Raw genomic sequence first — 56,308 nt, 5'->3', positions numbered from 1 at the left:
GAAGCCGGTGGCGATGAAATAAAAAAAGCCTACCGCAAGGAGGCGTTGGCCAATCATCCCGATAGAAATCCGGGAGATGGGGAGGCGGAACAACGCTTTAAGGATGCTGCCGAAGCATTCGAAATCCTGGGGGACGAGCAAAAGCGGGCGCGGTACGATCGCTACGGTCATGCCGGCGTGCAAGGCTTAGGAGGCGGCGCTGGCTTCACCGACATCAATGACATCTTCGATTCCTTCGGCGATATGCTGGGAGGGATTTTCGGCGGGGCACGAACCGGCCAACCCGGAGCCGGACGACGTCCCGCGCGGGGACGCAGCCTGAGAACGGGCATTACTGTCACGTTGCTCGAAGCGGCACGTGGCTGCACCCGAGAATTGGATGTTCGCCGCCACGAAAACTGTGACACGTGCGGCGGCTCCGGCGCCAAAGCCGGTTCTATTGCCCAGCCATGCGACTATTGTGATGGTCGCGGGCAGGTCGTGCAGTCGCAGGGCTTTTTCCGCATTCAAACGACTTGTCCCGCCTGCAGCGGCGATGGTGTCGTTGTGCGGGACAAATGTGAAAATTGTGGCGGATCCGGACGCGAATCCAAAACGGCGCAACTGGAGGTCAAGGTTCCTCCGGGAGTCGATAACGATATGCAGCTTTGCCTACGGGGCGAAGGTGAGCCGGGAGCGCTTGGAGGTCCGCGAGGCGATTTGTATGTGGACATTCACGTGAAGGAACATTCGTTGTTCCAACGCGACGGCAACACGCTGACTTGCCTGGTCCCGATAACCTATACACAAGCGGCGCTAGGCGCAGAAATCGAAGTCCCCATTCTGACCGGCCGGCACGACCTCAAGGTCCCAGCCGGCACGCAAACAGGTACCGAATTTCGATTGCGGGGTCTAGGAATGCCCGACCCGCATGGACGAGGAACGGGAGACATGTTGGTCGAAGTCCAAGTGGACGTTCCCAAAAAACTAACGGAGCGACAAGAAGAGTTGCTCCGCGAGCTGGCGGAATTGGAAGAGGCCCACGTCAGCCCACATCGCAAGTCATTTTTCGAGACGCTGAAGGACTACTTCACGGGCGAAGACGAAGAAACTTAGAATTGATCGACCCGTTGATCGGCGGTCCTCTCCCTGGTTGATGATCGGTAAGGAATAAATCTCGTGGCAGACGAAACACCCAACGAAAATCCCGATAATGCAGCGGCCGAGGCTGCGGCATCTGACGATCAAGAACTAACGCTCGAAGAGCAGTTGGCCGCAGCGATCGCCGAACGGGACACAAATCTGGACCGCTGGCATCGGGCGGAAGCGGAATGCGAAAACGTGCGCAAGCGGATGCGTCGCGAATTGGAAGAGGCCCGCAAATTCGAATCGCTCGGACTGTCGCGCGACATTTTGCCTGCACTCGATAATCTGCGGCGGGCAATTGACGCGGCTGGACAAACGCACAATCTGGATCAACTGATCGAAGGCGTCGAATTGGTGGCGCGGCAATTCCAAGATGCCTTGAACAAACATCAAGTCATCGCGATCGATGCTGTCAACAAGCCGTTCAATTCCGAGCAGCACGAAGCCATGCAACAAATCCCTTCTGCTGATCACCCCCCGATGACGGTCATTCAGGAGCTTGAGCAAGGCTACACGCTGCACGACCGCTTGGTGCGTCCCAGCAAGGTGATTGTCTCCAAAGCTGTGGAATAACGAATGTTTCCATGCGGAGGATGTCGGTTGCTCCTGCCGCTATTATTTTTCAAGCAGTCCGGGACTGGTTTGCTCCGACCGCTGGCCATTTTCCTCGCCAAGAGGTTTTACGTCTCGACAAAGGAACTGCGATGCCGACGTACGACTACGTTTGTAAAAGCTGCGACCATCAGTGGGAAGTGTTCCATTCGATGAAGCAAAAACCGATCCGCAAATGCCCCGAGTGCGGCAAATTAAAAGCGGAGCGGATGATCGGTTCGGGCGGCGGAATCATTTTCCGTGGCTCGGGCTTCTACGAAACGGACTACCGCAGCGATTCGTACAAGAAAGCTGCCAGTGCGGATAAGACCGCGTCGCAGAAAAAAACTGAATCGAAGTCAAGCACATCCGACACAAAGGCCAGTTCTTCGGATTCGTCTGGAAGCAGCAAGTCGAGCGATTAAAGTCGGCACGAGTCGTAACGGGTGTTGTCCCCGGCAATCGCTCGTCACTCCCCCCCGTTTTGAAAACGCGCTTGACGCCGCACGATCGTTGCGGCGACAATTTTGGCGGGGAAGTCGTCTTGCCAGTATCCGCCGTTTTTGAATCCGGGAAATTCGTGCGATGATTCAACTCATGACTTGTCCGATCTGCAATAAAGCTGTCTCTGCCGTCGAAGCAGCTGAGTCCAAGACACTGCCGTTTTGCAGTCGGCGTTGCCAACAGATCGATTTTTTCCGTTGGACGGAGGGCCGGTATTCCATTGAAGAATCATTGGATGATCGGCCAGACATTGTCGAGAAACTCGCCGAAGAGTTTGACGAATTCGATGAGGCGGACGGTTAACTTGCTATGGCCAAATGCGATCAAGGGTACTTGTGCGAAGTCTGCGGCCAAGCCGTTCCCGGCATCACGGACAGCGATCTGTATCTGCGTTACGTGATTGGCCGGGTTGAAATCGCAGCGCTGCATCGCGAACCCGAACGTCATCTCCACTGCAATCCCGTGCTATCGCAGTTCATTGTCGACGACAAGTTCCCGCCGGTTTCGGTTGAGGGCGATTTCAGCAAACAATACATGGATGACGAAGCCCGCCGCCGCGAAGAGGAGTTGGTCACGCGCGGCTGGCAACGCTTGAAGGAAGTGGGCCGCTTGGGACTCAGCGTGCCGGAATATCCACTCCCGGGTCTCTAAGTCACGTAGCATGACGCGGCGACTTTTGAGATCTCGCAGCAACTGAATATTTCATTCGGCATAGATGCTGGAAACGGGCAATGTGAAACCGGGGAGCACGTCGCCGCCATCAAGACTTTCCTCGATGCCGACAATTTGTTCCTGATCGACCGCTGTGTAAACGCGGACCTGTTTCCGCAAATGGTCGACATACCACACGAGACCGACTCCGACCTCAAAATAATCGCGAAGTTTCTCCTGCATCTCCTCGGCCGTATTCCCTTTACTGATGACTTCGATCGCCAAATCAGGAACCAAAGTCGCCACAAGCGTGCGGGGGACTTTGCCGTCGGGAAGTTTATGCCGAGCAATGAAGGAGACATCGGGAATCCGGACTAAACCAGGCGCGAGCCGTAATATACCGTCCGCCCCCAATAAAATTCCGAGATTATTTTGTCGAATGAAATCGCCTAGGAACTGGCCAAGCAACATCGCAATATACGACTCATAGGTTCCCATAGTTTTCTCCAACAAGACGCCGTCGACCAATTCATACAGACGATTTTCGCGGTCATGGATGTCGACCACGTCCTCCTCGGTAGCTGGGTCGGAGTCGTGTGGGAGCCGGATTCGAGATAGCGGGATTGCGCCGTAGCGTGCCGCTAAGTCAACCGCGGTCCAGTCGGCGGCAATGGAGTCGACTGCGTGAGACATGGGGGCTTGTTCCCAAAAAAACAGCATTTCCTTGGTTTCTTCACCAATTATCCGCTGCGATCGGCTCCGGAACAAGTCCAAATGGGGACCACACCTATACACAATGAGGGAACCCATACAGCCATTTCTGTGTCTTTTCGGACGGAGTATTGTGCCTGCGCGGCGGCTGGACAGGCGCTAAGCCGCGTTGACAGAAAGTCGGAGTTTCTCGATACTCACTAATGAAGCAATCGAGGTCAATTTGCTAGGCCAGAAAGTGCTGATCGATGCACGCGTGGAAGGTCTCTGCGCAGGCTGATCTCAAAACGAACGTTTTAAGACAAGCGGAACTCGGGTGGAAACAGCGGTGAATGTAGCGACAACAGCAGAAATACCGGACTTAAAATCGTACACGCGCGAAGTCGCTGAACGTGCGCAACAAGCTGCGCGGGGTTTAGCGCTGGCGAGCGGGGGTCAAAAGGATAATTGGCTGCGCCGGTCAGCGGAGCTGATTCGTTCGCGCGGCGACGAGATTTTGGCCGCCAACGAACAGGACATTGCCCAGGCACCGGATTATGGACTGAATGCCGCGGCCGTTGACCGATTGCGACTCACGCCCGATCGATTAGAAGGAATTGCGACAGCACTTGAGGAAGTCGTTGCGTTGTCCAATCCGGTGGGGGAGGTCATCGACAGCAACATCCGCCCCAACGGGTTGGAGGTTCTCAAAGTCCGCGTTCCACTGGGAGTGGTCTTTTTCATCTATGAATCGCGGCCCAATGTCACAGTCGATGCAGCCGCGCTGTGCGTTAAAAGCGGCAATGCGGTGATTCTACGGGGAGGCAAAGAGGCCTTTCACAGCAACCAAGCTTTTTATGCAATTCTGCAAGAAGCGCTCGGCGATGTGGGATTGCCTGAGCAGGCTGTCCAACTCGTGGAAACGACCGACCGAGAAGCGGTGGGGCATTTTCTGCGGCAGAGCGACAAGATCTCCGTGACGATTCCACGTGGCGGCAAAGCACTGATCGAACGCGTCGCCGCCGAAGCGACAATGCCGGTCATTAAACACTACGATGGAAATTGCCACGTCTATGTGGACAGGGCAGCGGATTTGGATACAGCACTGCGTATCGTGATCAACAGCAAATGCCATCGCCCTGGCGTATGCAATGCGGCCGAAAGCCTGCTCGTACATCGCGATGTGGCGGAGACATTTCTGCCGCAAATGGCGGCAAAGTTCGCCGAGCAGAGCGTCGAAATGCGGTGTTGCGAACGTTCGTTACCGCTCATGCCGGGTGCGGTCCCGGCGACACGCGAAGATTTCGCCGATGAGTTTTTAGACCTGATTATTTCCATCAAGGTGGTCGATGACTTGCAGGCAGCCATCGATCATATCGAAGAGTTCAGTTCGCGGCATACCGAAGCGATCGTCACCAACGACTTGGCGGCGTCGCGACGTTTTTGCGCGGCGGTTGATTCGGCCGCGGTGATTGTGAATGCCAGCACGCGATTCAACGATGGTGGTCAATTCGGTTTGGGAGCCGAGATTGGCATCAGCACCGATAAATTTCATGCCCGCGGGCCGTGCGGCTTGCGGGAATTGACCAGTTATAAATACCTCGTGCAAGGCGCGGGGCAGATTCGAGAGTAAGGTACCCCTCGAATCGGTAGACGGCAATGGGTGGAGGCCAAGGATGGCAGACGTACTCAGCCAATCAGAAGTGGAATCGCTGTTATCGGCGCTGGATCCGGGTGTGCAGGTCCGTCAAAAGCGCGCGGATGATCCGAATTCCCAAGTCAGCATTTATGACTTCAAGCGTCCCGAACGCGTCAGCAAAGAGCAGATGCGGGGCTTTCAAGCGCTACACGAAGGTTTTGGTCGGGAATTCGGTGCTGCGCTGAGCGGGATGCTACGGACAATTGTGGAAGTCAAGCTGATCAGCGTCGACCAATTGACCTACAGCGAATTCGTTTACAGCTTAGAGAACCCGTCCTGCTTCAATTTGCTGACGGCCGAACCATTGGAAGGGCATATCATTCTTGATCTGAACCCGTCCATTGTGTTTCCGATCATTGATCGACTTTTGGGGGGCGGACGGGATTCGACACAAAAATTGCCGGGACGGCCGCTGACAGAAATCGAAGTACGACTTGCCAGCCGCATCACCAACTTGGCCATCGAAGCATTAAAAAACGCCTGGGCACGGATTTGCCAATTGGATCCGAAAATCAGCCAGGTGGAGAGCAATCCACAACTAGTGCAGATCGTGCCGCCCAACGAGGTCATCGTGTTGATCAGCTTCGAAATCACGATGGGTGAAATGCGGGGCATTATGAATTTGTGCATCCCGTTTAATACCATCGAACCGTTGGCCGGCAAATTTTCGTCCAATGCCTGGTCCACCTACACGCAAAAACAGGCCGATGCGCGGCAGTCGATGAACCTCGAATCGGGGGTCAACCACGCAAAAGTCAACCTGGTGGTTCGATTGGCAGAGACGCACTTAACCAACAGTGACCTACTGAATATGGCTGTCGGGGACGTTATTCCCACCGGCACCGAAAAATCGGAACCTTTGCAGGTCGACATCGAGGGCGTACCGAAGTTTTACGCGCAACCCGGCTCCTACAAAGGGTATACCGCCGTACAGATTGGGGAAGCGATCCGTGCGCCGGAGGATATCGTCGAGGAGAAACTGAAGAGTGTCGCAGCGACAAAACCACCGCAGGCACAAGCAGCGACATGAGTTTTAGCCACTGGCAGGGCTCAGGAGAGTCGTCCTACAGCGACATTTTTCTCCGGCAAGGCTCAAGATGTCGTGGGCAAGTCCTTGACGGAGTGAGGTTTAGGGGTCAAAATATCCTCAGAGTTGTACAATCGTTCTTGCTTGTCAGGTTGTTAAGAACGGTGCGGGTTTGGCGAATAGATCGTTAGAGACCGCATACGGGGTTGTGGCACCTGACAATTCAAGGAGTGTCGTAGACGCACATCCGGGCGTAGCGGCACGATAAAAGTTCAGACGTATTTTTTACCATGAGTTGCCTAGTTCAAACTGAAAAGGACACAAACTATCGACACAAGTCATCGACTCAACGATCAAATCCGCATTACACCAGTGCGGGTTGTGAGTCATACGGGGGAAATGCTAGGAATTATCCCCACAGCCGACGCACAGCAAGTTGCGTATGACGAAGGCCTGGACCTTGTAGAGGTTGCTCCGAACGAACGCCCTCCCGTTTGCCGCATCATGGACTACGGGAAGTTTAAGTACGAACAGAAAAAACGGCTGGCCAAAAACTCCAAGCAGCATCACGTTCAACTGAAGGAAATTCGGGTCCGCCCCAAAACGGGCGACCACGACATCGACTTCAAGGTCAAACGTGCACGCACGTTTTTGCAAGGACGCGACAAGGTCAAGGTGAACATCATTTTTCGCGGTCGCGAATTGGCGCACAAGGACCGAGGCATGGAGATCCTCAATGGCATTATCGAAAACTTGGACGATATTGCGAAGGTTGAGAAATTCCCCAGCATGGAAGGCCGGAACCAGATGAGCGCAATCTTGGCTCCGCGGGCGTCCTAACCCCCGGCGGAGACAAGCAATCGTTTCAAAACCGTCAGACGCGTCCCGCTGACACCGAACAGCAGGTAACCGGGACAAGCGCGACTGGGTTTTGAAACGGGTTCTAGTGCTCTGACAAACTCAAGATTTGGGGTGCCACTGGCTCCGCCAGTGCTTTGCAAGTACTTTCGAGATTTCGTTTTGCACTGGCAAAGCCAGTGGCACCCTAGCCAAGAATTCAACCGAGCCAAAACACTAGGTTTTTTGGCGACTCAGCAGTGAAATCCGGCGGTGGATCAGGCATTTGTGCCGATCAAGGGGATGACTGTGGGGTGATTTTCGGGGTCCAGCTAGAGATTCCTCGAGCGGCAAACGTTTTTTTTGCACGCGCAGGCTGGCTTTCCGAAACGGAAGTCCGCTATAATCCGCGACTTCTGAAGATATTCAAACCAATTTTTCATAGACTCTGGCGGCGGGATCATGCCCAAGCAGAAGACACATAAGGGAATTAAGAAGCGGTTCAAAGTGACCGCTACAGGGAAAGCCAAGCATCGCAAGGCTTTTCGTGGACATATCTTAGGGAAAAAGACCTCCAAGCGCAAAAGCGATTTGCGTCAGGATGGTGTGCTCGTCGGCGCAGAGGCGAAGCTGATTCAAGCCGCATTGCGGCCTAGCAGCTAACGACGCGCGTTTTTTCAGAATTGCCGTATTGGATTGTGGGCGGGCCACCTTGGTGGACAAGGCGCCAAGGCTCGCTCAGCCTTTTCAGCACAATACTGCTGGGCAATTCATGCTGGCTAATACAGATGATCTACGAGCCGGGACGCACTCCCGGTAATCCGCTCAAGTCACATTGCGGCACAATTTAGACAACAGGTAGTTTAGAGTCATGAGAGTTCGCAAAGGCGCCGCTCGTCGGCGTGCCAAAAAACGGTTATTCAAAGAGGCCCGCGGTAATTTCGGGGGCCGTAAAAACCTGACCCGTACGGTCAAGGAAACCCTCGTCCGCTCACGGGCATTTGCGTATCGCGATCGCCGCGTGCGGAAACGTGATATGCGCAGACTGTGGATCACGCGGATCACCGCTGCCTGCCGCAGTCGGGGCATGAGCTATTCCCGGTTTATCAATGGCTTGCTCAAAGCCGAGATTGCCCTGAACCGCAAATCGCTCAGCGAGTTGGCCATCCACCAGCCGCAGATTTTCGACGAACTGGTCGAACTGGCACAGGCGCAAGTCGCTGCTGCCGCTTAAACCGGCTGCCAGCTACTTGCTGGTCTCAATGCTTATTTGCCGAACACGCAATTCCTCGGTCCCCGCCGCCTGCAAAGACGCGCGGGGATCGATTTATTTCGGTACCATGATATCTCCCTCCGATTTCCGTAATCCTTCATCAAAACGGCCAAACCTCTGATGGAATCCGTCAAGCAGAAATTCGACGAGTACGCTCAGGAGGCAAAAGCTGCCATTGAAGCAGCTACTTCTTCCGAGGAGTTGGAAAAAATCAGGGTCGAGTTTCTCGGTGCTAAAAAAGGCCGGCTGCGCGATCTGCAATCGCTGTTAGGCCAAGCCACGCCTGAAGAACGCCCAGCCCTGGGCAAGCGATTCAACGAAGTCAAAACAGAAGTCACCGCCTGTTACGATCAGCGAAAACAACAGCTCTCGGCCCCCAAAACGACCGCCGCGGGACTCGACATCACCTTGCCCGGTGCGGTGCCACGATTGGGAAATAGGCATCCGCTGACGCAGACGATCGATGAATTCAAAGAGATCATGGGGCGGATGGGATTCACCGTCGCTTCCGGTCCCGAGATCGAAGATGAACACCACAACTTCGAAGCACTCAACATCCCCGACGACCATCCGGCTCGCGACCCGCTGGAGAATTTCTATCTAGCGACGGCAGAGACCGCGGCCGGCGGGCCGTTGTTATTGCGCAGTCAAACGTCGACCGTGCAAATTCGGGTGATGGAACAGACCGAGCCGCCGATTCGTATCATTTCGTTGGGCCGCGTCTACCGCCCCGACACGATGGACCGCACGCACTCCTGCATGTTCCATCAAATGGAAGGTTTGATGATCGGCGAATCGGTGACGATGGCCGAACTGAAAACCGTGTTGCGATTGTTCGCGCAAACTTACTTGGGGCATGACGTGCATGTCCGCTTTCGGCCCTCGTTCTTTCCCTTCACCGAACCCTCGGTGGAAGTCGACATGAGCTGGGGCGATGATTGGTTGGAGATTGGCGGCGCGGGCATGGTCGATCCGAATGTCCTACGTTCGGTCGGTTACGACCCTGAGAAATACTCCGGCTTTGCATTCGGCATGGGCGTGGAGCGGTTCTGCATGCGACGGCACAACATCCCCGACATCCGCGAATTCTACACCAACGACGTACAGTTCTTGCAGCAGTTTTAACGGGCTGTGATTTCAAACGATGTAGGGTGCGTCGCGACGCACCTTTCTATGTAGTACGAGAAATGAGCCGCTCCCAAAAAACTCACGCAAAAACGCAGAGCCACAAAGAAGAATTAATAAAGTAGGGCAGGCTCTCGCCTGCCGCGCACGATAACGGCAGGCGGGAGCCTGCCCTACGGAAACTTGGTGAGCGGGTTAATCGATAAGTCGGTTCAAAGGAGATACCAACGATGAGTGTACCAACAATTGCTCCCGGCACGACAAAAGTAGGCTGGATCGGCACCGGTGTGATGGGCCAAAGTATGGTCGGGCACCTGATCGACGCCGGCTTCGAAGCCACAGTTTATACCCGCACGAAAAGCAAAGCTGACGCGCTGATTGCCAAAGGGGCTGTCTGGGCCGATTCGCCAAAATCTGTTGCCGAAGCCTCGGACGTGATTTTCACGATTGTTGGTTTTCCCAGCGACGTGCGGGAAGTCATGTTGGGCGAAGACGGCGCACTGGCCGGCTCGAAGGCGGGCAACGTGCTGGTCGACATGACCACCAGCGAACCGTCGCTAGCGATTGAAATCGCCGAAGCCGCCCAGGCGAAAGGCGTGCACAGCGTGGATGCTCCCGTTTCGGGTGGCGACGTGGGTGCGAAAGAGGCGCGGTTGTCGATCATGATCGGCGGCGACAAAGAGGTCGTCGAGGCGCTCAATCCCTGTTGGGAAGTGATGGGCAAAACGATCGTGCATCAAGGCCCCGCTGGCGCTGGACAGCATACAAAGATGGTCAATCAAACGTTGATCGCCAGCGGCATGATCGGCGTCTGCGAAGCCTTGCTATATGGCCACAAAGCGGGCTTGGATTTGCCAACGGTTCTGCAATCGGTGGCAACGGGAGCAGCGGGAAGTTGGTCGCTCTCGAATCTCGGCCCACGCATCATGGACAACAACTTCGACCCCGGTTTCTTCGTCGAGCACTTCATCAAAGACATGGGCATCGCCCTAGCCGAAGCCAAACGCATGGGGCTATGCCTACCCGGCTTAGCACTGGCGCACCAGCTGTATCTCTCGGTCCAAGCCACCGGCCATGGCCGCGACGGCACGCATGCGTTGCAGTTGGCGCTGGCCGAGATGTCGGGGGTGGATTGGCGCAAGCGGTAGGTGGCTAGAACTTCACAAAATCACGGGGAGATACGCTATGCGTTGGCGACAACACAACCTCATTGCCGTTGGTTTGCTATTGCCCTGTTTGTTGGTTGTCGATTGGCAACCTGCCTGCGAAGCGAAGGAACCTGATTCGTTCCAAACTGTCGAACGACGTTTCCAATTGAAACTTGAAGAGCTGCACCGCGCGCATGGCTTTCCTGGAGCGACAGCTGCATTTGTGATGCCGGATGGTCGAGTTGGCACGGCTGCAGTTGGTTTGGCCGATGTTGAGCACAAGATTCCCATGACGACCGAGACCCGCATGCTGGCAGGCAGTATCGGTAAGACGTTTGTGGCGGCTGTGGCGCTGCAACTTGCCTCGGAAGGCAAACTGAATCTCGACGACAAGATTTCCACCTGGTTGGGCGAGGAAAAGTGGTTTGCGAAGTTGCCCAACGGGTCCGACATTACTTTGCGGCATTTGCTGACGCATAGTAGTGGTCTGACGGATCACGTTGATAGTGTGGAGTATGCCAACGCGATCGTCCAAGAAGCCATAGTGTCGGGTGACCCTGATTTCGTGTTCGGTCCCGAGCGACTTGTGAGTTTCGCTCTCAATAAAGAGCCGTTATTTGCTGCCGGAGAAGGGTATAGTTACACCGATACCGGTTACATCCTGGTTGGTCTGATTATTGAAAAAGTCAGCGGCCGGTCGTATTACGAAGAGGTGGGGGAGCGGTTTTTAAAACCGTTGAAGCTCACGCTCACGAGTCCATCGAATACACGGAAGTTGCCCGGACTGGCCCCCGGCTATTTGGCCAAGGACAATCCGTTGGGATTGCCGCCCAAAAACGCGGAGGCAGGCACGATGCATTTCCATCCTGGCAATGAATGGACGGGAGGCGGGTTGTGTTCCAACCCACGCGACCTCGCGCGCTGGGCCATGTCGCTGTATGGTGGGAAACAGTTTGAGCCACGCTGGCAAAAGGAATTGCTCGGATCGAAGGTACCGATCGGAAAATCGAACAAGGGATTCTACGGTCTGGGCGTTTTCATCACTGAGTCTGAATTGGGAACCGTGTACGGACATACCGGCTGGTTCCCGGGTTGGGTCTCGAGCATGGCATATTTTTCAAAACCGGACATTGCGGTAGCGGTACAGGTAAATCGCGATTTCCAAGCCAGTCCGGACGCCTATGCATCTGAACTAGTCAAGGTGGTCTTAGAAAGCCCACGGTAGGGGTGAGTAACTACAAGAGCCTTTTACTTGTCGATTCAGGCCACCGGCCGCGACAGCACACATGCGTTGCAATTGGCGCTGGCGGAGATGTCGGGGGTGGATTGGCGGAAACGGTAATCATACGGTCAAGGCTCTAATCCGATGCAACCGATGCCTCAATGGTGGATTATCGACAAACTTGACGTTCGAGACGTTGAGTTAGATTTCACTTCATCAAGCGGGGGTCGGCCTAGCACCCGCGCGGTCTTTGCCGGGGACACCTGTCTGGTTAACGCACTGGACTATGTACAGTTCAATGCTGATCCGACGCAGGTGATTGTCTGTGCGGAATGTGGGAACACGGGATGTTCGGCAGGCGGGTGGATTTGCATGCGACGGTTCGGCGACTTCGTTGCGTTCATCCCCGCTTTTGGCGAAAGGTTCGACGCGTGGAACGAAGCGTTGAGAGGCTTCGAGGAACCCGAGGAGTATTCGCCACCACCGTATGTCGTGACGTGCGGGATTCCAATGATCCCTTGTTGTGTCTACACGGAATGCAATACAGCAACGTCGGCTCTCCCTGGCTTGGAGGCTGTAAAGCTGATCACTGCAGGCGAAGCCGTTTGGCTAACCCAGTGGTTGGCTCCCTTGCATGTTCTCGGGAAAAATCCACAGCGGCCACGCCTGCTGCATGAGGCGATTCTAGCGGTAAACGATGGCGATCTCATCGAAGAAATCGAATGCCTGAGGGGATTTTTGGACGACAATTTTAACTCGTCCGCGGCACTTGCGCCGGTCGCTACTTACGAGAACTCAGCAATCGAATTCTACCTCGAAGGTCCCGGAACTCCAGCTTGGCGGCCACTCTCCCACATTGGAGATCGATTGGCTTTTCATTTCGAACCCAACACGACCTTGGACTTTTGGGTCGAAGATACGTAAAGCTTACGTCAAGTGCGGGGCCTGAAGACCCGCGCACAACGTTGCGGTGGATTGGCGGAAACGGTAAGGTCCGGTGGGCTGTGCGAACCACTTTTGTGATTTTCCGCAGCATTTATTTCGTTTTTTGCCTGCCTAGCAGGAGTCACATAATGTGACAGGCAATAAAAAGCGGAGGTACCCCCAAGTGGTTTCCGAGCGCGACGGAGATGCAACCACGACACGCTGTTATCGGATTGACCGGCAACATCTATGGTTCGGCATTTGCCAAACCATTTATTGCGGCGCCATAGCGCTCGTCTGTTATTACGTGGCTTTTGTGGGGACTATAATCCCCGATTCTAATGCTGGTGGTCTCCGCTTATTTTCAGCTATTTTTTGGAGCTGTAGTATTGCGATCGGTCTGTTTCAGGTTCTCTCGTATATCCGCGATCGCCTGATTCTTTCTCCGGATAGCATCGCGAAACGAGCTTGGACTGGAAAGACATCGTCGATTCAAAACGTTGATGTTTTGAGACTGATTTGGAACGAAAGCGGTAAAAGAAGGATTCGGCTCCAAACGGCTACGGCAACGCTCACGATCAATTTCTACGAATACCCGATTCGGGATGGTAAAGAAATCATCGCCCACGTCCGCCGCCAGTTTCCTGCGGAGATCCAACAAGGGTGGGACATATTTTGCCGTAGTGAACCGCAGCGTAACCGCTCGCCGCAATATCTCATTCGCATCACGACTGCCGCAGCTGCGCTGTTGTTTTTTGCCACCGCGATTCTGTCCAGCTTGTACGCATTCGGTCAGCAAACAGTCTTCTCGCTATTGGTAGGCTTCCTCTGTGGGACGGTAGGCCAATTGTTGTTGATGCGAGTTTTTCCTGTGATCGATGGCTCGAAATCCATAATGAAGTCTCAGGGCGATGAGGACATCACAGTACAGGAAGACACTCGGACCTTTCGCAGTGATCAAAGTAATTTCATCAAAGGTCTAATAATCGTCGTTCTCTGCAGCGTCATAGGCATCTTCTCAACTGTAAGTGCAATATTCGAGATGCTCGATTCCGAGCCTGGATCGATTGGCGCATTAATCTCTATGGCGTTCATTTGGGGCGGGGCCGTCGTAGGTGGGATTTTTGTGATAATCTCAAGCGTTCGCGCACGACTGTATCTTTCCAAAACAGGAATTGTCCAGCAAGGTTGCATCGGTCGAGAATCGATGCGTAGCGACGATGTGAGCCGAGTCCAGTGGGGCGTACGTGCGGCGCGGAATGTCTTTATTTCGGGTGTTACGGGTGAAATCCAAATAAACGTTGATGGCTATCAACAATTTGAGCAAGACGAGATCATAGATTTCATCCGCAATATGTTCCCAACAGAAATCCAAGAGAACTGGCAAACGTATTCCCAACGGGAAATTCGCCGTAAGGAATGGGAAGCTCGCCGAAGAGAACCGGAACAACCGTCACAGAAAAAGGCAATCGCATGTGCCCTGATCTTCTTTGTCGTCGCGGCAGCATTCGCTGCTGCCGGACTATGGGGAGTCGGGGCACCAGCGTTTGGAGTGGCCGCGTTTTGCGGCGTTGGTGGAATGTGGTACGGTTGGCGGATCTGGAAGCGGTGGCGGATGAAGTCACAGTAGGATCCGCTACAGTGGACCGTTCAACACAGCATACGACTATGCGAACTTGGCGGCTTTGCGTGAGGCTTTTTTTGACCTTCGGTTGAATGGCATCCCAGTTGCAGGGGATCCCAGCTCGCAACACCGCCCATCTAGTGCATGACGGCGGGTTTCATGTTGGCGATTCTTACGACGAGCAGTCGTTGAAAATCTCCTTCCGTCGCAAGGTCTTCATCCGCGGCTAAGGAGACGTTTTCGCCAGACGGATCGGCCGCTTTCTGTTGAGTGCGGCGGCGATATTCTTGCAGTTGTTGGTCGTCCGCTTCGGTCCCGAAGTAGAATTGATGCCCCAGCGTGCCGGGTTGGTCGCGGCTGCCGCCGATGACGACCCATTCTCCAACCATCATCCGCACCTGAAAACGATTCGGGTGGAAGATCTTCCGCTTCTGGCCGTGCTGCAAGGTGTAACTTCCGGCGGCAGCGGCAGTGAAACGGGGTGTTGCGTGGGAGTGATACATCACAGGCACAATTTCCAACTCGACCCAACCGTCTTGAGTCTTGCGAGCTGTGATCTGATATTTTCCCTGCGCCAATTCAAATTCGCGATAGGTCGTTTCCGCCCCTTCAGCGACTGCGACTTTACAACGTGTGAAATAGGGGCTGGCCGTTACTTCCGTCGGCGTGCCGTCGCGAACGACCACAGACTGTAACTTTGTGGGAATGGGGGTCCAAGAGGCTCCCGATCTTGAGGCTGGCGGTTGCAGCAGGGTGACCAGTGAGTCGGGCGGTTGGGCGGCGGCGATGCCTACGCGAAATCCGTTGTCTCGAATCCGCTGCCAGCTCATCTCCTCATCGCCCGCCACGACTTGGTTGATATCATTCCACAGCCGTTCGCTGATGATCGGGTCGTCGATGGGGCGGCGAATGTGTCCGATTTCCAGCTCGATTGCGTTGGGCGCCGCCGTGATGGGAGGAAGTTTGCTTTTCTCCGGTCCAGCGGCATCATCCGGCGCATCATCAAACACGTGACAGCCGGTTAAGCTGCACGCAATGACTAGCAACCAAAGGGAGCTCACAGAGTGCATCCAAACATCCACTGGTGAGGCAAGTTTCGCCAAAACGGGCGAGAGGCTGGGGAAAAGGGAGCGGGAGTGTACGGCAGATAAAAAGGAGTGTCAATCGGTGATATCCGGGCCGAATTCGCATGCTGCAACGCTAGAATCCGTTGCAGGGAGGCTGTATAATGCCCGCGACCTGTTCAACTCGTGGTTATGTGAACAGGTGTGCGCTTTGCGATGCAAGCAGGCACGCAGAAACGGTGTCCGGTTTGCGGTTCCCTCACAGCAAAATCGCCGCTAAAAAAACCACAACTCGTTTGAATGCGGGGGGTTAGTAATCAGCCCCCCAGCAGCCCAAGTGGCGGAATTGGCAGACGCGCTAGGTTGAGGGCCTAGTGGGAGTTAAATCCCGTGGAGGTTCAAGTCCTCTCTTGGGCACTTAAAGTGAAAGGACTTACGTCGATTGGGCGTGAGTCCTTTTTTCGTTGAGAGTGGAGAAATGTGCCGCCAATGGCCCGCAAGCCTCACTTGTGTGTCGGTTGAGTCGTGTTGCATGATACTTTGTGAGCCTTTGTTTTTTGATCCCTAGGAGCCAATCCGTGATGAAAAAATCCGCTGCCACAGACGCGATGCAGAGCCGTTTATTTCTCCGCTGGAGTAGCCTATTGCTAGCGGTTGCGACTTGCATCACGTTCAGCATGTATGGGGAGTTGGCGTTTGCGGCAGAGGACGCTGCTGTTCAGCATTCTTTTCTTGGTGTTGGGCTTGCCAATAAGGCGGTCATTGTTGGCGAAGATGGGGCAGTGGAATGGAAATTTGATATGCCGGCTAGTGATGGCTGGGTGCTTCCCAATGGCAACGTGTTGTTGGCGCTGTATGGGACGAAAGAGTTTCCCAGCGGTGGCATTGTGGAAGTTGATCGCGAAACGAAAAAGATCGTTTTTCAATACAAAGCTCAGCAAAAAGAGACCAGCACCGTGCAACCGTTGCCTGATGGCAAGTATCTGCTTGCCGAGTTGGGTCCCAAGCCGCGTGCTCTGGTAATCAACCGCCAAGGAGAAGTCGTTAAGTCGACGCCGCTGCAGTGCCAGACAGACAATGCTCACATGCAAACGCGGATGCTACGGGTGTTGCCGAATGGAAATTACCTGGCGCCGCACTTATTCGATTTCGCCGTCAAGGAATACACCCCTGATACGGGCAAAGTTGTCCGCTCGTTTGCGACGGATGACCGTGGCCGCGAAAAACGTGACTGGCCCTTCACCGCCATCCGTCTGAAAGATGGCAATACGCTGATCGCTTGTACGAACGGCAATCGGATTATCGAAGTCGATGCCGATGGCAAGATCGTTTGGAGCGTGACGAATGACGACCTTGGCGAAGATCTCTTCGATGATGCCTGCGGCGCGCAGCGCTTGCCGAACGGCAACACGGTGATCTCCAGCTATCACGCGAAAGGCGACGCGGTCAAACTGTTTGAAATCACGCGCGATAAGAAAGTCGTTTGGCGTTATTCGGGAATGAATGCCGGGTTTCACCATTTCCAAATCCTCACGACCAATGGGAAGCCGGTCGAGGAAAACACTTGGAAATAGCGATTCGCGACTAGACCAATTCCGACATGGGCAGAGCTTCACCTTCGACCAGGTATTGCGGGCGGCCGTTGAGGTCGGTGATTGTGGTTTGACCGGTATCGATGCCGAGATGCCGGAATAACGTGGCGTAAACTTCGCCAAACGTCACCGGCCGGGCGACCGCTTCTCCGGCGATGCGGTCGGTTGCGCCGATCACCTGTCCGTGTTGCATCGCGCCACCGGCCATCAACGCACAGTTCACTTTTGGCCAATGATCGCGGCCGACTCGGGCGCTGATTCTCGGCGTCCGGCCGAATTCGCCCCAGACGACGACTGCGCAATCCTCGGCCAGTCCTCGTTGATGGAGATCTTCCACCAGCGCGCTGACGCATTGATCGAAGATCGGAAAATCCTCTTCTTCGCGCAGAAAGATTGAGTTATCGGCCCGCCCTTCGGTATTCCGACCGCCGTGCCAGTCCCACTTGCTGTAATTCAGCGTGACGACGCGGACACCGGCTTCGATTAAACGGCGGGCGAGCAACAGGCTTTGCGGTACGCGTGGGGCGCCGTTGCTGTCGATCATGATCGTCGGGTCACCGGTCCCGTAACGCTCGACTGTGCGTGGATCTTCCTGTGAGAGATCCAATGCCTCGGCCAGCTTCGATGATGTGAGCAGCCCCATCGCTTGTTCGGTAAAGGCGTCTAGACCCTCCATTGTCGAGGTCTGATCGATCTCCCGTCGGATGAGGTCTAACCCGTTGAGGAGCGATTTCCGGTCGGCCAAGCGGTCGAGCGTGACTCCGTTGAGGACCATATCGTGTCGCGTCTCACCCATCGGCCGGAACGGCGAGTGTGCTGCTCCCAGAAACCCCGGACCGGGTTCGTTGTAAGGACCGTGCGTGCAGGTGTAGCAAAGGCTGACAAAGGGCGGAGATTCGGGACGCGCCGGCCCTTGTACTTTCGAGACCATCGTCCCAAATTGCGGCCAACCGCCCGACGGCTTTTGATTTTTGGGGTGATGGCCGTTGAAAACCTGGATCGCATCGTGACCGGCCTGATTGCCCACCAGCGAGCGAATCACCGTCAACTTGTCCGCCATTGTAGCGAGTCGGGGAAACGCTTCGCAGATTTCAAAGCCGGGGACATTCGTCGCGATTGGCCGCCACGGCCCGGCGATTTCCTTAGGGGCTTCCGGCTTGAGATCGAACATATCCTGGTGCGGCGGTCCGCCGACCAAGTAGATCATGATGACCGATTTTAGCGACTTGCTGCCCGAAAGCGATTCCGCACGCAGCAGGTCCGGCAGTGACCACGCGCTGGCGGTTCCCATCGCAGCGAGGCTCCCAATCCGCAGAACATCACGTCGCGAAACGCCGTCGCAAAAATCTCCAGTGGAATGGGCACGTCCGGCAATCGTCAACATACTCAGACTCCAGCAGACAGGGATGTTCCACGAACCGCAGCATTGTTCTGGCCATCCTATTTATATCAACAAATCTACATGGATACCATTCTGGTTCTGGCTGACAATCCCCTGAGAGGTTGAGCCCAAAAAGCTGAATCCGCCGTCAACGGTTTTCACTGAGCAGCTTTACGTGCGGATGCGCGTTAAGTAGAATCGCGATCGACAGCTCATTGCCGGTTGCGCGCACAAGATGAATGTCATTTGACAGACTAATCTGCACCCGTAGTTCAATTGGATAGAACATCGGTCTTCGGAACCGAGGGTTGGGGGTTCGAATCCCTCCGGGTGTACTCCGACCACAAGCGAAACGCTGGGGAATCATCATTTCCCGGCGTTTTTTCATGCGCGGCTTCACTTGCCTGCGAAGCCTTACTACATCTTGCGGTCATGTTCAGCACACTGGGGAACACACCGGCGCGACTGGCTTGTTCGAAATGACTTTCCCGGACTTTCAGGTAATGCTTCCGGGCGGTTTTTTCTGAGTTGCCGAGCCACTTGCAGGCGACATGCAAAGCGAACTCAGCTTCCAGTTCCGTCTGCCGACTGGAACGGCAATTCTGGTAGAACCGCGGAATCTCATCAGTGATTCCGGCACGGGTGAGAATTCGCAGCGTCTCGGTTCGGAGGTTGCTTTCTCCATCAACGTCTCGGAAGACTCGATCTTCCTTCTCTGGTGCCAGTTCCTGGGCTTCCAGAAGGTAAGGCAGCAGTTCTGTGAAGATCGGCACGACCCGCTTATCCTTGCCGCAGTGTTCCGTCTTCGGGCTGTGTACGATGAATCGATCCTGATCCCAAACGAAATGACTCCAGCGAAGCCCGGCCAGCTCAGACGGTCATCTGAGGCCACCGTAGCGAGCCAATGCGATGATGAGTCGATACTTTGGATTGGCGGCATCCAGGATCTTCACTGTCATCTCCGGGGTGATTTCGAAGTCTCTGTCCTCATCCACCTGCTCAGGGACAGAGATGCCGGCCAGCGGGTTGATCTGCATCAACTCATTAGCAACCGCAAAAGCGAAGACCTGCCGGGATGTTTTCAAGATCTTGTGAATGTAGTTCTGTGCCAGTGATTCCCCGTTCTTCTTTTTCTCTCGCCTGAGCGACTTCAGAAATCGTTCTCCGTCACCGGCGGTCAACTCGGTGATGTCTTCGCATTCGGCAAAGTGATCCCGTAGGAATGCCGTCTGGTTTCGGTACCGGCTGACGGTGCGTGGCTTCACATCGAGTTCTGCAAGGTATCTCTGCACCAACGACACAACGGAAACGGTGCCAACCTCCTCGGAATCCGGTGCCGGCTCGATCAGGCTGAGTTCTTCCAATCGCTTGCGGACATTCGGTTTTGTTGACGCCACCCACTTTGCGGTTGCTGGTTCAATACCAGTGCCGCTCAGTGCTGCAGCTTCGATTTTACCGATGTATTGGCAATAAGATTCGGCATCCTTTTTTGATGGTTTGCCGATCCCGATTGCACGGCGCGAACCATCACCTAGGACGACTTGAACGGCTTTCGAGCCTGTCGATTTTGTGCGAATTGTTGCCATTTACTCAAGCCTTCCGTTTCTTTTTCAGGACCGCCTCATACCCCAGGTGGCTCAGTAGAGTGTCGACGGCAACAGGCCCCAGGCCTTTCGTTCCCGCCATAAATTGCGCCAATTGACTTTCGCTGATGCCTGTCGCCTTACTCATCGAATACCGGGATTCCTCCGCGTTCGCGATGATATCCCGTAACTGGTTCAGCAGATCTTCACTCATGAGTACACTTTCCTTTTGGTACAGCATCGAGATTGCGTTACCAGAAGTAAAGTACTTTATTGTCGAATTCCATCAGAACAGGCAATCCGGATTGCCCGAACATGGGACAAAAAGGACAATAATCGATTCGAGAACCTTCAGATCGGTTTTTTGTCCTTTTTGTCCGTGCTTCACGTCCTTAAGACGGCCGGATTCACGTCGTATCTGTCTGATGGCCTGCCCTTTCGTTGCTCGGTGTGCTGAGCAATCAAATAACCATGGTCAACCATCAGGTCGATGGCGGTTTGTGCTTCCTCAACATCAATCGTTCTGTCGATTCGCATCACATCACGGCGCGACAACTCCGACAGATTTTCCGCTGTGATCTTACGGACTACTTTCCGAGCGGTTTTCATTGCCGGATTCGCGCCCATCGCCTGAAAAACTGCCCTGGTGTGCGATTCGATGACGTGGCCAATGCGAATGGCTTGTTCCATAGACTGATCGCTGATCACAGATTGATCGTGACCGTCTTCCATCAGATGCAGGTTTGCAGCCATACGGGCAACCTGAGCGGCATACTTACTTCCCCATCCCGCAATTGTGCTCAGCGGCTCACAGTCCGCCATGCGACGTTCAACTCGAATCTGTTCTGCTTTCCACAGCGCGTGAGCGTCCTGGTTCAGCGTCAGCACCATCGGTTCAGGGTGTCCGAATCCGTCCAGGCGGACCCCTGTTTTCAGTAATCCCGACAGACGATCTGCATAACATTGTTCAATCAATGGATCGACACTGCCGGAAACACAATCCCGGCTTCCCACTGGTGACGGTGGATACCAAAACAGAAACCGATCCAGCATTCCCCGGCCTAGCATAACTCGATGACTGCCAGCAGTCTGAATGGCCTCCGGCTGCGCCATGATTGTGAGCGTCAACAACGGCGAATTCAGGAAAATGGGTTCAGGTCGGCCGCGACGGTTTTCGGTATGTCGATCACCATCATGGCCTTTGAGCCACATTCCCAGGTTCGGCCCCTTGCTGTAGCGCCCTAAAATCAAATCAAACACCTCCGGTTCAGCAGACGCGATTCCTAGGCGTTCGTGATTCTGACTGAGCAATGTACAGACGCTCTCGGGCGTTACGTCGTCGGAAACCAACTGCGGTTTATGAAAGACCTCAGGAGCATCGCTCAGTAATTGGTCCAGTTCCCGACGCATGTCTGTTGATTTTTCCCCGTCGGCCTTGCCGATGCGCGTCTTCAGGTCCGTGCATTGCCGTTCCCAAATCTCACGGTCCGATGAAGTCCGCAGAAATTCGGACTCTGCAGCCTGGCGAACCTGTGTTTCATATTGATTAACTGGCTCGAACATTCGCCGGAAGATCGCAGACTTGCGATTCCCCGGCGGCATCACGCAGCAGAGGTAAAGATTCAGCGGTTGCCGAAAATCCTCTTCAATCAGCACGTCCCACTTTCGCATCGTCGCGGTGGCGATTGCTCCGAGAGCAACCATCAACGCCATTTCCGGCGGTGTTTCGGTGGCCTCACTGGCCTGTTGAACCATTTCCCGGATGGAATCTGGAAGACCGTCAACGTCGATGCTCATCAAGTCCGGAGTGTCAAAGGGAATCAGTTCCGGCCAGCAATGGGAGTCTGACGCCGCGAGTGATCCAGCGTTGCCCTGCGGAATATCCAGCGGTTTCGCGATTCGTTCAAGCTGGTCACGAAACCATTCTGGCGGTTGCCCGTCAAAGTGTTCTGACCAGTCGGCCGCATCGCTTTTGTCGGGAATCTCCGGCCACGTAACTGACAGGTCGGCAAGCAGGACTTCTGCCGTTGTAGCCTGTTGCTGAATGCAGATCGCGACTTTTTTCGCGTACTGTTTGCCAGGCTGGTCGTTGTCCGGAACGATAACAACGCATTTGCCGCCCAGCGGTGACCAGTCCGTTTTGCCGGGTGCTTTGCTTCCACCGACGGACGCAGTTGCGACCAGTCCGAAGGAACAAACCGCATCGGCGGCTTTCTCGCCCTCGCAGACGTAGACTGTTTCCGCTTTTTCCGCTTCGATGATGGCCGGCAGACGATACAGCGGCCGCGGTTCTGGCATCGCTTTCGATATCCAGCCGGATTCCAAAACTGTGAGCGGCCGGATTTCCTTTTCTCCGTCCGATCGATCCCACCGAAGCACGACACCGGCGGGCGATCCGTCGGCGTGATCGTACTGCCAGACGTTGTCCGGTTTATCCGCGATCGTGACACCTTCAGGAATTCGGCTCCTGATGTTCTTCAGCGTCCGCTGAATCGCTCCCGGATACGCTGTTCCGTTTGCCGGCTTCGGTTTCGGTTGCTCTCGCGGTGTGCTCCGAGCATCGCAGTGAAGAAACTCCCCGACTTTCTCAACAGTCGTCTTGAAGTCCCAGCCGTTCAGCTCCTGCAGCACGTGGAAGCCATCGCCACCGATACCGCACTTCTGGTTGCAGTGCACCCGGCCATTGTCCTGAAACGTATTCCGGTCACTGTTGAACCGGTCGGTTCCAGCACAACGCGGGCACGGGTGTCCTTGTCCATCGAGTGACGTTTTCGGAATGCTGGCAAGTGAGGAGAGAATACTCAGCCAGTTTCCTCGGGCGGCGTTTTTGACGGTGGACGAATCGTATAGTCTTTGCATAATAGGGGTGTCCGTTCCTGCGGATGATTGAAGAAAAGAGAGACCCGGGAAGTGGGTGCTTCCCGGGTTTCTAATGCGCGGCGTTACTCAGGCGTTGACGGTTGAGGCTCCGGCAACTTGCCGCGCTCGATGGCGTGTTGGACGGTCGGCTCAGCCAGATACAGCTTCTGAGCGATCTCAGCGACCGAGTCGCCGTCCTGATGCAGCCTGCGGATATCGTCGACGATGGCTTGGCGTTCTTCAGGCGTCATCTACCACCTCGCTTTCGGCGGAGTTCGCCTGCTCACGAATCCACTCGTCGAGTGAAGCTAGGCTAAAGCGAATCAGATTCCCAATACGAATGAACGGAATCTTGCCCGCGGCCCTCTGGTTGTCGAGGTGCCTGACGGAGCAGCCGAGCTTCTTTGCTGCCTGTCTTGAATCAATCAGCGTTTCGCCGATCGGAGCTGATGCAGTCGCTTTCATGTTTTCGCCTCCCGTTGGTTCGACGTGTCGTCTCTCGCAGACTCATACAGCGGTCTGCGTTACGGGAGTGATTAGAGCAGCGTTTTTCGAATAGTCGATGCGTTTATGCTGCGACGTGCGCAGACGTGCGCGGCGCACGCGACATGCGACTGCGTATAATAGATCAGATCGAATTCGCGATTTTCTTGGCGTGCGCGAAACCACCCCTTACGAGCCGTCCTTCGCTCGCTTCAGAGCTTCCAGATATGCCTTCCTGCACGCTCGGGCGTCTGGAAGCGTCGGATACAACACTTTCCCCATGCTGTCTGTCTTTCCGCCGAACTTTTTCTTCCATTCGCTACGTACTGACTCCATTGCACCTCTTGTACATTCTTCGCGCAAATCCTTTGCCCAACAGAACTCATAGAATTTGCCATGTTTTATCGCACCGGAGAAATCTGGAAGATCGTCCGAGGGGGCGAAGTGACTACCCGCGGCCCACTCCCGGTCAATCCATGTGCGGAGTACCTGGAGTTGTCGCCCGGGCAGGAGGTTGTGAAGGGGCTGTCTTTCTACCAAGCGGCGCAACGTGTCTCGCAGTTCCTCCGGAGAACGCTTGTGTAAGTCGTCGATCCCTTCGAGGTAATTATCGGGTGCGCCTATTTCCTCCAACTCGTCGTTCAAACCGTTTTCTACCCATAAGATTGCCCTGCGTAGCAGTTCAAAAGCTGTCTCATGCGCAGTTGCACCGAATTTGAAATCAGGCCGCGCTCCTTCACCCACTGTTGCCAACGCAAACGCATCGAACACTGGCGAATGCCGGACCGATACGTCGGTGGCGGTTTCAAAACCGGGTTGAAGAACCTCCATCGCCCTCCTGAACGTGTCGCGTGCCGTGTTGATCACCGCTAGGTGTGAAGCGGCCCGTTTCACGTCGTAACCGACCTCTTGAGTACGTTCCGCGCAGCAAACCATATCCCAGGTCACATTGAGACAATCCAACGCCGCTGCGCGTACCGTATTCCAGTCGATCTTTTCCTGAGAATCCGCCATATGAAGTCACCAGTCTTTCATGTCGGGCCGGACAGTGTAGATGTCGCCAAAGACAGGTGATGAAGGCGACCACCTGCCTAGTCCGCATTGAAGACCGGGGCGCTTGCAAGTCGCCCGAGGCCATCCCGATTCTATCAGACCAGTTTACCGCGTACGGGCCAGACCAAGTAAGGCAACGGTCAATCGTCAGCCCGTGTGGTTCTAGCTCACTTCAATGTCAAAATCCGGCCAAAGGGTCAGTTGTCCAGAGCACAGCCGCCGTCTCCTGTTTCTCGGGGTCATCCTGGTGGGTTCACTCCTTGACGCCGCAGTAGACACGCGTGAGACAGTCGCACGCTATAGCTAGAGTCCACACGACCAGCTGGCGTGATTGCGTAGGCAGGCACCGAGGGGGCTCTAGTCGCCATCCTCAGCCCCAGCTCTACCGACACGCTGGCCGTTTTTGTACCGCGGCGAATGAGTAGCTTTGAAGTTAATGACATGAACCCAACTTGCAGTTCGTGAAATGGTATTTGTGCGATGACCTCGCGGCGGTAGTGGGCACTGACCCCGGTTCATGACTTCGAATGCCTTCCATCGCGATGCTAATTTTCTCATCGGGGTGAATAGCGGCGGCGCACGACTTGCCGCCTGTTGCTAATCAACTTGGCGACGTGTTCCAAGTGTGCGGTCTTTCGGTCGGTGGCTTTTCCACCCGGCACGAGCGGGTTTCCTTTCAGGAAGGGTTCCGGCTCCATTCGGACCACGCCCGGCCACAACCTTCGTTCCGCTACGCCTCACGACGACCGTGTCGCCTACACTCAACCCGCACTAATCAGCAAGCCCCGCTTGTCAGAACTTCTGCAGATAGGAGGGTTCTAATCGCTTCTTGGTCAACTTTGTTCGTCACGGCTCACTTTGAATCTTACCGGATGTTCATCACGCTCAAAATCGCTAAACCTTAGATTTAGTCTTCGAGTACCGGGTATGTCACTACAGGCAGATCTGTTTTTCGGCAATGCTGGCGGTGCCAAGACCGACATATTGGTAAAAACCCATATTATCGGCATATTCGGATAATTTATAATTGCTTACTCCTATCGCGCATCCCCATACTAGATTTATCGGGCCTATACATTGGAAATAGATTTGTAAAACTTTGCGAGAGGGTTCGGTCATGAAGCAGAAGACCAGGTTAAGAATTTTCAGTTGTTTTGCAGTTCCAATACTGCTTTTTGCCCTTGATACGACAACGCAAGCCGGTCCAATTTTGGGTTTCGGGCGCTTATCCGCGAATAGCGTGGGCGACTCGCTGATTGGTGAGACTCAGCTCACTGTCGAATTAAGCGATGTCGGGAGCAGTCAGGTCGCGTTCATTTTTAGGAATGCCGGCCCCGACGCTTCGTCAATTGCGGATGTTTATTTCGATGACGACGGCAACTTGGCAAGTATTGCATCGCTGATCGATGCTGACGACGGTGTTGGTGGAGACCTCGGAGTTGACTTCAGCCCAGGCGCCAATCCCCCAAATATCCCCGCCCGTAATAACATCTCACCCAGCTTTGATGTGACGGTGGGATTGTTGGCCGATTCTGATGCACCGGCTCAGCCCAATGGTGTGAATCCGGGCGAACAATTGACCGTCATCATGAATCTGATGAGCGGCGTGACCTTCGCCGATACAGTCGCGGCGATCGACCTCGCTGGTGCCGCTGGTGGACTTCGCATTGGCATCCATGTACAGGGCTTTGCCAGTGGGGGCAGCGAAACTTTTGTTAACATTCCCCCTGATTTGCCACCACCGCCGCCGGCTCCCGGTGTGGTCCCCGAACCGTCCAGTATGCTGCTGATGGCCATGGGCATGTTCGGTTTGGCCGGCTATGGCTGGCGGAAACGTAAATTGCAAGCAACGTAATCAGTAACGACTTCAAGCTGCTCGGGATCTCGTAAAATCATCAGGCCGCCCTCACATAAGAGGGCGGCTTTTTTTACGCAACGTGGTCCCGTCTCGCTAAGGGAATTGTTCGCCGTAAAAACAGAACGTTGTTCAAGAACACGGCATTCGTTGGACGTCGTCCACGCATGGGATAGGCTTATTTGGGCGCGATTCCAAATTGAAAAAGCGCACAAACCGCTCACCAGCAACGAAATCGCCGACAATTAGGCAATGCTTGCGCTTCATATCTTCTCTTTCGACGAACACTTTCGTCAAGAAATATGAATATTTATTTGACCTTTTGCGCCCCTGACCTAGGTTTGATTTGCGGTTCCGAATAGGCACCGTGCCGAATCCCCCCCCGGCTATTACGAAAAGTAAGACATTTCGTAATAACCGGTCTATCAACCCGGTTTGATGGACTCCTGACTTGCGCGGTCCGGAACTTCCAACATCTGTAGTTCGTTGTTCGGATATCGAAACCGTCTTGTCAAAGGGAGAGAATCATGTTGATTCGCACGTTGTCTGAGAGATGTCGTGGTATGCTGCGACATCGCACCGCCGCTGCCTTGGTAGCCGTCGCATTTCTGGTTGCCGGAACATCCGTCTATTCGTATGACGGTACGCCCAATGTCCTGCGGGTCGAAGAAGATTGGGAGCTCGTTCTCGATGAGCCTTCCAACTCCATATCCGCACCGCAATTGATGACCGTGATGAGCCCCAAGGAAGACCTTGACGATCTGTACGGCATGGTCACTTGGAATTATCGTGAAATCCCCAGCTTCTATTCCGGCGGACTGCAATTGCAATCGTGGTCGGATGATTTGTTTTTGTATTCCAAGAACTTTCGAGAAGGTGAATTCAGCACCAAGGGCGAGACGATCACTTGGACACAATCCTTGAAGGTCAATAACAACATCTTGACCCTGCGGATCAAAGACGGCCAATCTGATACATGGGGATCGTTCGGCGGAACCCAGATGCAATTGAGCGAGTTGATTTTGGTCAACAACCTCAACAAATATTCGCCCGAAACATCGGTGGAAAATTCAGCCGTCACCTACGGTGCCTATCGTGTTGTCAAACTGCGAATCAAAGAGGTCCGGTATTACGACGCGGACAACAATCTGATTTCTACCGACAACGCATCGCGTCTTGTGCACCAACGTCCGAGCAACTAATTCACCGACCCCCGCTTGCGGATGCGTCCGCGGGTTCTCGGGGCGGCCTGTTTCAGTCAATTGATTTAGGGTAGGCACCATGAAAATTCAACACCATCTGCGACAGGCCGCGGAACAGGCCCGAAACCGTAAAGGAAATATTCTGGTTCTGGCAGCGTTTTTTCTGATTGCCATGATGGGCTTCACCGCATTTGTGGTCGATGTGGGATACATCACATTGACCAAATCTCAATTACAAAATGCCGCCGACTCCGGCGCGCTCGGTGCATCGCTGGAGCTACCCGACGGAATTGGAGGGGGTGCCTTAAAGACTCCTTCGGAAGTCGATACCGCCTCGCGTGATGTGGCCGTCGACATGGCCGGTTCGCATGCCGGCGGCGGATTGACGGAGATCAGCGCCGACCAACAACAGGACGTACGCGTCGGGCATGTCGAATGGGATGCGGAATCCGGTTCGTGGGTCAAGACCTGGGGAACCGCCCCTTACAATCTGGTCGAAGTCGCCCTGCACCGCGACGGCAATAACGCCGACGGCCCGTTGGACTTGTTCTTCGCCCCGGTGATCGGGCACAACAACGCCAACGTTGACGTCGTGGCCGCGGCTGCCATGATGAACGGTAATGGGTTTCGCGTGGAACCAGGTAGCACGGAAACTACCGGGTTGCTGCCGATCGCCGTCGATTGGGACACCTGGGTGGCCTTCATCAACGCGACTTCACCCGGTGGACTGTTCACAGACAACTACAATTTCCATGAAGGTTCCGGGACCGTTTCTTCCGGGTCTGACGGAATTCTGGAATTGAACATGTACCCCAACGGTACGGTCGATTTACCACCGGGCAACCGAGGAACGGTCGACTTGGGTAGCCCCAACAACAGCACCAACGACCTCAAACGGCAGATCTTGTATGGACTGAACGACTACGATTTCTCGTTCTTTCCCAACAATGAAATCAAGGCAAGCTGGGCCGAGCCGTTGATCGTGAATGCCGATACCGGCCTGAGTGCGGGGATCAAAGCGCAATTGACGGCGATAATCGGACAGCCACGGGCCATTCCAATCTTCTCTGAAGTTGGCGGCGGCAATGGCAACAACACCATGTACACGGTCGTCAAGTTCGTCGGCATTCGGATTGTTGCCGTGCAACTGACAGGCAGCCCCAGCAAAAAACATGTCACGATCCAGCAGGCACCCTACACGGGACCGCACATCACGCGGAGTTACCAGACATTTCAAACTGATGAGATTATGGCGCCGCCGTTTCTGATCGAGTAACCCTGTTTCCCCAATCCACTTGGTACGTTTGTCGCTTTCAATGAAGCTCCCACCGAGATTCAACGCGACATTTGGAGGAGTGCAAGAATGAAGATGTTTCGGATCCAACGCGAATCGTCAGAACGACGCGGCGTTGCCGCTGTTGAAATGGCTTTCGTATTCCCCGTTTTTATGCTGCTGGTCTTGGGCGTCATCGAGTTCGGCCGCTACATGATGGTCGGACAACTCATAACCAATGCAGCGCGCGAAGGCTCGAGATTGGCCATCCGTGGCACATTCACTGAAGAGGAAGTGAAGCAAGACATCCTAGGTTTCATCACCGACGCCGTCGGCGTCGAAGCGGGACAGGTCGATATTGACGTCTCGACCGAAAGCGGCGACACGATCCAATCCGCCGAGTCGAAAGATCCGATCACTGTCAGTGTAGCAATTCGCTTTAAAGACGTGACCTATCTCCCGTTTCTAGGAGATGGGGGTAGCGGTGACGATGACCCCTTCTCAGGACTCCGCGCCCAACATGACGCTGACGATTGGATTACCGGCGTGAGCGTGATGCGCAAGGAATAGCGAGCCGCTTAACCCATCTTGAGGGTATCGGCGGGAACGCTACTCGGTAACTGTAGGGGCTGAAAGATTCAACCTACGTCTTCCCCAATCCTCTGGCAGCGAACTGACAGCAACAGGTTACGTGACACGAACTGCTAAAACTTCCAACCGACGGCGTGAAAACGTCGGCGGTTTTTTCGTGCGCCTATGTCTGCCGATTCGCGGACCGTGCTTATGCGCTGTCAGTTCTTGTCACCGGTGATTTGGCGCGGTCGTGAACTTTTGCAATACCGTTTCTGGATATTTTTTAAATACCCACAACTCGATTGAATTAATGCAGTTGTGATTCTTGCGGTGGTCATAATCACGACATTTATCCGCTCCCTCGACGCCAGTATGACCGATGCGCGACGCGCGGAAACGTTCTTAATATTAGGGAGGAATGTATTCGCCTCGTCGTGAAATCGGTCTCGACATTCTCCACTGGAGATGTACGAGAAAGGTTATCTTCAACTTTGGATTTCTTTCTACCCACTCCAGGAGAGTTGCAATGACACCGAAGAGAATTGGATTTGGCTTAGTCGCACTGTCAGCGGCTTTCGTCCTGGCATGCATCATCACAGAGGCGCAGGGTAAAGATCCGTCCAAGGTTGTCACAAAACCTTTCAAAGTCGACGGCGAGGGGGACTCCGTAACTGGCTTGGTTTTCCCGCCTTTGTTTTCGTGTCATGACGCGACCGGTACGGCCACACACCTGGGCGCTTATACCACCAAGGATGGGAAATTCTCGATCGAATCATTTGATCCTGCGACTTTGATTGGCGAATTTCATGGGTCTGTAGTTTTTGTGGCCGCAAATGGCGACGAACTGAAATTTACCTACCAAGCAAGCGCAAATCCAGAACTTGATGGCACAGGGAAGTTCTACGGGGTGCCTCAAGAGGACGGTACTCTCATCGCAACCTTCATCCAGGAATTCACTCCAGTCCCTGAGGAGAGCACTGGACGGTTTGCGAAAGTCACAGGTGGCAGTTTCATCATGACTGCAACATCCGAACCTGTCCCGGCTCCGTACTTCGGGGTCCCCTTTGCTTTCACCTGGGAAGGAGAAGGGTCGCTCGAATTCGCGGCAGGTATTAAGTAACTCGTCGCCACATTTTATTTTCCGCTTCCTCGCTTGTTTTCCGGTTAACGTTACGGCTTGAAAGGGGAAGCGGGGATCTTGGATACGTTTCTCCGACAACCGGTTTTCTTTTTATGAGAAAAGGGGCTTGCGATGTCAAAAATGCTGAGGTGGGGATGCGTTGCGATCGTCTCGTCTGCCATCCTGTGGTTGACGACCTGGGATGCCAATGCAAAGTCGGTGGGTAAAGCTAGACCCTGGAAAGGAAGCGGCGTCGGCCAAGGTGTGTTAGTTAAATTCATATTCGTCGACCCTAACGACCCTGACGAACTTGGTACCAGGGTCGACGAGGACACTATCGTCGGCAATTCGACGCACATGGGACGCATCACTGTGACACCGGGGGAGCTTGACGAGGACGGGTTTCCAACCTCTGGTCACACTTTCTCATTCGACACCGGAGAGATCGAAGGTTGGGCGAATTGGCGTGCTGCGAACGGTGATAAACTGTATGTCACCTACGCGGGTTCCGCCGTTCCGAACACTGATCCCGACACCATGGGTGAGTACCCCTTTGCCGCCAATTCAGAATTCATCGCCGCCGGTGGGACGGGCCGGTTCAAAGACGCGACCGGCGAGATGACAATGCACGTGGTCTTCTCGTTTCCTGAAACGGGCGTCGAGCCGATTGACTACATCTTCGACTTCGAAGGGACATTGACCTACTAGGGATGCCTGCTTATTGTGCTGTCGCTCTGGTCGGATACAACCGGCGACGCAAACGACAACCGGCTGCATGAAAAAAATTGTCAAAGAACTTCAACCGTCGGCGTTATGCGTTGGCGGTTGTTTTGTGCGCCACGCCGCTGATGTCACCACGCCGCCCCACAGCGCCGCTAACTCGCGATTGGGACCTCGCTAATGCCCCGGTGCCTTCAGGACATCAAAAACGCGTTAGACGCGTCGCCAGATATCGTAAAACGGTTGTCTGATTCGCACGCTGCGCAAGCGAAATGCATTACTGGACGATGCACTTCGGAAGCTCATCGACCCAACCGATGCGTCTGAATCCCGATAAGGTTAAACAAACAGTTGATGCGGTTTTCGGCGCGATGGATCACGGGATCAGATGGAGGTCCCCCAACCAACGCCTCGCGCGCGTGCGGGAGGACTTTTCTTGCACGCTCTCCTTCGCCGTTTGCACGTCCCCCTGCCAGTCGGCTGCGGTGTCCCTCGCTCAACATTTACCAAGTTCTTGCGATACCGCTCCGTCCGTCTCTCGTAGCAGCTTAACTGAGTTTCCGTTTCTGGGGACGGCGCGTTCAGATGTCCTCTCGGTAGCAGGCTGTTATTGGGTTGTAGATCAGCAGTCCCGTTTGAATCGGTGCGGGCGTGCTGATGACCGCCTCTAAGTCTTCGTCGGAAACGGCCTCGCTAACTTCGGTCGCCAGCCCGATCAGAGGCAGCCCCTTTGCAGTCCTGCGGGCGTTTACCCATGTCAGCGACGAATCGAGGTCGCGCGGGTTAAACTGGCCCCGCTGTGCGTACTGCCTTGCCGTGTCTCCAGCGATGCCGCCGGCCAGTTCGCCGAACGTGTCGTAGGTAATACGCACCAGGATGGTTCGGCTTCCCTTTGGTCGGGCCATAGCGTGCTCCCAGAAATTGCGTTGCAATGCACCAGTACAATCAATTGCCTATTTTAACGTTGTTTCCGGCTTGCTGGCCAACCGGTCATCCGGAGTCACGCCAACGATACCCCCCAGGGGGCTGGATTGGATTTCGGTGATCGGCAGCCCTACTTCGAGAATCCTGCCGACACGGTCCGGAATGTCTTTGCTGGTATCTTTATCTCCATCCTTCCGAAAAGTTGAGCCTGACGATGGCGGGAGGAAAGTAGTAGCCCGCTCGGATTGGAACGGGTCATCCAATTACTCCTTTCCGGCAGGCTTCATCACCATGCTCGATAAGCCGTTGACTGGCTTCTGCCGACAAGTCCGGGCAAGCGTCAATCAGATCCCGAATCTGCTGCCAAGTGACGTTCTCTGCACACTGGGGAACACACCAGTGCTCAGGATTGCCGTTTTCCCCTTGTTTTTCGCAATCTTTCGAGTCCCTCCGGGTGTACTTTGCTAAAGTGAATTCAGTTAAGTCATTCGACTCACAAGCTCCTCAGCGGATAGCTGCGGAGCTTTTTTATTCTCCCCACACATTCCACCAAGAATGCAGAATTCTTGTCAGGGAATTTGAGCTTTTCCAGGATTTCGATAACCGCTGTCTGGGCGGATCGTTGGGCACCGTAGAACTTCTCCGTCGCGGCGAAGTCGCGATGCTGTAGGACCAGTTGCAGCGTCTCTGCAGTGATACCGGCGTTGATGAGACGTTGAGCACAGCCACGACGAATGTTGTGGGGACTGGCGAATTTCGCCCGTCACACCTGTCAATGATTTTGCATCAATTCTGCGACAGAGCGGGTGAGACCTCTTCGGTCTTTGCCGGGAGCTGATGAATAAATCGCATCTTCTCAACAACCGAATCGTTGAAAATCTGCGGGACTAAGTCGAGGAGGCCCATATCCCGATTTAGTTCGTTGGCAATGATGCCCACGCGACTATAGGCTGCGAGCATGGAATCGAAGTTCTCGTAACTGGTGGTCACGAGGCCGAAATGTTCTGTCGTTAACAGAATGGTCGCCATATCCAAATACGCCTGGAACGTTTCAGCAAAATCTTCCCAAGGATGCATTGAAGCGTATCCCGAGACATAGGTCTGTTGCCAGTTTTGGGCAGGGCCCTGCTCATAGTACCGCTTCTGGGAATCGGCATACGCTGGATTTCGCTCGTCTCCGAAGAGACGGCGACAGTCCTCCACTCGAAACTCTTTGACGAGCAAACCCCAATAATAGTGTCCAAGCTCGTGTCGGAAATGACCGACTAAAGTTCGTTTGGGTTCTTGAAACTCCACGCGCGTTTTTTCACGTTCTACGCTGTCCGCTTCGCGCAGATTGATCGTAATGCAACCGTCAGCGTGTCCTGTGGAGACTTTGCCGTTTTCATCGGATTTGAATTCAAACGTCAAATTCGGTTGGAGTTCGCCATTTCCGGAGACGGGAAATCCCAATCGCTCGACGACCCATAACACTCGATGTTTTGCAGCTTCTAATTTTCTCCAAAGAGTCACATTTTCATTGAGCATTAAATCAGGGACGACCGAATTCAATCGACAGTAACTGCACAGCTCATTGACATCATTCGCATCGAGCGCACGATTGCAGGCGTCGTACTGCAAGTCGTTCGAGCAACGACGCAGCTTCGCCCCGCAAGCGGTGTTCCCGCATTGAAGCGCCCCAGAGGGCGTCTCTTCAACAGGCGTCAGGTTTGCGCAGTGCGGGCACGATATTGTGTCTCGATTACAATTGACACAGAAATTGCTGTCGAAGAATAAAGTGTTTCCGCACTGGCAGTTAAAAGTTTGCATGCAATTTTTCTAAAAATGGAAGGATCCTAATGACGGCGGTTGCCGGTTGTGGTGCAGTCGAATTTTATTAGACAGAATGGTTCTGGTCATAAATCAATTCGTGGTCGATTACATCGCGAACAAAGTCATGTTCCAACGATGCATCTGAAGCATTGGAATGCAGCACAGAAATATCGCCTGTCGTTTCGAACACCACTGCCAATACCTTATCGTACTTCAGCGCATTCGCTTCGCGGAGCTTTCCATAAACGTCCGACTTGGTCACGTTTGCGCGCTTCATGTTTTCGTCAAGCATTTGGTTGCCAGCCATCAACAACAGCGGCTGGTTATCGACAAGCTGGCTGAAGCTTTGGGAATTGCGTCTCAAAAAAGCCAGCAGCCATTGGCCCACGAACAAGACTGCCAAGGCAGTTAATCCAACAACCAGCGTCGGGGTCGAGCTTGACATCGTGGATGCAAAAATTGCCCCCACCGCCACGGTCATTGCAAAATCTGCGGCGGACATTTTTGAAAAACTTCTTAAGCCGGCCAGCCTCGTGTAGATCAAGATTGCAGCATAGGTGACGACACCTGAGAGCAATACCATTCCCAACTCCGACCAGTCGGAGTAAATCCGTTCTTTAAACATGAAAATGCAAACTCCTTAAGGGGAGTGGTTGGTTTTCCGAGTTCGCGGTCTGATGCGGTTCGCCGCCATGAACAATATTCTTGATGTTCACTTGTATTTTTGCCATGTGTCCTTTTTCCCTGATAAGTACTGTCCTGCAACGCTGATGAGGAGGAATGTAAGAACGGACACACTCTCCAACCGAAGTCCGCTGCTATGTGGGCGAGATAGATGCGATGCCTGGACAATCGCAAAAACTATGCCACTCCACAGACCCAGAAAGCAATGATATCGGAGGCGGTATTCCGATGAGTTATCTGGAGTACGAAAATTAGTGGAATCGCTTTTGGCGTGAGCATCGACGAGCGCTCTTAGATCAGCGAACTCCTATTACATATCGCAATCACTCACTCGGCCTGAACGTTGTTCATGGCGAGATATTTGGTCAGGGACATTGCCACCCATTCTTCCAGCGGCTGGTCGGACTCCGCTTGCAATCGGTCATTGCTAACAAAGCAACAGAACAGGCTGGTCGTTTAGAACTGGCTTCAGGAGGCGAGACTGGTGTCGGATTGATCCAGTTCTTCCTCTTCCTGCCGTTCAATCTGCATCTGCTTACCGATTGCTTTATGGTGCTCCCAATTTCCGGTGGCGCCGGAACGACGTTCGTCGAGATTGGCAATGACTTCCTGGCGTCCGTAGAGGAGCAGCGTGTCGTTCACATCGAGGATGGTCTTGCCGCGAGGTGCTCCGAAATAGTTGCCGTTTGCTTTTTCAACGCCTAGGACGAGCACTCCTTCATCGGCCAGATTGAGGTCGCTCAATGCTTGATTGGCGAGCCAGTCATCTGCTTGGACACTCAACTCAAGGACCACGTAGTCTCCCGTGAGATGCAATAATCCAGCATAGTCACGCACTTCGAGTGCGGTCCAACGCTTCAAGGCCCAGCGAATGAAATTGGAAAGTTTATGATCAATCCACCGACTGTGGGCGAACATCCACAGAACGGAGAGACTTGCTAACAGGCAGGTGATGCGAAACCAGATGTTCCCAGTAATACCAGTTGCGGTCCGCGTTCCCATGAAGGAAAGGATCAACGACGACATCGCTGTGACAATCCCCGCATTGCCCAGCAGCATCAGCAACATGATGATTCGCCGCCTTACGGGATGGCGGACCACTTTTTCTGATTCGGTGGTGCTAAACCCAGTTCCAGAAAACGCCGAACGTGCTTGAAACCGCGCGAGTTCGTTGGAGAGGCCCGTCAACGTAAGTGCTACGGACGCAATACGCACGACGACCATGGAAACAAGCACGACGACGATCAAGGAAATGAGAGGAATCATAAAGTTCGATTTGGGTTGGTATTAGAAAAGGGGCGACAGAGTAAGAAATTTTTGTGTGACGAGATCATTCCGTTGTCTCGTCTTCTGATTTCTCGATTTCGATGTCAGCTCCCGGTACATCAATGTCAATAATTGATTCTGTGTCCATGTTATCTTCCGCTGCCGACGCTGTGACGGGGTCGGGTTCAGTGGTCGACTGGTCGCATCCCGTCGCACAGAAAGACGACAGTCCGAATAACGTCAGGCACAAAGCGTTCATCCAGTTACGCATAATTCTCTCCTTGTAACTATGAGTTTAAAATCCATTGGCTCTGAGCGACATACCGTGAGGCAGATCACTCCGCCTGCTCATGTGTCAAAAAACTGGTTTCAAATCCTCATTGCGTGGGCGATGACACCGAATGCCCGGGGTCGGGGGGACGCAGTCGAGGGCTTTGAAACCAGTTAATTCTGCAGACCTAATTATTTCGTCTCTGCCAATTCTTTAGCTAACGCCTGTTTCGCCGTTTCAACTTCGGCTTGCTTGCTTTTCCATTTCAAAGCGTCGACCGATTTCATTTCATCGATCTCATCCTGCAGGCGTTCTTGGTGATCCTGCAATTCTTCGATTTGCGCCTCTATGGCGTCTTCAGCTGCGCCCTCCAGGTTCTCGGATTTCTTTTCCAAGGCTTCGATTCGCGTTTCCGCTTCATGGATTTGGGCCTGGGCCTGCTTCAGATAGGCATCACGCGATTGCTGAGCCTTAAGCTTGGCTTCGATCCGATTGGCTTCTTGTTCCGCTTCGCGAGTTTCTTGCTCTTCTTCGGCAATGTCTTCGTTGGCTTCTTTACGGGCCTCTTGGGTCTCACGCTGTTCTTCGTTCAATTCGTCGAAATTCGGCCGCATCACCTTTTGGCGTTCTGCTTCCGTTTCGTTCCGCTCCTCGTTGATTTCATCTTGTGCGTCTTGGCGAGCGACCCGCGTTTCTTCCCGCTCTTCGATCACGTCTTGGCGAGCATCCGAGAGGTCTTCGCGTGTGACATCTTGATTGCAACCAGCTCCAACGGCGATGGCGCTGCTACAAATTCCAAACATTGTTACTCGAATAATCCGACTCATGGTTGTCTCCTGTTCTGATAGACTGAAGTTGTAATCGCTGAATACTTGAAATTGATTTAATGCAAATCGCGGGCCAAACTTCCCGCAAAGCATGGCGATGTCGAATTGCTTTAGCAAAAGTCTTGTTCACAGGAACTATTTGTAGAGGAACTAAATGCCCATGATTGTGGAAGACCGCCGAACGTAGGGCATTCGAGCGAAAATGGCTTCGATTTCGAGCGCTGATCGCTCAACCTGGTTGAGTTGCGATCAATGGATTGTGGTACAAACCGTGGGGTTTGAGAAATCTGCGGGCAGGGGCTACCACGTATGCTAGGACGGTAGTAGAATGAGATGATTCCCAGGATGAACGAGGATAGCTGAATGCACAAAGTGCTTGTGATCGATGATGACCGTACGGTTTTGCGGTTAGTAGAAAAAGCTCTCGCCGATGTCGACATCGAACTTTTTTCTGCTGAGACAGCTGAAGACGGAATGGCCTTGCTCAAGCAAGAGCAACCCGACACGCTCTTGTTGGATATTATGTTGCCGGACAAAACGGGGTTGGAACTGGCGCAGGAGATTCGCGCGTTTGATGCCAAGTTGCCGGTGGTGTTTATCACTGTCTCGGACGATAGTGACGTGGCCATCGAAGCTATGAAATTGGGCGCCTATGAATACGTGCTGAAGCCGTTGGGTATTGAGCAAATTCAGGATCTTGTTGAGCGGGGCTTGGAAACTCGGCGGTTGATGCAAGCGCCGGTGCTCTTGCAGGAAAACAACGATCCCACGCAGGAAGGTGAAGTCCTGGTCGGGCGCAGCCCGCAAATGCTTGACGTCTATAAGCAGATAGGGCGTGTAGCCGCCCAGGATGTGTCTGTACTGATTCGCGGCGAAAGCGGAACCGGTAAAGAGCTGATCGCGCGGGCCATTTACCAGCACAGCCATCGCGAAAACAACTGTTTTTTAGCAGTCAATTGCGCTGCCTTGTCCGACACCTTGCTGGAGAGTGAGTTATTCGGCCACGAGAAAGGCGCGTTCACGGGGGCGGATCGCCGGCGAATCGGAAGGTTTGAGCAGTGTAACGACGGCACAATCTTCCTGGATGAAGTGGGTGACATGTCACCGCTGACGCAGAGTAAAGTATTGCGGTTATTGCAAGAACAGAGATTTGAGCGTGTAGGCGGCAGCGATATGATCCAGGTCGATGTGCGGATCATTTCCGCCACGAATTGCGACTTGGAACGAATGATTGAAGATGGTGAGTATCGTCTCGATCTGTTCCATCGGCTCAACGCATTTGAGATTCATCTCCCGCCGTTGCGCGATCGCGGGGATGACATCCAACTGCTGATCGAACATTTTTTAGCAAGATTCAATCAGAAGCTCGGCAAAGGCATCACCGGGATCTCTGACGAAGCCATGGACCTTCTTTTTCGGTACTCCTGGCCGGGCAATGTGCGGGAATTACAAAGCGTACTCCGCAAAGCCATGCTGATGGCCACCGGCCCGGTATTGGTGCCGGAGTTTTTCCCCCAGGAATTACAAAGTAAGAAACCAGCGGAACCATCCGGGGCCACGGCGGATAGCAAAGCCACCGACATTGCCAGCTTTCTGGATGAACGCGAGGCGGCCGGGTCCAACGACTTGCATGCGGAATCGATGGAGTGGATGGAGCGTTACCTACTCTCGCGAATCTTGCAAAAGCATAATGGCAACCAATCGAAAGCTGCCGAAGAATTGGGCATCACGCGCGGGAGCTTGCGGCACAAGATTAAGACGCTGGGGATCTCAATCAATAACGTTGTGAAAGCCGATGCCGACGAAAGTTCTGATACGGTGGGTGAGGACTGCGATTGCTAAGTGATGTGGCAGCCGAATTGCTTAGTGCCAATAAAAAAAGTTGCAGGCCGTTTTGAAAACGGCCTGCAACAGTCGAGTCGTTTATTGCAGACTCCGGTCCCGCAAAATTTCGACACGCTTATTTTCACGCTTAAGACTTATTAGCGAGTTTCGATTTCGACTTCAATGTCGGCATCTCGGTCGTGTTTCACTTTGTATCGTTTATACAGTTCCTTGGTGTATGATCGATCAGCGAAGTTCGGCCAATGCTCTTGGTCAAAACCGCGGGCACCTTCTAACTGCTCCTGCGTAACATTCAGGACAGCGATATGCTCGTTCTTGTCGTCCGGATTCGGACGGCATTTGAACGCTTCAAAAGGTACGGCGAACATCTTGTCGCCCAGACCTAAAAACCCGCCATAAGTCACGGCTGCGTATTGAACGTCGCCATTATTGGCATTGATCACAAGATCTTGGATTTCACCTACGCTTTTACCTTCCGGATTTTGGATATTCAAACCATGGAGTTGGCTGGCACGGATGTTGGCGCCGGCAGTCTTCTTGTCAATCGCCCCAGTCTGCTCACGTCCCGCGTTGGCTGCGGCCTTACGATGGGCTTTTCGGTGTTTAACCTTGTATCGGCGATCGACCGTACTGGTGAATTTTTGATCGGCAAAGTTGGGCCAATGGTCTTCATCAAACCCACGATCTCCTTCGAGTTGATCCTGCGTGACATCCAAAACAAGGATATACTCGTTTTTATCATCGGGGTTCTGACGACAGGTGAAGGCGTCGTAAGGAACAGCAAACATTTTGTTTCCGATTCCTAGAATCCCGCCGTAAGTGACTGCAGCATAGCGAATGTTGCCATGGTTGGCGTCGATCACTAAGTCGCTGATTTCACCCACGCTTTTGCCTTGTGGGTTTTGGATGTTTCTGCCCAACAGTTCCGTTGTGCGAACGTTGGCGCCGGCTGTTTTCTCGTCCAGCTTGCCAATTTTGTCTCGTTTTGTTGTGGCTGATTTACGTTTTGTGGCCGTGTCATCGTAGGCGTTTGCCAGCATTGTGGCGGACGCAAAAAAGATGACGGCTAAGCTGCTGGTAACCAAATGCGTGCGTCTCATGTTTTCTTCCTCCGTAAAAGTTCAGTCTGGGAATTGGCTGTGACGCTTTGTGTTTGCCTCGACGTCTGCGAATTCTGCCGTTAGCAATTGAGGGTAAAAAGCCCTTTGCTGTGCGTCGATACGCGTGCAGTTCGTTCGTCCTGGGCAATTTCAATAACGTTGCTTCAATCGGAATAACGCATCCCAATTGTGGGTTTCAGCAATTGCAAGAGGTTTCGAATGACTGGACCTGCTCTTCCGCTTTCTCGCGGGCAATCCCGTAGCGTTCTTGAATTTTTCCGACGAGAACGTCTCGTTTTCCGTCGATCGAATCCAGTTCGTCATCAGTCAGGTCGCCCCATTGTTGTTTGACTTGACCTTTGACCTGTTTCCATTTCCCTTCGATTTGATCCCAATTCATGTCCGTGCTCCTTGTTCGTTGGTTACAGTGTGCCGTCTTTGCGGCGTTTCAAACAGATTTTGCGTTGCCTACAAGACAACGCCAGTTGTTTAGAGTGTCGGGTGCGCATCAATCACTCGTAATTGATTGATGACGTGATGCACCCCCGGTACTTTTCCTGCGATCGTTTGCGCGAGCTGCTTTTGATAGTACGTGCTTGTTGTCCCGAGAAGCAGGATCGTCGTTCCCCGGGATTCGCATTCCACACGGGACAGCCGACTGGACCCTAACCGTTGCATGGAATTCCAGACCCGCTTGGCAAGTTGATCTTTTGAATGTTTGGATATTGCGTTTACCAACATGGTTCCATTTCTTTCACTCTACTTGCGTAAAGATTGTGTCTTGGGAATGGCTGACGAACACCTGCTTCCGACATCGCTCGTTCAACTTCTCCCTAGTGATTACCGTGAGGCCAATCCTCTACAAGTGGCTATGTGCGGCAAGTGGCTGTGGATAGTTTCACTCTCGCCTTTGTATTAAGCCGCCCAGCGACTACCGTTCGCCATGCTTGTTACACCAACTGTTTTGCACATGCCGTGCCAATAGAAAATAATGCAGCGAGACTGTAGCGCATTTCTACATCGCTCAGTCCCCAAGGCTATTGATTGCGTGGAGATACTGGTGGAATCAAATTTCAAACAATTCAGTTGACCGCATTCACCACCATGGAATTGTGGCTGGTGGATCAAAACGGCATACCGAATTCTGGTTGCCGATCTACCGCAATGGTCGTTTAGCGTTCTCGCATTTGATCCAAATGCGGCGCAGAGCGGCTGGAGATCATTAGAGGGAGGTCAGAGCAGTCCTTTGTTTAGCCGTTGGCTCTTTAAGCGACCGACTGCTCAGTCGGATTATTACTATGGATGAATAATCCTGCATCGATACATGTGCGACGCGTGGTCGATTACAAACCATACGGCCGCACGTATTGAAAGCGGGGCTAGCGGGGGTGATGCCTCAACTTGTCAACATATGTGCATCCGCATTCGTTTGGCCAAGCGGACCGTGATTACTAGCCTCGATACTTCGCCAACGAGAGTTCGAGGTCTGCAACGTGTTGCTCGAGTTGTGTCAGCAATTCGTTTGCACCCGTCAAATCGCCGTTTTTGCCAAGCAGCTCTAACTCGTTGGCGGTGGAGAGGCAGCTCTCAGCACCGAAATTGGCGGCGATGCCTTTGAGGCTGTGCGCGGCCTGCTGCACGGCCGTAGAGTCGTGGGAGTCGATTGCTTCCCCAAGATCCACCAGGAGCTTGGGTGAGTCTTCATGAAAGTAGCCGATAAACTCCAGAAATAGGTTCGTGTCCCCATTCAGACGCTGCATCGTTCCGGCATAGTCGACAACGTTGTCTGGCGAAGTGGGCAATTCCGGCCGTGCTGTGGAAGATGGTTTCTCAGGTATTTCAGCAGATTCTTCGAAGTCATAATCATTATCAAGGTCGTGTAGGTTGTCTCGACCGAGAGAGGCGTTCTCTACCAACCGGACCAGTTCGTCCACATCAACCGGCTTGGAGAGGTAGGCGTCCATCCCGGCCGCTAAACATTTCTCACGGTCTCCGCGCATGGCGTGGGCGGTCATGGCGATGATGGGTGTTGATTTTTTGGAATCACTTTCAGCGGCACGAATTTTTGCAGTCGCTTTATAGCCGTCCATGACCGGCATTTGTACATCCATCAAGATCACATCGAACGCCCGTTCATGGTACAACTGAATCGCTTCATGGCCGTTTTGAGCAACTGTGACCGTATGCCCGTACTTCTGCAATATTATTGTCACGACTTTCTGATTGGCGGGTGTATCCTCTGCCAGCAAGACCGAAAGCGACCTATGGGAGGTGCGGTTGTTGTGTTGATTCACTTCATCGTCGGTTTCGTCGACGTGGACATCCATGGCCTGCATGACGGCGTCCAACAGGTCGGATTGCGAGACCGGTTTCTGTAAAAAGTGATCGACTCCAGATTCTGTCTCCCGCAGTTTGAATTCCTGTCGATCAGACGAAGATATCATCAAGATAATCGGCGGCGGGTTGCTGGTCCGTTCGCAGATTCGTTGCGATAACGTATAACCGTCCACTCCCGGCATCAGCGCGTCGAGAATCACCAACGGATACGGCGCACCGTTCTCACAAGCTTGATCCATCCGGCGAAGCGCTTGGTCGGCTCCCTCCACGGTGTCGGGTTGCATGGACCAATTCTTCAACATCTGGGCGAGAATACGGCGGTTGGTCTCGTTGTCATCCACGACGAGAACCGACAGATTTTGCAGTTGCTTCAGTGACAGTCCCTCGGACGATTTTCTCGTCGCCACCGATTGGCGGGCGAGTGTCACTTGAAACGACAGACAACTCCCTTTATTCGGTTCGCTTTCGACGGAGAGTTTTCCGCCCATCAATCGCAGTAGCTGGTTGCAGATTGCCAGTCCCAGACCCGTTCCTCCATGCCGCCTGGTGGAAGAAGCATCGACTTGTGTGAAAGGCTCGAGAATGCGGCGTTGGTCATCCGGGAGGATGCCGACTCCGGTGTCGCGAACCGAAAATCGTAGTCGCACTTTACTGGGCCATTTTTTCAAAGTTTCTACACCGACGACCACTTCACCGGCATCGGTGAATTTCACAGCATTATTGATGAGATTGGTCAAAACTTGTTTGAGTCTAACCGTGTCGCCCACCAATTCGTCGGGGACATTACTGGCTACATCGCAAGCCAATTCCAACCCTTTATCAAACGCATGGAGTGATAGCGGCTTGATGGCCACATCCAGCATTTCCCGTAGGTGAAAAGGTTCGTTTTCGATCGTGAACTTTCCGGACTCCAGCTTCGAGAAATCGAGGATGTCGTTTACCAACGTGAGCAACGAATGCGCGGACTCGTTAGCTGTCCGAATGTAGTCCTCCACATCGTCTGTCAAATTTTCGCCGAGTGCGATTTGCGTCATGCCGATAATTGCGTTCATGGGCGTTCGCAATTCGTGACTCACATTGGCTAGAAATTCCGCGCGCGAGCGATTGGCCTTTTCGGCATCTTCCTTGGCCACAAAAAGCTCTTTTTGTTGTCGTTTACGCTCGGTGATGTCCCGCTCAATCGTTGACGAGCCAATATCCTCGCCGTTCTCATCGGCGATCGGCGACACGGTGACTGAGACGGAGAGTAAATGTCCATCCTTCCGTTTCCGGACCGTTTCAAATTGCTCCAGCCGCCTTCCCGAATGAATCGCTTCTGTGATGACCTTCGTTTCTTCTTCGATGTCCGGCGGCAAGAGAAATTCAATGGTTCTGCCAAGCGTTTCATCTTCCCGGTAGCCGTAGACGCGTTCGGCCCCCAAGTTCCAACTGTTGATGGTGCCATCGATATCGATACCGATGATTGCGTCATAAGAAGAATCGACGAGTGCTGCCAAGCGGGCGCGATACTTGGAGTTTTCGCTCTTCTGCGAGATATCGCGTACAAAAGCGTTGAAGAGGGTTTTACCGTCAAGCGACACGGCGACGACACTCAATTCGATGGGAAATTCTTCTCCGTTTTTTCGTAATGCTGTCAACTCGACCCGTTGTCCCAGGATCGCTCCCATTCCGGTCTTGAGATAACGCACCATTCCCTGGCGTTGAGCGGCCCGATATTCCGGTGGGATGATGCGTGATGCGAGTTCTTCACCAACAACTTCTGATCGCGTCCAACCAAACGTCGTTTCCGCTTGTGCATTCCAGTCCACGATTCGACCGCGTTGGTCGATCGAAACGACAGCATCCATCGCCGTTTCAACAATGCTGCTGCGATAACGTTCTCGACTGAGAAGCGTGCGTTTAGCACGCACAATTTTACCACACAAGGCGGCTGTCAACCAAATGGCGAACATCCCCAAGAGTCGGTTGATGACGGAGACCCAATCCATCCCGCCATTTGCTGAAGAGATATAAAGATCGATCACCAACATGAGCGAACATAATGCAGCAGTTGCATAAATGTCCAAGGCTTTCCCGGTCCGGAAAGCCAACCAGATAATCGGCAAATACAAAATGTAGCCGGCGACGTCGACCGCTAGAAACGAATCGAGTATGAACACCGCTCCGATAGCCGACAAGACACTCACGCGCGCGAATACATGCGATTCACGAGAAGTGTCTATGACGTCCTGGAACGGCATTGAGTCAGAATTCATTCAACCCACCTTAATCATTGACACTGAACACAAAGGGCATCGCTGATTCAGTATAGTCAACATGTCAGTGGTCCAGCTATCGAAACAAGAGAGCGATCAACAGAAGTCGCTCCCATTGATCATTGCCGGTTGAAACACTCAGGGAATTCACCTTCATGCCCAAGCCCTAGTTATTTCGTATGACACATTAGTCTGGCGCGTCGCCTGCCACTGAGCGCGCAATGTGACCTCGACCGGTCGTTCTGAGGTTTTCGAGTGTCACGCCCGAAAATCTGTGCTTCATCTACAGCTAAGAAAATAGACACGCTTGGCATCGGCTCCATGGTGCAAGGCAGCAATCCGCGCTGCGCAGCAATCAACGGTTTACCATGCCCGCAGTGCGGCGGATTCCTGAAAGCTGCCTGCACTCTTCAGTAGGAGATCCTACCAGGGCTTCAATTTCCAACCCAACACAAAGCCAATTCCAAACGCCCATAACGTCACGACCTCGGGTCGTTCTTGAGCATACTGTTTCATGCACTCGATCGCCGCATCGCCGGCCGACATGGCCTCTTGACCTGCGAGATGAATCGGCTTGGAGGGACGATCATGGGATTGGACATTCATATCGTGTGTCATTGGTTGCTCCTTTGTAGCAGAACTGAAGCAAGATCACTCCTCAGGATACTTTGCGAGTGACTTGCCCCTCAGGTTTCTTTTGGTCATATCGAACGGGTCTGTTTCTCCGCAGTCCCCTTTAACGCGACTTTAATCCACGTCAGGTTGCTGCGGAATTCTTGTCTGGATCGGCGGAATGCATCAAACGACTTGCTCATCCACAGCCAACCGACAATACCGCTTACACTGGCGATGATCAGGCCGGTCACGGTTGCTATTAAAAACGCCAACCAAGTTTGCAGGCCGGCTTGAACCAGCCCCAAGGCCAATGTCGCTAATGCCACCGGAACACAGCCCAACGCGACGACCACTGTGACCGTCCATGCGATGAGTGGTTTGGCGGCGCGTTTCAAATAGTCCTCAGCATCGACTTTGAGTAATTCGGTCTGCAATTCGGCTAAGGAAACAACGTCGTGTGCGAACTGGCCCACATTGCGGGCGACGCTGCGGGGTGGAAAGTGGGTTGAGCCGTTTTTTTCACTCATTTTCGTTTCACCCACCAACCCAGAACCAGACCGGTCGCGACGGCCGCTCCCAATGCCACTGCCGGGTAAGCTACAACGACCTGTTCCAGTTTTTTGGCTAGTTGTTTCCCCTGCCCTAACGCGGCGGCTGCAATTTCCTCAGGGTTATCACATTCGGTGAATAATTTATTGCCAACAGCCTGGCTGGCTAGCGGCGAGTCGGTCATACGGTTCGTCATGAGATTCTCCATCGAGTTGTATTATTCAGTCAAAAAAGCGAATGCTGACGTGCGTCACTCGGCCTCAGCCGCGATCTGCTCGCCACCGTGTTGGCCGAAATAATTCCCGGCGTAAGCAACAGCACCACGCATGGCCATCGTCCCCATCAAACTTAGCAAGGTGCTGGTGACACCGCCGCGAGATTGCGGCTTTGGATTCGCTTCGACAACTAATTTGTGTTTTTTTGCCAATTTGACCAGCGTGTCCGCATCGGGAGCCACGAGTTCCACCTGTTTGGGAACAACAGCAAAACCGGCGGCAAACGCGGCCCCCATACAAGCCCACGGATAGCGTTTGACATAAGTCTGCCAGTTCGTCATCTCGCGCGTCGATTCAGCAATATCGTCCACGTCCTCTTTGAGTTCGTGGCGCACGTTTTGCATTTTTCGTCGGATGTCGTCGGCGGGACTGATCATGGTAATGCTTTAAGGTTTTCCGTGTGAAATGATTAGCGTTTCATGAACGAATCAGGCATGACTGCACTTAAGGAATCCAACAGTTGTGCGCCCAACCGCTCCGTGACCGCCGACCTGCGAGGCGGCCCGGAGTCGGTGAGGACGCTGATGACTGTCAGTCCGACCCCCACACCTAACCCAAAGGTGACAAGTGCGGAGGACAATGCGTGATCACCGACAATTTGCTTCGACTGCTCGGCGATTGATTCCTGAATATCGTCCAAACGATTACGAGGTTCAGACATGGTCACTTTCTCCAATAGGTGACATATTCAAAGTTGCATCGTCGGATCAGATTATGACGGTCGGCGTATTGATCCCGTCACAGCACTGATCAGAAACAGTACGAGGAAGACTACAAACAGAATTTTCGCAACGCCGGCAAAACTCGCAGCGATGCCGGTAAATCCCAAAACAGCGAAGGCCAATGCCACGACCAATAAGAAAATTGCCAGATTTAACATTTCAAACTCCTTGAGGTGAAAAGGGAAAAAGGGTGAACAGTTGCGGTCTTATCGAGACCGTAAAGCGAGACCGAGCACAACACCGGTGATTAACCCGGCGCCAAAACAGACTGCTAAAGATTCCGTGGGACGGCGACGGACCAGTTCTTCGGTTTGCTTGTATCCATCGCGCACTTGATCAGCGGCTCGCGATGCAGCCACTCTGGCTGATTCGCCAGCATGCGCCGCGTAGTCGCTGACATTGCCGGCGACATCGTGGACACCTTTACGGACGGCACCCGAGGCTTTTTCGACTGTGGAATTTGAGTTGTTCACGATCTCTTCTAGGAAGTCTTCCACATCACCACGAGCTTCGCCCGTCTTACGCTGAATCATTCCGACCAACTGAGCGGCATTGCCGTCGAATTGTTTCAACTCGTTGTCCGTCAACTCGCCCCAGCGGTCGAGTAATTTGCCTTGAATTTCATTCCAGTGCCCTTGCAAGACTTGTTTATTGAGCATGACTTGTCCCCTTGTGTTTGGTGTTGTCGAATAAGAAACCATCGGACGGTTGGAGGTGACCTCAAATGACTTTCATCACCAAGAGCACGACCACGATGATGATAAGCAGACTCACGCCGCCGCTGGGTCCATATCCCCAATTACGACTGTGCGACCATGTCGGCACTGCCCCGAGAAGCAGCAAGATCAAAATGATCAGCAAGATGGTTCCCAACATGGCAGTCTCCCCTATGAGTTGTATTCTCTAAAGTTGTGAGTAACGAAACGACGAAGGAGCAGGTTTCGTGCCAATCGCCAATTCTCATGAAATCCGCTGAAATGTTCGTGCGATGGAAGCTGCAGTAAAGCTTTTTCCGCGAATTTCGCGCGATGTACGGTCAGGCTGAGCGTCCAACGATCAAGCCTGTTCGCCACTCCATCACGTGCAGAACATCCCCCCTCAACGAACCCTGTAGGCAGTGCACAGAGGAAGGGATTAGCGAATGCAGTCGACGTGTCGCTGACGATTTTTAAAGTGCTCGACGTACTTCATTAGGCATTGAAGTGAAAGCCCCCGATTGCAAGCTCGCTGGACGCCAGTCAATCGTCGCTCCACCACTCTGAGTGCTCAACGACCGGTCCAGGCGGCAAAAAGGCGTGAATTCCGCGATTTTAGTGTTCGGCACACGTCTTGCTTTAACACATAGTAGACGAAGCCGGTTGACCAAGCACTGAATTCAAAAGCAAAGGAGATGGTCGTGAACACTACCGAAACTTTGACGTATCGCTGCCCGCACTGTACTGCAGTGATGGAAGTGGAATCACAACTGATTGGAGAAAACATCGCGTGTGTCGATTGTGGCAAGCCGATTCAAATCGAGGCGCCACAGTCGATTCCTGTACACAATGCTTCGCCGACCGATGTTCAGCGGCACTCGGTAGTTGAGGTACCCGCCGATGAAGAACGGACTCTTCAAACCTTGCATCCAGCGATGTTTCGCAATCATCCTTTCATCTACCTGGGCAGCGTTTTGCTGTTTGCCTTAGGTTTGGTAGGGCTCGTGACGTTCCTTGCGGCAGAGGCGAACGTCGATCTCGATGTATGGAATCTCACCAACTGGGACGTGTTGGAAGGGACATCGTTGTTGTGGATCAGCTTGGGATTGATCGCGGTGAGCACAATCATTTACTTGGTTTGGCGGATCAAGGTCATGTTTATCACGTTGCAAGTCACAACGGATCGTTGCATCTTTCAGCGAGGTCTCATCGCACGGAGCACTTCTGAAGTGCGACACGACGACGTCCGTAATCTGCAGATCGATCAAACCGTCCTTCAACGCATACTGGGTGTGGGCACGCTGGCCATCTCCAGCTCCGGACAAGACGACTTTGAAATCCGTGCCAAAGGGATTCCCAAACCTGAATCCGTGGTGGAAATAATTCGAAGTTACCAATAAGCCAGGGACGTGTTGCAGTTGGTCGGTTGTGTCTTATGAAATTGGCTAATGCGAGGAATAAGGGATTTCTGTCATGGTAGAAAAGAATGCGGCAACACACGGTTCGGGGCGATCGTACACGCTGTTGATCTTGGCATTTGTGATTGCTTCGCTCTATTTAGCCAAAGAGATATTATTGCCGCTTTCGCTCGCCATCTTGCTAAGCTTCGTCCTCACTCCCCTGGTGAGCCGTTTGGAACGCCTGCGTCTAGGGCGAATCCCCTCAGTGGTCATCGTGTGTGCGTTTGCATTCTCTGCCATTGGAGGCGCGGGATGGCTGGCGACGAATCAACTCATTGAGTTGAGCATGCGATTACCGGATTATAAAGACAATCTGATCGACAAAATCCACAACCTGCAAAGCGGGACGGGTGAGAAACTCGAAAAGGCCAAGCAAGCACTCGAAGACATCGGCACGGAACTGTCTGAAGGCGGCAATGCTGCCGACGAAGAGAAGGACGCGGCCGAAACCGCTGATCCGCCGGCACTGCAGAGAAATTTACTGGGATGGCTGCGTCCCCAAAAACAGGGCGATGGCTCGGCAGAGAACCCGGTGGAAGTCAAAGTCGTCTCCTTGCCCCCTTCCCCATTGAATCAAATCCAGACGTGGTTGGGGCCGCTCGTGGCGCCGTTGTCCACAGCGGGTATTGTTGTCGTGCTGGTGGTTTTTATTCTGGTCAAGCGAGAAGATTTGCGGAACCGCGTGATCCAACTCGTCGGGACTTCAAACCTGTACGCTACAACTGAAGCGATCGAAGACGCAACCGACCGCTTGAGTCGCTACCTACGGATGCAGTTGCTGATCAACATCATTTACGGTGTCGTCGTTGCCGTTACTTTGATGTTTTTGGGCGTCCCCAATGCGATTCTGTGGGGCGTCATGGGGACGATGCTGCGTTTCTTGCCCTATATCGGTCCCTGGATCTCAGCCGTCATGCCGATCGCGCTGACGATGGCCATCTCCGATGGTTGGACGCTTCCCCTAATGACCATCGGACTGTTTGTCAGTTTGGAACTGGTGGTGAACAATGTGCTGGAACCCTGGCTGTACGGCAGTAGCATCGGCGTCTCATCGTTGGGTGTCATCCTCGCGGCCATTTTCTGGACCTGGCTGTGGGGGCCGGTTGGTTTAGTATTGGCGATGCCGTTGACAGTCTGTTTGGTAGTTCTAGGCAAGTATGTTCCGCAACTCGGTTTTCTACCACTATTGTTGGGGGACCGCACCGCTCTTGAGCCGTATGAGCAGTTGTATCAAAGGTTGTTGACCGCAGAAGACTATGAAGCAAACGAATTGGCCGAGGAGTACCTAAAAGATGCGAGCGTGACAGAATTTTACGACGACGTGTTGATGCCCGCACTGCAGTTGGCCGAACAAGACCGGCATGCGGATCTGCTCAGCGAACAGCAAGAAACCGTGGTGAACGATTCAGCACGAGAACTCGTCGAAGAGTTGGGGGAACGATTGCAACAAAAAGAGCAGCCTGAAGATGGGGCTGGCGCACCAGATGAAAAGGGGCACGTTCTGTGCATTCCTGTTCGCGACCAAGCTGATGAAACCGTCGCGCTCATGACCGGTCAACTGTTGCGGTCTGAAGGTTGCCGCGTCGATGTGGGATCGATCAATATGCTGGCTGGTGAGGCGATCAACCTGATCGAAACTCAACAGTGCCAAATAGCAATCCTCATCCTGCTGCCGCCTCTGGGGGCACGCAAAGGACGCTATCTTTGTAAACGATTGAGTCAGCAATACCCCGATTTGCACATCGTCGTTGCACTAATGCATGGTGAAAAGTACGGCAAATCGAAGCAACGTTTACTGAATGTCGGTGCCGACGTCGTCGCAACGAATCTGCCGGACCTAATCACCTCCGTACGTCAGGCACGCTTCAATGCCCAGCAAGCGCCCCCCTCACACAATTCAATAGAGGATACCGTCCCAGCAGGGCAAAATGCCGCTCCAATTTCAGCCGCACAGCCCGTTGAGAACCAACCATAAATTACTTCAGGATCATTCATGATCCCGACATTATGCATCAACCCGTATCTGGTCGTTAAGCAGCCAATACGAAAGTTGATCTTCCAATTGAGAGGAGTTTTCGATGAATTTATCACAATTGATCTCTGTTTTTGGCGTCTAGCGATGCTTGGCATGCTATCTGCACCACAGATCAAAGACTTCATTTTCAGGAGATATCAACAACAACTGATCGGAGAAATATTATGACATCCGCATCTCAAAATAGACTCAATCAAAAAACGATTACTGCGTTGCAAGAACTCATCGAGATCAATCTCGACAGTTACAATGGGTTTACGAAGGCAGCGAGCCTGATCGAGGATACGACATTACAACATCATTTTGCTGGCGTCGCACAGGAACGGATCAGGCAGGCTGTCGGTCTACAGCAACTCATCGACAGTGATGATAAGCAGCCGCTGATCGAAGGAAGTATCGCCGGTCGAATTCATCGAGCGATCATGGATTGGAAAGACACGTTTAGCGAAGGCCCCGATGCGGTGTTGGCTGAAGTGAAACGAGGCGAAGACTACATTAAGGCCAAATACGAGGCCGTACTCACACGAACGGCAGGTAGCAAAGCGGCTAGTGTTCTCAAACGCCAATACGCCGCCGTCAAGGAGGCACGTAACCACATTTGCGAACTTCGCACCAAGTTTTCCGCGACCTAATTCTCGACGTCCTCGTTGACGTTGAGAGTGAACCATATTTATATGCCATGAGGACGAGTGCGTATTCCGTGGGTTTGGATTGCCTGCTTGACCAAGTTCGAATACGGTTTGCGTGTATCATTATTTCCACCGAACGACAGTCCCTCTTAAAAAGATCGAACAGATGTCAATTCCTGAAATCCTGTTATTGTTATTAATTGCTGGAATTTGTGGCGGATTGGCGCAGGCGCTCTGTGGCTATTCGCGCGGGGGATGTCTGGTTTCCATCGTGATTGGGTTCATCGGGGCCTTTTTGGGCACCTGGCTGGCACGCTTGGCTGAACTACCGGATTTGTTCGCCGTTACCGTGGGCGACACTTCCTTCCCAATCCTCTGGTCAATTATTGGAGGGGCACTATTTGCCGCCATATTGGGTTTCATTACACGACGACCATCCAAGTAATGTTTTTTCTCCCCTCCCGATGTCCTTGACTACCACGCGCTCGACATCGATAGCCCCGCAAAACTCCGTTAAACGCCAGCATCATTGATCAATTTGTTGTGGAGGTTTCGAGATGAGTGAATCCCGTGAAGATCTGGAAGCGCGCGTCGAAAAACTCGAAAACGAACTTCATGTTCAACAAGAATCGACGAAGGCGAAAAAGTCCGTTCGCTCCCGCTCCCACAAAAAACTTCTTGGGATGCCGCTCTATGACGTCGCCATCGGTCCCGATTTTGAAAGCGGCGAGGCACGCGGGCATGCCAAAGGGATTCTCGCCATCGGTGATAAAGCCACGGGAATGATTGCTGTCGGCGGCATCGCTCAAGGCGGAGTGGCCATCGGCGGACTAGCGTGTGGGCTTTTCAGTTTAGGGGGGTGCGCGTTCGGTTTGTTGGGAGTAGTCGGAGGCGTGGCCCTCGGTGGATTCGCCTACGGAGGAGTGGCGATCGGCTTGAAAGCCATTGGCGGTGTTGCTGTCGATCCGGGATGGATCGGCGACGCACAATTGCCTATCACAAAACCGTAAAGCTGCTGCAGCTCTCAGTTCGGCAATTCAGGCGACACCACATAATCGGCACCGACGATCACTTTCAGAGCAGAGGGGCAAACCTCGAACTCCACGGCGCCCTTGGTGAGCAAATTCCCATCAGCGGTGAAGGCCATCGGCGGGTCGGATTCAATTCGGACCTTTTCTGCGCGCTGGTAAAGAATGTTCTCATTTTGCCGATAGTCCCCCAACGCGTAATCGGTGGCGAGACCGGCGATTTGAATTGGTTCGCAATCGCGGACGATCACAACATCCACGAAGCCATCTTCAAGACTCGCATCTGGAGCTACGATGAGACCGGTGCCCGATGTGCGTCCGTTGGCCACAAAAACGTTCAGCGCCTCAATGTGTTGCGGTGGTTGATCGTCAAACTGCACGGTCAAGTCGTACCGAATCAACTCCGAGAGGACGTCGACGACACCGCGGAGATAGACCAACGGCCCCCAGAACTGTTTCATTTCAGCGGTCAATTGATCCATGAATTGACCAGTGTTGCCTCCCGTGGCCATGTTGCTGAAGTGTGTGGATTCGTTGTCGGTTAAGGCTCGTACGAGGTCAACTTGCCTTGTCTCAGCCACGTTGACAACTTCGGCGGCTTTCTGAACGTCGAGAGGAACAGCCAGCGTCCGGCAAAAGTCGTTCCCGGTTCCCAACGGCAGGATTCCTAAAGTCGACGTGGCTCCCGCGTGCATTAACCCCTGCACAACAGAGTACACGGTCCCGTCACCCCCAGCGGCAATCACGGTCTCAGCGCCGTCACGGGAGACTTGTTCCACCAGCGTACGTGCTTCGGCATCCGAACCGGGTTGGTGCACCGTCACATCAGGGCGACTTTGAAACAACGCCAGCACATCTTGATTCGCCTCAGCTGTGCCGGCGTGACTGTTCCAGAGAAGATGAATGGGTGTAACACTCATAGATGCGCTTCCTTTAATCCTTGAGCACGTAGAGTCAGACAACACTGCACGCCCTTCCATCGGATTGGTCGTTCGGCGACCATCTCCAGGCCTTCTTAGCCTGAAGCGAAACCGATATTTCCATCTGCCGCCTCAAAATCAACCCGTTTCCAAACGTTTTGCGGCAAAAAACGCCCCCGGGTTATCGCACAAGCACGATCGGCACGGCAACTGCTCTTAAAAGAAAGACTGTCGCGAGAAATGCAAATTGAACGTTCGAATCATCACAAAGACAACCAGTTGAGGCCAATCATGACTAAAGAACTCGTATTTAACGCCTTGAATGAACAAGTCGGATCAGAATTATCGGCGTGGTATTCCTATCTGGGAATGTCGGCTTGGTGCTCGTCGCAACAACTAAATGGCAGTGCATTATGGTTGCGGGCACAGGCTCAAGAAGAGTACACGCATGCGATGAAACTCTACGAATTCTTGGTCGAACGGAATGCTCCCGTGCAATTGAAGCAAGTCGAACCGCCCAAAGCAGAGTTTGAATCGATTGTCGAAGTCTTTCACGCTGCTTTGAAGCAGGAAGAAGAGAACTCACAGCGGATCGACGCTGTCTTTCAAATGGCACTGGAACAACGCGCGTTCGCTTCGCTCGTCGAGCTTCAGTGGTTCATCACGGAGCAGGTCGAAGAGGAAAAAACGGCACGTGAGAACCTAGCCAAAGTCAAAATGGTCAGCCAGGATCCGGCTGCCATTCTGGAATTCGACCGTGTGTTAGGGGAACGCAACATGGTGATGGACACCAGCCCCGTGTAATGCTGGCTGATGCAGTCGCAGTCAACGCCAGCACTGAATTTCCTATTATTTTCAACCCAAAACGCCTAGAACCTGTTTTAAAACCCGGTCGCGCTTGTTCCGACAACTTACAAATCAGTGTCAGCTGGACGCGCCGGAGGGTTTTCAAACGACTTATAAGGAGTCCAAAATGTCTAACCAAGTTTCTCCCGTATCCCACGACGCTAAATCACCGTCGGCAGATATCGTCCGTATTTTACTGGCCATCCTGCTGCCTCCGGTCGGTGTGTTTCTTCAGGTCGGCTTTGGAATGCATTTCTGGCTGAATATCCTGCTGACGATTTTGGGATACGTCCCGGGGATCATTCACGCGGTCTGGGTTATTGTGCGGAAGTGAGCCGGTTAGTATTTCTTGAATGGACACTTGCCAGCCAGGAGCTCTTCAACAGGTGTCTCTATGGGAGTGTGATCGGCACGTGATTGACGACATGCAGTAGGATCGCGGTTGAAGGAGTACCATGGAACACCTTGCCTTACTATCGTCGGCCGTCAATTTTAATGCGGTCGCAGTGACGGTCTTGATCATAGTCGTGCTAGCGATTCTGGTCACGATCGTGCTGCGTAGACGGCGCGAAAATGTCTGGCAGGCGTTTGCGCGACGCAATGGATTCCAGTATCAGGTTGTCGAGGGACAGCCCCAGGTCAAGGGGTTGCTTGAGGGACGCCGTTTTGAACTGGCGATTTCTCCGGAAAGCTCTGATACAGGGCCGCTGGGAGTCGAAGTCATTTCCATGGCTGTTTTCTTGCATCATCCACCACCAGGCGATCTGCTCATCGAATCCGCTGGCGGTCTGGTGGGTGATGTGCAGCTGGCCTTGAATGAGCATCGATTCCAATCCGGTGATGCAGAGTTTGACCAGAATGTGAACGTCGAAAATAGTGGGTCCGCAGCTGGAGTGGATTGGCTCACACCCAAGAAGCGGCAGGCGTTTTTGCAACTGGTTCAGGCGACTCCTAGCGACTCCTACCTACTTGCGGCCGGGCAATTGCGATGGCAATGCAGGACCGCTATTAGTGTTCCTGACAAACTCGATGAGCATCTCAGATCACTTGCTGCCGCTGTGCGTGAGCTTGATAACGCAACCCAGGAGTGAGGCAAGTACGCAGCCCCCGCAAAGTGATCCACTCACCGCTTCGCTTCGGAAAAACGCCAGCGTCCAAGCGGCGAGCGCGACTGATACGGTTGTCTTCGACATGCAAATCTGTGCCGTGTCTCCAAAGCTCCCGTGTCGGACTCGACGACGCTCCACAGTGGGAATGCTATTTCCTGGGAGGTTAGCCGGGAACGAGATAGGCATTTTCTGCGCAGCATCTTGGAACGGATTAAGGGCGGACGCATCTCGAAATGTGAACAGCCTCGCAGTTCCCCCCAGTACCCCTAAATCTCCATGCAGTGGGTGAATAATCGGTAACTCTTACCCGGATTCCGCTTTCCTGGGAGATTCGACTCAACTTGCGCCTGGAATATTCCGAACAATCAGAATACTGCGAACATTCATTACAACCGTCAAAGTCTATCTCCTCTGTGGAGGGCGGTTGCCAAATGGATGCTCTACCGCAAATCTAAGCGGTCGGCACGTGGTTTTTGGCCGTGTGAGAGCATTTTTTGTCGCAGTAGGGGGCGTTGAGTTGCAGCGGCATTTCGCCGATTTCGGATACAAATTCGGATGAAATCAGAGTAATCCTGACTGGTGAGACAACATTATGCGTGTTCACGCGGCAAGCCTTTTGGAGCGATCCATGAATACGAGACGAGTAAACGTCCCCTTGAGAATCGTGTTGATCACGGCCATGCTATGGTCACCGGTCCATGCGGCAGACGACGCGGGTAGCGTTCGTCTTGCGAACAATGAAACCACCGGAACGGCTTATGTCACTCCCACTCAGTGGAGTACTGAATCGATGAATGGTGGACCCACCGGGGTGACAACCGTGGGGAGCCCCGGACCGTATCGCGCAGCGGATCCATTTGGGATTCAATTCCGCTTCCGTAGCGACATCAATCCTTCGTTCGTTAA

Annotated in this window: 61 protein-coding genes and 2 tRNA genes (2 of these 63 only partly in view); 34 read left to right on the top strand and 29 right to left on the bottom strand. The window is 53.4% G+C overall.

The genetic code is table 11. The features are described from left to right. The 5 genes from dnaJ to CA54_RS16165 all read left to right on the top strand — a co-directional run. A protein-coding gene (gene dnaJ / locus CA54_RS16185; RefSeq protein ID WP_197532502.1) for a molecular chaperone DnaJ crosses the window boundary here: on the top strand, positions 1-1,095 show its 3' portion. It extends 45 nt beyond the left edge of the window; the window shows 1,095 of its 1,140 coding nt (coding positions 46-1,140); its start codon lies off the left edge, out of view; the stop codon is at positions 1,093-1,095. A 63-nt stretch (positions 1,096-1,158) separates the two neighbouring features. Further along, a complete protein-coding gene (locus CA54_RS16180; protein ID WP_146371848.1) occupies positions 1,159-1,698 on the top strand; it encodes a nucleotide exchange factor GrpE in 540 nt (179 codons plus the stop codon). A 131-nt stretch (positions 1,699-1,829) separates the two neighbouring features. Further along, entirely contained in the window at positions 1,830-2,141 is a 312-nt protein-coding gene (locus CA54_RS16175) for an FmdB family zinc ribbon protein (RefSeq protein WP_146371847.1), read from the top strand. A gap of 160 nt (positions 2,142-2,301) precedes the next feature. After that, positions 2,302-2,523 (top strand): DNA gyrase inhibitor YacG, encoded by a 222-nt coding sequence (locus tag CA54_RS16170; protein WP_197532501.1) that lies wholly within the window; start codon positions 2,302-2,304, stop codon positions 2,521-2,523. 6 nt (positions 2,524-2,529) lie between these two features. Further along, a complete protein-coding gene (locus CA54_RS16165) occupies positions 2,530-2,871 on the top strand; it encodes a hypothetical protein (RefSeq protein WP_146371846.1) in 342 nt (113 codons plus the stop codon). Between the two features lie 51 nt (positions 2,872-2,922). Here the strand turns inward: CA54_RS16165 and CA54_RS16160 are convergent, their stop codons facing one another. Next, a complete protein-coding gene (locus CA54_RS16160) occupies positions 2,923-3,564 on the bottom strand; it encodes a Uma2 family endonuclease (protein ID WP_146371845.1) in 642 nt (213 codons plus the stop codon). A 346-nt stretch (positions 3,565-3,910) separates the two neighbouring features. Between CA54_RS16160 and CA54_RS16155 the strand changes: the two genes are divergently transcribed. From CA54_RS16155 to CA54_RS16115, 9 genes are all read left to right on the top strand, one after another. Continuing rightward, entirely contained in the window at positions 3,911-5,194 is a 1,284-nt protein-coding gene (locus CA54_RS16155; protein ID WP_231963085.1) for a glutamate-5-semialdehyde dehydrogenase, read from the top strand. A 43-nt stretch (positions 5,195-5,237) separates the two neighbouring features. After that, entirely contained in the window at positions 5,238-6,290 is a 1,053-nt protein-coding gene (fliM, locus tag CA54_RS16150) for a flagellar motor switch protein FliM (RefSeq protein WP_146371843.1), read from the top strand. A gap of 306 nt (positions 6,291-6,596) precedes the next feature. Continuing rightward, positions 6,597-7,127, top strand: a complete 531-nt coding sequence (gene infC, locus CA54_RS16145; protein WP_146371842.1) for a translation initiation factor IF-3 — start codon at positions 6,597-6,599, stop codon at positions 7,125-7,127. Between the two features lie 459 nt (positions 7,128-7,586). After that, positions 7,587-7,787, top strand: a complete 201-nt coding sequence (rpmI, locus tag CA54_RS16140; RefSeq protein ID WP_145378673.1) for a 50S ribosomal protein L35 — start codon at positions 7,587-7,589, stop codon at positions 7,785-7,787. Positions 7,788-7,995: 208 nt separating this feature from the next. Further along, positions 7,996-8,358, top strand: coding sequence for a 50S ribosomal protein L20 (gene rplT, locus CA54_RS16135; RefSeq protein ID WP_146371841.1), 363 nt, complete (start codon positions 7,996-7,998; stop codon positions 8,356-8,358). 159 nt (positions 8,359-8,517) lie between these two features. Then, positions 8,518-9,522 (top strand): phenylalanine--tRNA ligase subunit alpha, encoded by a 1,005-nt coding sequence (gene pheS / locus CA54_RS16130; protein WP_146371840.1) that lies wholly within the window; start codon positions 8,518-8,520, stop codon positions 9,520-9,522. Positions 9,523-9,752: 230 nt separating this feature from the next. After that, positions 9,753-10,670 carry an NAD(P)-dependent oxidoreductase gene (locus CA54_RS16125; protein ID WP_146371839.1) on the top strand — a complete coding sequence of 306 codons (918 nt, stop codon included), beginning with the start codon at positions 9,753-9,755 and terminating at the stop codon, positions 10,668-10,670. Between the two features lie 37 nt (positions 10,671-10,707). Beyond that, positions 10,708-11,895 carry a serine hydrolase domain-containing protein gene (locus tag CA54_RS16120; RefSeq protein WP_197532500.1) on the top strand — a complete coding sequence of 396 codons (1,188 nt, stop codon included), beginning with the start codon at positions 10,708-10,710 and terminating at the stop codon, positions 11,893-11,895. Positions 11,896-12,036: 141 nt separating this feature from the next. Then, entirely contained in the window at positions 12,037-12,816 is a 780-nt protein-coding gene (locus CA54_RS16115) for a hypothetical protein (RefSeq protein ID WP_146371837.1), read from the top strand. A gap of 364 nt (positions 12,817-13,180) precedes the next feature. Here the strand turns inward: CA54_RS16115 and CA54_RS29855 are convergent, their stop codons facing one another. Next, a complete protein-coding gene (locus CA54_RS29855; RefSeq protein ID WP_146371836.1) occupies positions 13,181-13,615 on the bottom strand; it encodes a hypothetical protein in 435 nt (144 codons plus the stop codon). Positions 13,616-13,687: 72 nt separating this feature from the next. Between CA54_RS29855 and CA54_RS29850 the strand changes: the two genes are divergently transcribed. Beyond that, complete coding sequence (locus CA54_RS29850; protein WP_231963083.1) at positions 13,688-14,446, top strand: hypothetical protein; 759 nt, start codon at positions 13,688-13,690, stop codon at positions 14,444-14,446. A 131-nt stretch (positions 14,447-14,577) separates the two neighbouring features. Here CA54_RS29850 and CA54_RS16100 read toward each other — a convergent pair whose 3' ends face one another. Next, entirely contained in the window at positions 14,578-15,501 is a 924-nt protein-coding gene (locus CA54_RS16100) for a hypothetical protein (RefSeq protein WP_146371834.1), read from the bottom strand. A 334-nt stretch (positions 15,502-15,835) separates the two neighbouring features. On the opposite strand from CA54_RS16100, the gene CA54_RS16095 reads away from it, so the two are divergent. Together CA54_RS16095 and CA54_RS16090 are read left to right on the top strand one after the other, a co-directional pair. Next, positions 15,836-15,921, top strand: a tRNA-Leu gene (locus CA54_RS16095). A 164-nt stretch (positions 15,922-16,085) separates the two neighbouring features. After that, positions 16,086-17,078 carry a beta-propeller domain-containing protein gene (locus CA54_RS16090; protein ID WP_197532498.1) on the top strand — a complete coding sequence of 331 codons (993 nt, stop codon included), beginning with the start codon at positions 16,086-16,088 and terminating at the stop codon, positions 17,076-17,078. A gap of 10 nt (positions 17,079-17,088) precedes the next feature. Here CA54_RS16090 and CA54_RS16085 read toward each other — a convergent pair whose 3' ends face one another. Further along, positions 17,089-18,480, bottom strand: coding sequence for a DUF1501 domain-containing protein (locus CA54_RS16085; protein WP_146371833.1), 1,392 nt, complete (start codon positions 18,478-18,480; stop codon positions 17,089-17,091). A gap of 258 nt (positions 18,481-18,738) precedes the next feature. On the opposite strand from CA54_RS16085, the gene CA54_RS16080 reads away from it, so the two are divergent. Beyond that, a tRNA-Arg gene (locus CA54_RS16080) sits at positions 18,739-18,812 on the top strand. A 543-nt stretch (positions 18,813-19,355) separates the two neighbouring features. Here the strand turns inward: CA54_RS16080 and CA54_RS16075 are convergent. The 6 genes from CA54_RS16075 to CA54_RS16055 form a co-directional block, all read right to left on the bottom strand. After that, positions 19,356-20,063, bottom strand: a complete 708-nt coding sequence (locus CA54_RS16075) for a hypothetical protein (RefSeq protein ID WP_146371832.1) — start codon at positions 20,061-20,063, stop codon at positions 19,356-19,358. 4 nt (positions 20,064-20,067) lie between these two features. Then, positions 20,068-20,274, bottom strand: a complete 207-nt coding sequence (locus tag CA54_RS16070; protein WP_146371831.1) for a hypothetical protein — start codon at positions 20,272-20,274, stop codon at positions 20,068-20,070. 170 nt (positions 20,275-20,444) lie between these two features. Beyond that, positions 20,445-22,919, bottom strand: a complete 2,475-nt coding sequence (locus tag CA54_RS16065; protein ID WP_146371830.1) for a DUF3987 domain-containing protein — start codon at positions 22,917-22,919, stop codon at positions 20,445-20,447. 83 nt (positions 22,920-23,002) lie between these two features. Beyond that, a complete protein-coding gene (locus CA54_RS29410) occupies positions 23,003-23,170 on the bottom strand; it encodes a helix-turn-helix domain-containing protein (RefSeq protein WP_197532497.1) in 168 nt (55 codons plus the stop codon). Beyond that, the gene (locus tag CA54_RS16060; protein ID WP_146371829.1) at positions 23,160-23,384 is read right to left on the bottom strand and encodes a helix-turn-helix domain-containing protein; all 225 of its coding nucleotides are present in this window, start codon (positions 23,382-23,384) and stop codon (positions 23,160-23,162) included. Before CA54_RS16060 ends, CA54_RS29410 begins: the two co-directional genes overlap by 11 nt. A gap of 207 nt (positions 23,385-23,591) precedes the next feature. Then, positions 23,592-24,416, bottom strand: a complete 825-nt coding sequence (locus CA54_RS16055) for a hypothetical protein (RefSeq protein WP_146371828.1) — start codon at positions 24,414-24,416, stop codon at positions 23,592-23,594. Between the two features lie 1,156 nt (positions 24,417-25,572). On the opposite strand from CA54_RS16055, the gene CA54_RS16050 reads away from it, so the two are divergent. The 6 genes from CA54_RS16050 (at position 25,573) to CA54_RS16025 (ending at position 31,186) form a co-directional block, all read left to right on the top strand. Next, the gene (locus tag CA54_RS16050; protein WP_146371827.1) at positions 25,573-26,310 is read left to right on the top strand and encodes a PEP-CTERM sorting domain-containing protein; all 738 of its coding nucleotides are present in this window, start codon (positions 25,573-25,575) and stop codon (positions 26,308-26,310) included. Between the two features lie 527 nt (positions 26,311-26,837). Continuing rightward, positions 26,838-27,512, top strand: coding sequence for a hypothetical protein (locus CA54_RS16045; protein WP_146371826.1), 675 nt, complete (start codon positions 26,838-26,840; stop codon positions 27,510-27,512). 79 nt (positions 27,513-27,591) lie between these two features. After that, positions 27,592-28,788, top strand: a complete 1,197-nt coding sequence (locus tag CA54_RS16040) for a TadE/TadG family type IV pilus assembly protein (RefSeq protein WP_146371825.1) — start codon at positions 27,592-27,594, stop codon at positions 28,786-28,788. An 87-nt stretch (positions 28,789-28,875) separates the two neighbouring features. Continuing rightward, positions 28,876-29,355, top strand: a complete 480-nt coding sequence (locus tag CA54_RS16035; protein ID WP_146371824.1) for a TadE/TadG family type IV pilus assembly protein — start codon at positions 28,876-28,878, stop codon at positions 29,353-29,355. A 529-nt stretch (positions 29,356-29,884) separates the two neighbouring features. Then, entirely contained in the window at positions 29,885-30,478 is a 594-nt protein-coding gene (locus CA54_RS16030) for a hypothetical protein (protein ID WP_146371823.1), read from the top strand. A gap of 132 nt (positions 30,479-30,610) precedes the next feature. Next, a complete protein-coding gene (locus CA54_RS16025) occupies positions 30,611-31,186 on the top strand; it encodes a hypothetical protein (protein WP_146371822.1) in 576 nt (191 codons plus the stop codon). Positions 31,187-31,779: 593 nt separating this feature from the next. On the opposite strand, the gene CA54_RS16020 is transcribed toward CA54_RS16025, so the two are convergent. The 6 genes from CA54_RS16020 to CA54_RS15990 form a co-directional block, all read right to left on the bottom strand. After that, positions 31,780-32,103 (bottom strand): hypothetical protein, encoded by a 324-nt coding sequence (locus CA54_RS16020; protein ID WP_146371821.1) that lies wholly within the window; start codon positions 32,101-32,103, stop codon positions 31,780-31,782. 805 nt (positions 32,104-32,908) lie between these two features. Continuing rightward, on the bottom strand, positions 32,909-33,931 hold the full coding sequence (locus tag CA54_RS16010) for a zinc-binding metallopeptidase family protein (protein WP_146371820.1): 1,023 nt from the start codon (positions 33,929-33,931) through the stop codon (positions 32,909-32,911). A gap of 67 nt (positions 33,932-33,998) precedes the next feature. Then, entirely contained in the window at positions 33,999-34,559 is a 561-nt protein-coding gene (locus CA54_RS16005) for a DUF421 domain-containing protein (RefSeq protein WP_146371819.1), read from the bottom strand. 527 nt (positions 34,560-35,086) lie between these two features. Then, the gene (locus CA54_RS16000) at positions 35,087-35,884 is read right to left on the bottom strand and encodes a TrkA C-terminal domain-containing protein (RefSeq protein WP_146371818.1); all 798 of its coding nucleotides are present in this window, start codon (positions 35,882-35,884) and stop codon (positions 35,087-35,089) included. Positions 35,885-35,948: 64 nt separating this feature from the next. Continuing rightward, positions 35,949-36,155 (bottom strand): hypothetical protein, encoded by a 207-nt coding sequence (locus CA54_RS15995; protein WP_146371817.1) that lies wholly within the window; start codon positions 36,153-36,155, stop codon positions 35,949-35,951. 191 nt (positions 36,156-36,346) lie between these two features. Continuing rightward, complete coding sequence (locus CA54_RS15990) at positions 36,347-36,982, bottom strand: hypothetical protein (protein ID WP_146371816.1); 636 nt, start codon at positions 36,980-36,982, stop codon at positions 36,347-36,349. 363 nt (positions 36,983-37,345) lie between these two features. Between CA54_RS15990 and CA54_RS15985 the strand changes: the two genes are divergently transcribed. Further along, positions 37,346-38,824 (top strand): sigma-54-dependent transcriptional regulator, encoded by a 1,479-nt coding sequence (locus CA54_RS15985; RefSeq protein ID WP_146371815.1) that lies wholly within the window; start codon positions 37,346-37,348, stop codon positions 38,822-38,824. A 140-nt stretch (positions 38,825-38,964) separates the two neighbouring features. Here CA54_RS15985 and CA54_RS15980 read toward each other — a convergent pair whose 3' ends face one another. The 12 genes from CA54_RS15980 to CA54_RS15925 form a co-directional block, all read right to left on the bottom strand. Beyond that, the gene (locus tag CA54_RS15980) at positions 38,965-39,927 is read right to left on the bottom strand and encodes a PRC-barrel domain-containing protein (protein WP_146371814.1); all 963 of its coding nucleotides are present in this window, start codon (positions 39,925-39,927) and stop codon (positions 38,965-38,967) included. 196 nt (positions 39,928-40,123) lie between these two features. Next, a complete protein-coding gene (locus CA54_RS15975) occupies positions 40,124-40,327 on the bottom strand; it encodes a CsbD family protein (RefSeq protein ID WP_146371813.1) in 204 nt (67 codons plus the stop codon). A gap of 89 nt (positions 40,328-40,416) precedes the next feature. After that, on the bottom strand, positions 40,417-40,668 hold the full coding sequence (locus CA54_RS30190; RefSeq protein WP_146371812.1) for a BON domain-containing protein: 252 nt from the start codon (positions 40,666-40,668) through the stop codon (positions 40,417-40,419). A 710-nt stretch (positions 40,669-41,378) separates the two neighbouring features. Beyond that, positions 41,379-44,519, bottom strand: coding sequence for a hybrid sensor histidine kinase/response regulator (locus CA54_RS15965; protein ID WP_146371811.1), 3,141 nt, complete (start codon positions 44,517-44,519; stop codon positions 41,379-41,381). A gap of 423 nt (positions 44,520-44,942) precedes the next feature. Next, positions 44,943-45,137, bottom strand: coding sequence for a hypothetical protein (locus CA54_RS15960; protein ID WP_146371810.1), 195 nt, complete (start codon positions 45,135-45,137; stop codon positions 44,943-44,945). 83 nt (positions 45,138-45,220) lie between these two features. Further along, complete coding sequence (locus CA54_RS15955) at positions 45,221-45,661, bottom strand: phage holin family protein (protein ID WP_146371809.1); 441 nt, start codon at positions 45,659-45,661, stop codon at positions 45,221-45,223. Next, positions 45,658-45,879 carry a hypothetical protein gene (locus CA54_RS15950; protein WP_146371808.1) on the bottom strand — a complete coding sequence of 74 codons (222 nt, stop codon included), beginning with the start codon at positions 45,877-45,879 and terminating at the stop codon, positions 45,658-45,660. The genes CA54_RS15955 and CA54_RS15950 overlap by 4 nt, the downstream gene beginning before the upstream one ends. A gap of 54 nt (positions 45,880-45,933) precedes the next feature. Further along, positions 45,934-46,335: a hypothetical protein gene (locus tag CA54_RS15945; RefSeq protein ID WP_146371807.1), complete on the bottom strand. Its 402-nt coding sequence runs from the start codon at positions 46,333-46,335 to the stop codon at positions 45,934-45,936. 32 nt (positions 46,336-46,367) lie between these two features. Then, positions 46,368-46,619, bottom strand: coding sequence for a hypothetical protein (locus CA54_RS15940; protein ID WP_146371806.1), 252 nt, complete (start codon positions 46,617-46,619; stop codon positions 46,368-46,370). Between the two features lie 51 nt (positions 46,620-46,670). After that, on the bottom strand, positions 46,671-46,838 hold the full coding sequence (locus CA54_RS15935; protein ID WP_146371805.1) for a DUF1328 domain-containing protein: 168 nt from the start codon (positions 46,836-46,838) through the stop codon (positions 46,671-46,673). Between the two features lie 48 nt (positions 46,839-46,886). Next, positions 46,887-47,339 (bottom strand): CsbD family protein, encoded by a 453-nt coding sequence (locus CA54_RS15930; RefSeq protein WP_146371804.1) that lies wholly within the window; start codon positions 47,337-47,339, stop codon positions 46,887-46,889. A 61-nt stretch (positions 47,340-47,400) separates the two neighbouring features. Next, positions 47,401-47,556: a DUF3309 family protein gene (locus CA54_RS15925; protein ID WP_146371803.1), complete on the bottom strand. Its 156-nt coding sequence runs from the start codon at positions 47,554-47,556 to the stop codon at positions 47,401-47,403. A gap of 520 nt (positions 47,557-48,076) precedes the next feature. Here CA54_RS15925 and CA54_RS15920 point away from each other — a divergent pair. The 5 genes from CA54_RS15920 to CA54_RS15900 all read left to right on the top strand — a co-directional run bounded on the left by CA54_RS15920 (position 48,077) and on the right by CA54_RS15900 (position 52,509). Beyond that, positions 48,077-48,775: a PH domain-containing protein gene (locus CA54_RS15920; RefSeq protein WP_197532495.1), complete on the top strand. Its 699-nt coding sequence runs from the start codon at positions 48,077-48,079 to the stop codon at positions 48,773-48,775. 73 nt (positions 48,776-48,848) lie between these two features. Further along, positions 48,849-50,810 (top strand): AI-2E family transporter, encoded by a 1,962-nt coding sequence (locus CA54_RS15915; RefSeq protein WP_146371801.1) that lies wholly within the window; start codon positions 48,849-48,851, stop codon positions 50,808-50,810. Positions 50,811-51,034: 224 nt separating this feature from the next. Next, on the top strand, positions 51,035-51,502 hold the full coding sequence (locus CA54_RS15910; protein WP_146371800.1) for a PA2169 family four-helix-bundle protein: 468 nt from the start codon (positions 51,035-51,037) through the stop codon (positions 51,500-51,502). 163 nt (positions 51,503-51,665) lie between these two features. Then, positions 51,666-51,944, top strand: coding sequence for a GlsB/YeaQ/YmgE family stress response membrane protein (locus CA54_RS15905; protein ID WP_146371799.1), 279 nt, complete (start codon positions 51,666-51,668; stop codon positions 51,942-51,944). A 112-nt stretch (positions 51,945-52,056) separates the two neighbouring features. After that, the gene (locus tag CA54_RS15900; RefSeq protein WP_146371798.1) at positions 52,057-52,509 is read left to right on the top strand and encodes a hypothetical protein; all 453 of its coding nucleotides are present in this window, start codon (positions 52,057-52,059) and stop codon (positions 52,507-52,509) included. 14 nt (positions 52,510-52,523) lie between these two features. On the opposite strand, the gene CA54_RS15895 is transcribed toward CA54_RS15900, so the two are convergent. Then, on the bottom strand, positions 52,524-53,447 hold the full coding sequence (locus CA54_RS15895; protein WP_197532494.1) for a diacylglycerol/lipid kinase family protein: 924 nt from the start codon (positions 53,445-53,447) through the stop codon (positions 52,524-52,526). A gap of 291 nt (positions 53,448-53,738) precedes the next feature. Here CA54_RS15895 and CA54_RS15890 point away from each other — a divergent pair, with 291 nt between their 5' ends. From CA54_RS15890 to CA54_RS15875, 4 genes are all read left to right on the top strand, one after another. Beyond that, positions 53,739-54,251: a ferritin gene (locus CA54_RS15890; RefSeq protein ID WP_197532493.1), complete on the top strand. Its 513-nt coding sequence runs from the start codon at positions 53,739-53,741 to the stop codon at positions 54,249-54,251. Positions 54,252-54,474: 223 nt separating this feature from the next. Further along, on the top strand, positions 54,475-54,627 hold the full coding sequence (locus tag CA54_RS15885) for a YqaE/Pmp3 family membrane protein (protein WP_231963119.1): 153 nt from the start codon (positions 54,475-54,477) through the stop codon (positions 54,625-54,627). Positions 54,628-54,748: 121 nt separating this feature from the next. Next, a complete protein-coding gene (locus CA54_RS15880) occupies positions 54,749-55,384 on the top strand; it encodes a hypothetical protein (protein ID WP_146371794.1) in 636 nt (211 codons plus the stop codon). Positions 55,385-56,030: 646 nt separating this feature from the next. Then, positions 56,031-56,308 carry the 5' portion of a right-handed parallel beta-helix repeat-containing protein gene (locus tag CA54_RS15875; RefSeq protein WP_197532492.1) on the top strand. The gene runs 3,046 nt beyond the window's last position, so 278 of the gene's 3,324 nt are visible here — the first part of the coding sequence; it begins with the start codon at positions 56,031-56,033; its stop codon lies beyond the right edge, outside the window.

The sequence above is a fragment of the Symmachiella macrocystis genome, assembly GCF_007860075.1.
Classification (GTDB): domain Bacteria; phylum Planctomycetota; class Planctomycetia; order Planctomycetales; family Planctomycetaceae; genus Symmachiella; species Symmachiella macrocystis.
Note: the sequence above shows the minus strand (reverse complement) of the source record. Positions and strands in the feature narration are given on the sequence as shown.

Bases quoted from the DNA above. Each gene is read 5' to 3' on its own strand.
- CA54_RS15985 (WP_146371815.1), top strand. From the start codon at position 37,346: ATGCACAAAGTGCTTGTGATCGATGATGACCGTACGGTTTTGCGGTTA.
- CA54_RS16045 (WP_146371826.1), top strand. From the start codon at position 26,838: ATGTTGATTCGCACGTTGTCTGAGAGATGTCGTGGTATGCTGCGACAT.
- CA54_RS16020 (WP_146371821.1), bottom strand. From the start codon at position 32,103: ATGGCCCGACCAAAGGGAAGCCGAACCATCCTGGTGCGTATTACCTAC.
- CA54_RS15975 (WP_146371813.1), bottom strand. From the start codon at position 40,327: ATGAATTGGGATCAAATCGAAGGGAAATGGAAACAGGTCAAAGGTCAA.
- CA54_RS15980 (WP_146371814.1), bottom strand. From the start codon at position 39,927: ATGAGACGCACGCATTTGGTTACCAGCAGCTTAGCCGTCATCTTTTTT.
- CA54_RS16030 (WP_146371823.1), top strand. From the start codon at position 29,885: ATGACACCGAAGAGAATTGGATTTGGCTTAGTCGCACTGTCAGCGGCT.
- CA54_RS16160 (WP_146371845.1), bottom strand. From the start codon at position 3,564: ATGTCTCACGCAGTCGACTCCATTGCCGCCGACTGGACCGCGGTTGAC.
- CA54_RS15930 (WP_146371804.1), bottom strand. From the start codon at position 47,339: ATGCTCAATAAACAAGTCTTGCAAGGGCACTGGAATGAAATTCAAGGC.
- CA54_RS16175 (WP_146371847.1), top strand. From the start codon at position 1,830: ATGCCGACGTACGACTACGTTTGTAAAAGCTGCGACCATCAGTGGGAA.
- CA54_RS30190 (WP_146371812.1), bottom strand. From the start codon at position 40,668: ATGTTGGTAAACGCAATATCCAAACATTCAAAAGATCAACTTGCCAAG.
- CA54_RS16040 (WP_146371825.1), top strand. From the start codon at position 27,592: ATGAAAATTCAACACCATCTGCGACAGGCCGCGGAACAGGCCCGAAAC.
- rpmI (WP_145378673.1), top strand. From the start codon at position 7,587: ATGCCCAAGCAGAAGACACATAAGGGAATTAAGAAGCGGTTCAAAGTG.
- CA54_RS15910 (WP_146371800.1), top strand. From the start codon at position 51,035: ATGACATCCGCATCTCAAAATAGACTCAATCAAAAAACGATTACTGCG.
- CA54_RS16055 (WP_146371828.1), bottom strand. From the start codon at position 24,416: ATGGCGGATTCTCAGGAAAAGATCGACTGGAATACGGTACGCGCAGCG.
- fliM (WP_146371843.1), top strand. From the start codon at position 5,238: ATGGCAGACGTACTCAGCCAATCAGAAGTGGAATCGCTGTTATCGGCG.
- CA54_RS29410 (WP_197532497.1), bottom strand. From the start codon at position 23,170: ATGACGCCTGAAGAACGCCAAGCCATCGTCGACGATATCCGCAGGCTG.
- CA54_RS16070 (WP_146371831.1), bottom strand. From the start codon at position 20,274: ATGAGTGAAGATCTGCTGAACCAGTTACGGGATATCATCGCGAACGCG.
- CA54_RS15965 (WP_146371811.1), bottom strand. From the start codon at position 44,519: ATGAATTCTGACTCAATGCCGTTCCAGGACGTCATAGACACTTCTCGT.
- CA54_RS15955 (WP_146371809.1), bottom strand. From the start codon at position 45,661: ATGAGTGAAAAAAACGGCTCAACCCACTTTCCACCCCGCAGCGTCGCC.
- CA54_RS16115 (WP_146371837.1), top strand. From the start codon at position 12,037: ATGCAACCGATGCCTCAATGGTGGATTATCGACAAACTTGACGTTCGA.
- CA54_RS16085 (WP_146371833.1), bottom strand. From the start codon at position 18,480: ATGTTGACGATTGCCGGACGTGCCCATTCCACTGGAGATTTTTGCGAC.
- CA54_RS16170 (WP_197532501.1), top strand. From the start codon at position 2,302: ATGATTCAACTCATGACTTGTCCGATCTGCAATAAAGCTGTCTCTGCC.
- CA54_RS16090 (WP_197532498.1), top strand. From the start codon at position 16,086: ATGAAAAAATCCGCTGCCACAGACGCGATGCAGAGCCGTTTATTTCTC.
- CA54_RS16075 (WP_146371832.1), bottom strand. From the start codon at position 20,063: ATGGCAACAATTCGCACAAAATCGACAGGCTCGAAAGCCGTTCAAGTC.
- CA54_RS15960 (WP_146371810.1), bottom strand. From the start codon at position 45,137: ATGACACACGATATGAATGTCCAATCCCATGATCGTCCCTCCAAGCCG.
- CA54_RS15880 (WP_146371794.1), top strand. From the start codon at position 54,749: ATGGAACACCTTGCCTTACTATCGTCGGCCGTCAATTTTAATGCGGTC.
- CA54_RS15950 (WP_146371808.1), bottom strand. From the start codon at position 45,879: ATGACGAACCGTATGACCGACTCGCCGCTAGCCAGCCAGGCTGTTGGC.
- CA54_RS16120 (WP_197532500.1), top strand. From the start codon at position 10,708: ATGCGTTGGCGACAACACAACCTCATTGCCGTTGGTTTGCTATTGCCC.
- CA54_RS15925 (WP_146371803.1), bottom strand. From the start codon at position 47,556: ATGTTGGGAACCATCTTGCTGATCATTTTGATCTTGCTGCTTCTCGGG.
- CA54_RS16125 (WP_146371839.1), top strand. From the start codon at position 9,753: ATGAGTGTACCAACAATTGCTCCCGGCACGACAAAAGTAGGCTGGATC.
- CA54_RS15995 (WP_146371817.1), bottom strand. From the start codon at position 36,155: ATGCGTAACTGGATGAACGCTTTGTGCCTGACGTTATTCGGACTGTCG.
- CA54_RS16025 (WP_146371822.1), top strand. From the start codon at position 30,611: ATGTCAAAAATGCTGAGGTGGGGATGCGTTGCGATCGTCTCGTCTGCC.
- rplT (WP_146371841.1), top strand. From the start codon at position 7,996: ATGAGAGTTCGCAAAGGCGCCGCTCGTCGGCGTGCCAAAAAACGGTTA.
- CA54_RS16065 (WP_146371830.1), bottom strand. From the start codon at position 22,919: ATGCAAAGACTATACGATTCGTCCACCGTCAAAAACGCCGCCCGAGGA.
- CA54_RS16035 (WP_146371824.1), top strand. From the start codon at position 28,876: ATGAAGATGTTTCGGATCCAACGCGAATCGTCAGAACGACGCGGCGTT.
- CA54_RS16010 (WP_146371820.1), bottom strand. From the start codon at position 33,931: ATGCAAACTTTTAACTGCCAGTGCGGAAACACTTTATTCTTCGACAGC.
- CA54_RS15945 (WP_146371807.1), bottom strand. From the start codon at position 46,335: ATGATCAGTCCCGCCGACGACATCCGACGAAAAATGCAAAACGTGCGC.
- CA54_RS15890 (WP_197532493.1), top strand. From the start codon at position 53,739: ATGACTAAAGAACTCGTATTTAACGCCTTGAATGAACAAGTCGGATCA.
- CA54_RS15905 (WP_146371799.1), top strand. From the start codon at position 51,666: ATGTCAATTCCTGAAATCCTGTTATTGTTATTAATTGCTGGAATTTGT.
- CA54_RS15935 (WP_146371805.1), bottom strand. From the start codon at position 46,838: ATGTTAAATCTGGCAATTTTCTTATTGGTCGTGGCATTGGCCTTCGCT.
- CA54_RS16050 (WP_146371827.1), top strand. From the start codon at position 25,573: ATGAAGCAGAAGACCAGGTTAAGAATTTTCAGTTGTTTTGCAGTTCCA.
- CA54_RS15900 (WP_146371798.1), top strand. From the start codon at position 52,057: ATGAGTGAATCCCGTGAAGATCTGGAAGCGCGCGTCGAAAAACTCGAA.
- CA54_RS16060 (WP_146371829.1), bottom strand. From the start codon at position 23,384: ATGAAAGCGACTGCATCAGCTCCGATCGGCGAAACGCTGATTGATTCA.
- CA54_RS16005 (WP_146371819.1), bottom strand. From the start codon at position 34,559: ATGTTTAAAGAACGGATTTACTCCGACTGGTCGGAGTTGGGAATGGTA.
- CA54_RS16000 (WP_146371818.1), bottom strand. From the start codon at position 35,884: ATGATTCCTCTCATTTCCTTGATCGTCGTCGTGCTTGTTTCCATGGTC.
- CA54_RS15940 (WP_146371806.1), bottom strand. From the start codon at position 46,619: ATGTCTGAACCTCGTAATCGTTTGGACGATATTCAGGAATCAATCGCC.
- CA54_RS16165 (WP_146371846.1), top strand. From the start codon at position 2,530: ATGGCCAAATGCGATCAAGGGTACTTGTGCGAAGTCTGCGGCCAAGCC.
- CA54_RS15990 (WP_146371816.1), bottom strand. From the start codon at position 36,982: ATGAGTCGGATTATTCGAGTAACAATGTTTGGAATTTGTAGCAGCGCC.
- CA54_RS15915 (WP_146371801.1), top strand. From the start codon at position 48,849: ATGGTAGAAAAGAATGCGGCAACACACGGTTCGGGGCGATCGTACACG.
- CA54_RS15895 (WP_197532494.1), bottom strand. From the start codon at position 53,447: ATGAGTGTTACACCCATTCATCTTCTCTGGAACAGTCACGCCGGCACA.
- pheS (WP_146371840.1), top strand. From the start codon at position 8,518: ATGGAATCCGTCAAGCAGAAATTCGACGAGTACGCTCAGGAGGCAAAA.